This window comes from Streptomyces sp. NPDC047014 (genome assembly GCF_040644195.1).
GTDB lineage: Bacteria > Actinomycetota > Actinomycetes > Streptomycetales > Streptomycetaceae > Streptomyces.
On the sequence record NZ_JBEYVX010000002.1, the window covers coordinates 223,442 to 281,112 of the forward strand.

The 57,671-nt window shown below is 70.2% G+C and carries 42 protein-coding genes, 1 tRNA gene and 1 pseudogene (1 of these 44 cut by a window edge); 35 read left to right on the top strand and 9 right to left on the bottom strand.

Annotation, left to right across the window (positions count from 1 at the left end):
- The 6 genes and pseudogenes from ABZ873_RS02265 to ABZ873_RS02290 form a co-directional block, all read left to right on the top strand.
- On the top strand, nt 1–944 hold the 3' portion of the coding sequence (locus tag ABZ873_RS02265) for a TadA family conjugal transfer-associated ATPase (RefSeq protein ID WP_360863996.1). Its footprint begins 205 nt before the window's first position; only the last 944 of its 1,149 coding nucleotides appear in the window; the start codon falls outside the window, past its left edge; it ends in the stop codon at nt 942–944.
- Nucleotides 941–1,825 carry a type II secretion system F family protein gene (locus ABZ873_RS02270; protein WP_360863997.1) on the top strand — a complete coding sequence of 295 codons (885 nt, stop codon included), beginning with the start codon at nt 941–943 and terminating at the stop codon, nt 1,823–1,825. Before ABZ873_RS02265 ends, ABZ873_RS02270 begins: the two co-directional genes overlap by 4 nt.
- Nucleotides 1,825–2,601: a type II secretion system F family protein gene (locus ABZ873_RS02275; RefSeq protein WP_360863999.1), complete on the top strand. Its 777-nt coding sequence runs from the start codon at nt 1,825–1,827 to the stop codon at nt 2,599–2,601. The genes ABZ873_RS02270 and ABZ873_RS02275 overlap by 1 nt, the downstream gene beginning before the upstream one ends.
- A 47-nt stretch (nt 2,602–2,648) precedes the next feature.
- Entirely contained in the window at nt 2,649–2,846 is a 198-nt protein-coding gene (locus tag ABZ873_RS02280; protein ID WP_360864001.1) for a DUF4244 domain-containing protein, read from the top strand.
- Entirely contained in the window at nt 2,833–3,219 is a 387-nt protein-coding gene (locus ABZ873_RS02285; protein ID WP_360864002.1) for a TadE family type IV pilus minor pilin, read from the top strand. Before ABZ873_RS02280 ends, ABZ873_RS02285 begins: the two co-directional genes overlap by 14 nt.
- Nucleotides 3,216–3,524, top strand: a pseudogene (locus tag ABZ873_RS02290) (Rv3654c family TadE-like protein); the annotation flags it as partial. The gene ABZ873_RS02285 and the pseudogene ABZ873_RS02290, both read left to right, overlap by 4 nt.
- Before the next feature lie 450 nt (nt 3,525–3,974).
- Here ABZ873_RS02290 and ABZ873_RS02295 read toward each other — a convergent pair.
- A complete protein-coding gene (locus ABZ873_RS02295; RefSeq protein WP_360864004.1) occupies nt 3,975–6,440 on the bottom strand; it encodes a DEAD/DEAH box helicase in 2,466 nt (821 codons plus the stop codon).
- Between the two features lie 81 nt (nt 6,441–6,521).
- Between ABZ873_RS02295 and bldG the strand changes: the two genes are divergently transcribed.
- The 10 genes from bldG (at nt 6,522) to ABZ873_RS02345 (ending at nt 22,655) form a co-directional block, all read left to right on the top strand.
- Nucleotides 6,522–6,863 carry an anti-sigma factor antagonist BldG gene (gene bldG / locus ABZ873_RS02300; RefSeq protein ID WP_008743037.1) on the top strand — a complete coding sequence of 114 codons (342 nt, stop codon included), beginning with the start codon at nt 6,522–6,524 and terminating at the stop codon, nt 6,861–6,863.
- A gap of 124 nt (nt 6,864–6,987) precedes the next feature.
- Entirely contained in the window at nt 6,988–7,425 is a 438-nt protein-coding gene (locus tag ABZ873_RS02305; protein WP_360864005.1) for an ATP-binding protein, read from the top strand.
- 258 nt (nt 7,426–7,683) lie between these two features.
- Nucleotides 7,684–10,086, top strand: a complete 2,403-nt coding sequence (locus ABZ873_RS02310; protein WP_360864013.1) for a sodium-translocating pyrophosphatase — start codon at nt 7,684–7,686, stop codon at nt 10,084–10,086.
- 182 nt (nt 10,087–10,268) lie between these two features.
- On the top strand, nt 10,269–10,835 hold the full coding sequence (locus ABZ873_RS02315) for a small secreted protein (protein ID WP_360864015.1): 567 nt from the start codon (nt 10,269–10,271) through the stop codon (nt 10,833–10,835).
- 107 nt (nt 10,836–10,942) lie between these two features.
- Nucleotides 10,943–12,472 (top strand): methyltransferase, encoded by a 1,530-nt coding sequence (locus ABZ873_RS02320; RefSeq protein WP_360864017.1) that lies wholly within the window; start codon nt 10,943–10,945, stop codon nt 12,470–12,472.
- 612 nt (nt 12,473–13,084) lie between these two features.
- Nucleotides 13,085–15,898, top strand: coding sequence for a type I DNA topoisomerase (gene topA / locus ABZ873_RS02325; protein WP_360864019.1), 2,814 nt, complete (start codon nt 13,085–13,087; stop codon nt 15,896–15,898).
- Between the two features lie 175 nt (nt 15,899–16,073).
- Entirely contained in the window at nt 16,074–19,376 is a 3,303-nt protein-coding gene (gene tmk / locus ABZ873_RS02330; protein ID WP_360864021.1) for a dTMP kinase, read from the top strand.
- 82 nt (nt 19,377–19,458) lie between these two features.
- Complete coding sequence (locus ABZ873_RS02335) at nt 19,459–20,670, top strand: DNA polymerase III subunit delta' (protein WP_360864022.1); 1,212 nt, start codon at nt 19,459–19,461, stop codon at nt 20,668–20,670.
- A 254-nt stretch (nt 20,671–20,924) separates the two neighbouring features.
- On the top strand, nt 20,925–22,469 hold the full coding sequence (locus ABZ873_RS02340; RefSeq protein WP_360864023.1) for an alpha/beta hydrolase: 1,545 nt from the start codon (nt 20,925–20,927) through the stop codon (nt 22,467–22,469).
- A gap of 112 nt (nt 22,470–22,581) precedes the next feature.
- Nucleotides 22,582–22,655, top strand: a tRNA-Thr gene (locus tag ABZ873_RS02345).
- Nucleotides 22,656–22,777: 122 nt separating this feature from the next.
- Here ABZ873_RS02345 and ABZ873_RS02350 read toward each other — a convergent pair.
- Both ABZ873_RS02350 and ABZ873_RS02355 read right to left on the bottom strand, forming a co-directional pair.
- Nucleotides 22,778–24,388 (bottom strand): site-specific integrase, encoded by a 1,611-nt coding sequence (locus tag ABZ873_RS02350; protein ID WP_360864025.1) that lies wholly within the window; start codon nt 24,386–24,388, stop codon nt 22,778–22,780.
- Nucleotides 24,385–25,062 carry a helix-turn-helix transcriptional regulator gene (locus ABZ873_RS02355; RefSeq protein WP_360864027.1) on the bottom strand — a complete coding sequence of 226 codons (678 nt, stop codon included), beginning with the start codon at nt 25,060–25,062 and terminating at the stop codon, nt 24,385–24,387. Before ABZ873_RS02355 ends, ABZ873_RS02350 begins: the two co-directional genes overlap by 4 nt.
- 109 nt (nt 25,063–25,171) lie before the next feature.
- On the opposite strand from ABZ873_RS02355, the gene ABZ873_RS02360 reads away from it, so the two are divergent.
- From ABZ873_RS02360 to ABZ873_RS02390, 7 genes are all read left to right on the top strand, one after another.
- On the top strand, nt 25,172–25,387 hold the full coding sequence (locus ABZ873_RS02360; protein WP_360864103.1) for a hypothetical protein: 216 nt from the start codon (nt 25,172–25,174) through the stop codon (nt 25,385–25,387).
- 230 nt (nt 25,388–25,617) lie between these two features.
- On the top strand, nt 25,618–26,907 hold the full coding sequence (locus ABZ873_RS02365) for a DUF3631 domain-containing protein (RefSeq protein WP_360864029.1): 1,290 nt from the start codon (nt 25,618–25,620) through the stop codon (nt 26,905–26,907).
- Nucleotides 26,908–27,308: 401 nt separating this feature from the next.
- Nucleotides 27,309–28,217 carry a DUF2637 domain-containing protein gene (locus ABZ873_RS02370; RefSeq protein ID WP_360864031.1) on the top strand — a complete coding sequence of 303 codons (909 nt, stop codon included), beginning with the start codon at nt 27,309–27,311 and terminating at the stop codon, nt 28,215–28,217.
- A gap of 465 nt (nt 28,218–28,682) precedes the next feature.
- Entirely contained in the window at nt 28,683–29,243 is a 561-nt protein-coding gene (locus ABZ873_RS02375; protein ID WP_360864032.1) for a MobC family plasmid mobilization relaxosome protein, read from the top strand.
- Nucleotides 29,240–30,952 (top strand): mobilization protein, encoded by a 1,713-nt coding sequence (locus tag ABZ873_RS02380; RefSeq protein WP_360864034.1) that lies wholly within the window; start codon nt 29,240–29,242, stop codon nt 30,950–30,952. Before ABZ873_RS02375 ends, ABZ873_RS02380 begins: the two co-directional genes overlap by 4 nt.
- 164 nt (nt 30,953–31,116) lie before the next feature.
- A complete protein-coding gene (locus tag ABZ873_RS02385) occupies nt 31,117–34,449 on the top strand; it encodes a hypothetical protein (protein ID WP_360864036.1) in 3,333 nt (1,110 codons plus the stop codon).
- A gap of 61 nt (nt 34,450–34,510) precedes the next feature.
- Nucleotides 34,511–35,272 carry a hypothetical protein gene (locus ABZ873_RS02390; protein WP_360864037.1) on the top strand — a complete coding sequence of 254 codons (762 nt, stop codon included), beginning with the start codon at nt 34,511–34,513 and terminating at the stop codon, nt 35,270–35,272.
- Nucleotides 35,273–35,382: 110 nt separating this feature from the next.
- Here the strand turns inward: ABZ873_RS02390 and ABZ873_RS02395 are convergent, their stop codons facing one another.
- Nucleotides 35,383–35,796, bottom strand: coding sequence for an NUDIX hydrolase (locus ABZ873_RS02395; RefSeq protein ID WP_360864039.1), 414 nt, complete (start codon nt 35,794–35,796; stop codon nt 35,383–35,385).
- Entirely contained in the window at nt 35,793–36,452 is a 660-nt protein-coding gene (locus ABZ873_RS02400) for an NUDIX hydrolase (RefSeq protein ID WP_360864041.1), read from the bottom strand. Before ABZ873_RS02400 ends, ABZ873_RS02395 begins: the two co-directional genes overlap by 4 nt.
- Before the next feature lie 407 nt (nt 36,453–36,859).
- On the opposite strand from ABZ873_RS02400, the gene ABZ873_RS02405 reads away from it, so the two are divergent.
- From ABZ873_RS02405 to ABZ873_RS02450, 10 genes are all read left to right on the top strand, one after another.
- Complete coding sequence (locus ABZ873_RS02405; RefSeq protein WP_360864042.1) at nt 36,860–37,369, top strand: nucleoside-diphosphate kinase; 510 nt, start codon at nt 36,860–36,862, stop codon at nt 37,367–37,369.
- Nucleotides 37,370–37,449: 80 nt separating this feature from the next.
- Entirely contained in the window at nt 37,450–37,749 is a 300-nt protein-coding gene (locus ABZ873_RS02410) for a hypothetical protein (RefSeq protein ID WP_003955012.1), read from the top strand.
- A 158-nt stretch (nt 37,750–37,907) separates the two neighbouring features.
- Nucleotides 37,908–38,489, top strand: a complete 582-nt coding sequence (locus ABZ873_RS02415) for a CYTH domain-containing protein (protein WP_360864044.1) — start codon at nt 37,908–37,910, stop codon at nt 38,487–38,489.
- A gap of 39 nt (nt 38,490–38,528) precedes the next feature.
- Nucleotides 38,529–39,293 carry a hypothetical protein gene (locus ABZ873_RS02420; protein WP_360864046.1) on the top strand — a complete coding sequence of 255 codons (765 nt, stop codon included), beginning with the start codon at nt 38,529–38,531 and terminating at the stop codon, nt 39,291–39,293.
- Between the two features lie 2 nt (nt 39,294–39,295).
- Nucleotides 39,296–40,690, top strand: a complete 1,395-nt coding sequence (locus ABZ873_RS02425) for a hypothetical protein (RefSeq protein ID WP_360864048.1) — start codon at nt 39,296–39,298, stop codon at nt 40,688–40,690.
- Between the two features lie 63 nt (nt 40,691–40,753).
- A complete protein-coding gene (locus tag ABZ873_RS02430; protein ID WP_360864050.1) occupies nt 40,754–41,491 on the top strand; it encodes a methyltransferase domain-containing protein in 738 nt (245 codons plus the stop codon).
- A gap of 118 nt (nt 41,492–41,609) precedes the next feature.
- Nucleotides 41,610–42,140 carry an ATP-binding protein gene (locus tag ABZ873_RS02435; RefSeq protein WP_360864052.1) on the top strand — a complete coding sequence of 177 codons (531 nt, stop codon included), beginning with the start codon at nt 41,610–41,612 and terminating at the stop codon, nt 42,138–42,140.
- A gap of 253 nt (nt 42,141–42,393) precedes the next feature.
- Nucleotides 42,394–45,993 carry a DEAD/DEAH box helicase family protein gene (locus ABZ873_RS02440; protein WP_360864054.1) on the top strand — a complete coding sequence of 1,200 codons (3,600 nt, stop codon included), beginning with the start codon at nt 42,394–42,396 and terminating at the stop codon, nt 45,991–45,993.
- Complete coding sequence (locus ABZ873_RS02445) at nt 45,990–47,417, top strand: restriction endonuclease subunit S (RefSeq protein WP_360864056.1); 1,428 nt, start codon at nt 45,990–45,992, stop codon at nt 47,415–47,417. The genes ABZ873_RS02440 and ABZ873_RS02445 overlap by 4 nt, the downstream gene beginning before the upstream one ends.
- Complete coding sequence (locus ABZ873_RS02450; protein WP_360864058.1) at nt 47,414–49,024, top strand: class I SAM-dependent DNA methyltransferase; 1,611 nt, start codon at nt 47,414–47,416, stop codon at nt 49,022–49,024. Before ABZ873_RS02445 ends, ABZ873_RS02450 begins: the two co-directional genes overlap by 4 nt.
- 800 nt (nt 49,025–49,824) lie before the next feature.
- Here ABZ873_RS02450 and ABZ873_RS02455 read toward each other — a convergent pair.
- The 4 genes from ABZ873_RS02455 to ABZ873_RS02470 form a co-directional block, all read right to left on the bottom strand.
- Nucleotides 49,825–50,337 (bottom strand): hypothetical protein, encoded by a 513-nt coding sequence (locus ABZ873_RS02455; RefSeq protein ID WP_360864060.1) that lies wholly within the window; start codon nt 50,335–50,337, stop codon nt 49,825–49,827.
- A gap of 250 nt (nt 50,338–50,587) precedes the next feature.
- Nucleotides 50,588–52,327: a TraM recognition domain-containing protein gene (locus ABZ873_RS02460; protein WP_360864062.1), complete on the bottom strand. Its 1,740-nt coding sequence runs from the start codon at nt 52,325–52,327 to the stop codon at nt 50,588–50,590.
- 91 nt (nt 52,328–52,418) lie between these two features.
- Complete coding sequence (locus tag ABZ873_RS02465) at nt 52,419–54,536, bottom strand: peptidoglycan DD-metalloendopeptidase family protein (RefSeq protein WP_360864064.1); 2,118 nt, start codon at nt 54,534–54,536, stop codon at nt 52,419–52,421.
- A gap of 6 nt (nt 54,537–54,542) precedes the next feature.
- A complete protein-coding gene (locus ABZ873_RS02470) occupies nt 54,543–55,235 on the bottom strand; it encodes a hypothetical protein (protein WP_360864066.1) in 693 nt (230 codons plus the stop codon).
- Between the two features lie 295 nt (nt 55,236–55,530).
- On the opposite strand from ABZ873_RS02470, the gene ABZ873_RS02475 reads away from it, so the two are divergent.
- Together ABZ873_RS02475 and ABZ873_RS02480 are read left to right on the top strand one after the other, a co-directional pair.
- Complete coding sequence (locus ABZ873_RS02475; protein WP_360864068.1) at nt 55,531–56,124, top strand: hypothetical protein; 594 nt, start codon at nt 55,531–55,533, stop codon at nt 56,122–56,124.
- Complete coding sequence (locus ABZ873_RS02480; RefSeq protein WP_360864069.1) at nt 56,121–57,647, top strand: hypothetical protein; 1,527 nt, start codon at nt 56,121–56,123, stop codon at nt 57,645–57,647. The genes ABZ873_RS02475 and ABZ873_RS02480 overlap by 4 nt, the downstream gene beginning before the upstream one ends.
- The last annotated feature ends 24 nt before the right edge of the window (nt 57,648–57,671 follow it).

The following is a 57,671-nucleotide window of genomic DNA, read 5'->3' on the forward strand; positions in this document are numbered from 1 at the left end:
ATGTGCTGGTGGCGGCCCCCGACCGGGTGTGGGTGGACCGCGGCGGAGGGCTGGAGCTCACCGGGGTGACCTTCGCCGACGCCGAGGCGGTGCGCAGGCTCGCGCAACGGCTGGCCGCGGTCGCCGGGCGGCGGCTCGACGACGCCCGGCCCTGGGTGGACGCCCGTATGCCGGACGGTACCCGGCTGCACGCGGTGCTGCCGCCGGTCTCGGTCGGCTCGGCCTGCCTCTCCCTGCGGGTGGTGCGGCCGCGGGCGTTCACCCTGGAGGAGCTGGTCGCGGCGGGCACCCTGCCGCCCGGCGGGCACCGGCTGCTGCGCGACATGGTCGAGGCCCGGCTGTCGTTCCTCGTCTCCGGCGGGACCGGCACCGGCAAGACCACCTTGCTCAGCGCCCTGCTGGGGCTGGTCGGGCCGGGGGAGCGGATCGTCCTGGCTGAGGATTCGGCCGAGCTGCGCCCCGACCATCCGCATGTCGTACGGCTGGAGACCCGCCCGGCGAACCAGGAGGGGGCGGGCCTGGTCACCCTGGCCGACCTCGTCCGGCAGGCGTTGCGGATGCGGCCCGACCGGCTGGTCGTCGGGGAGGTGCGGGGCGCGGAGGTGGCCGACCTCCTCGCGGCGCTGAACACCGGCCACGAGGGCGGATGCGGCACGGTCCATGCGAATGCCGCCGCCCATGTCCCGGCCCGGCTGGAGGCATTGGGGACGGCCGCCGGGCTGGACCGGGGCGCTCTGCACAGCCAGTTGGCGGCCGCGCTCACCTTGGTACTGCATCTGGTGCGGGACCGGGAGGGCAGGCGCCGCGTCGCCGAGGTGCATGTGCTGGAGCGGGACGCCGCCGGGCTGGTGGTCACCGTACCGGCGCTGAGCTGGTCGGCCCGGGGCTTCGTGCGGGAGCAGGGGTGGGAGCGGCTGCGCCCGTTGCTGCGGGGTGCGCGGTGAACGGGGCGGCGGCGCTGCCGCTCCCGCTGTTCGCCGGGGTGCTGTGCGCGGCCGGCGCCGCCTGGGGGCTGGCCGGGGGCGACCGGGTGACCCGGCGGGCGCGGCTGGTGCTCGCCGGGGGCGGGGCACTGGCTGCCTCCGGGCCGCCGCGTGCGGACCGGCTGCTGGGCGCCCTGCGGGTACGGGCGGCGCGGTGGCGGGAGTGGGCCTGCCTGGGGGCCGGGGTGGTGCTCGCGGTGCTGGGCGGCTCGGTGCTGCCCCTGCTGCTGGGAGGGGCCGCGGTGCCACTCGTACGGCGGTGGCTGCGGGTACGGGAGCGGGAGCGGGCCCGTGCGGCGCGGGCGGCCGAGGTGGCGGCCCTGTGCGGGGCGGCAGTGGGCGAGCTGCGGGCCGGAGCACAACCCGGGCAGGCGCTGACGGCGGCGATACGGCGCACGGCCGCCGGGCCCGGTGGGCCCGGCGCGGAGGCGGCGGGGGTCCTGGCCGCGGCGGCGTTCGGCGGCGATGTGCCCGGGGCGCTGCGCCAGGCGGCCCGGGAGCCGGGAGCGGAGGGGCTGGCCGGGATGGCCGCCTGCTGGCGGGTGTCGGTGGACGGCGGTGCGGGGCTGGCCGCCGGGCTGGAGCGGCTGGAGGGAGCGCTGCGGGCCGAGCGGGACCGGCAGGAGTCGCTGCGGGCCCAGCTGGCGGGCGCGAGGTCGACCGTGCTGGTGCTGGCGCTGCTGCCCGTCGTGGGCCTGCTGATCGGCACCGGGCTGGGGGCGGATCCGCTGCGGGTCCTGCTGCACACCCCGATGGGCTGGGGCTGTCTGGTGGCGGGCGGAGTGCTGGAGGCGCTGGGGCTGCTGTGGTGCCGGCGGATCGTCGGGGCGGGGGAGCGGTGATGGGCGGGTACGTCGTCCACAGGCTGGGGATGGTCCTGTGCCTCGCGGCGGCCGGGCTGTGGGCGCTGTCCGTCGTGGCGGCTCGGATCAGGGCGCGGGCCGCCCGGCGCAGGGTCGCGGCCCTGCTCGGGGCGGCGCCAGGAGCGCGCCGGCCGGTGCTCGGCCCGAGGGTGCGGAGCGCGGGGGTGCGGTGGGCCGGGCCGGCGGGGGCGCTGGTGGCGGGCTGGGTGCTCCTCGGCGGGGTGCCGGGTGTGGCGGTCGGCCTGGCGGCGGCGCTCGCGGTGCGGCGGTGGCAGGCCAGGCCCCGGCCACCGGCCGGGGTGGACGAGAAGGAGGCGGAGCGTCAGCTGCCCTTCGCGGCGGACCTGTTGGCCGCGTGCCTCGCGGCCGGTGCGGGGCCCGTGGAGGCCGCCGAGGTGGTGGGCGAGTCGCTGGGCGGCCCGGTGGGCGAGCGGCTGGCGAGTGCGGGGGCGGAGCTGCGGCTCGGCGGCGAACCGGGCGCCGGGTGGGGGAGGCTCGCGGAGATACCGGGCGCCCGGCCCCTCGCGGAGTGCCTGGAGCGGGCCGCGCGGACGGGTGCGCCCGCGGCGGAGCCCATGTCCCGCCTCGCGTCGGGGCTGCGGGAGGACCGGGCCCGCCGGGCGGGCGCCCGGGCCCAGCGGGCGGCGGTCCTCGTCACCGCCCCGGTGGGGCTCTGTTTCCTCCCCGCATTTCTTTCGATCGGGGTCGCCCCGGTGGTCATCGGTATGGCCTCGGGACTTCTCTCAGGCACCTGAAGTCGCATTGACAACACATCAAGAACGGAAATCCACAGGAGGTTGCCATGAGGATCATCTGGTTTCGGGTACGGGACGCGCTGCGCGGTCGCGGAGGCGACGCGGGGATGTCCACCTCGGAATACGCCATGGGCACCATCGCGGCCTGCGCATTCGCGGCCGTTCTCTACAAGGTGGTGACGAGTGACGTCGTCGCTACGGCGCTCCAGTCGACCATCGGGAAGGCACTCGATGTGCCGTTCTGACGGGAAGTCGTGGCGGGTCCGGGGAAAGGGCGACCGGGGATATGTGACGGCGGAGGCGGCCCTGGTCATTCCGGCACTGGTGCTCTTCGCCGCGCTGCTGGTGTGGGCGCTCATGGCGGCCGCCGCGCAGATCCGGTGCGTGGACGCGGCGCGGGCCGGTGCACGGGCCGTGGCCCGGTCGGAAGCGACCGGGGTGGCGGAGGCGGCGGTGCGGGCGGCGGCCCCGGAGGGGGCGCGGGTCGAGCTGGAGCGGACGGGCGACCTCTGGCGGGTCCGGGTGGCAGCCCCGGCACCGGGGCCGGCGGGGCTGCCGGTACGGCTGGGCGCGCAGGCGGTGGCCCTGGCCGAGGACAGCGTGGGGCCGCCGTCATGAGCCGGGACCAGGGCTCCGCCACGGTCTGGGCGGCGCTGGCGGCGACGGTGCTGGGGGCGGTGTTCGGCGGGGTGCTGCTGCTCGGGCAGGCCGTGGTGGCCCGCCACCGGGCGGCGGCCGCCGCGGACCTGGCGGCCCTCGCGGCGGCGGCCACCTGGGCGCACGGCCCGGAAACGGCCTGCGCCACGGCGCGGCGCGTGGCCCGCGCCCAACAGGCTGAGCTCACGTTGTGCCACCTGGGCGGCGAAGTCGCCGAGATCACGGCCAGAGCCACATCGGGCCCCTTCGCTCCCGCGATACGAGCCCGCGCGGGCCCACCCCTCCCGAGGGACCCGTCGGAGCCACCGGCGGGTCCGCCGGGCACCGGGGAGGCTTCGGGCCGACCTGGCGGCCCGCCACGCCCGACGGCACCCGCCGACCCGCCCACGGGGAAACCGGGCGCGGGTAAGGCCCTGGGCCCGCCCGCGCCGGACTCCGGCGGCGCCTCGGGCTCGCCGGGCCCACCACGCCCCGGGGAAGCTCCAGACCGCCTGCTGGACACCCGGGAGGCTCCCGCCCGCCCCGACCGGGGGCACGGGGACCGGCCCCGCCCGGACCGGGGGCACGGGGACCGGTCGTGCCAGGGGCACGAGTACGGGCCCCGCCCGGACCGCGCCTGGACGCCACGAACACGCCCGGACCGGGGCTGGACGCCACGAACACGCCCGGACCGGGCCTGGAGGGCACCTATGTCGCACGGCGCCGGGCCCAGCGCCTCAGGGGGCTGTGGCCCTCGGGGCCGCCGACAGGAGGCGGGTCAGGAGGCGGACCGCGCCGCGTTTGTGGAGGGGGTCGTTGCCGTTGCCGCACTTCGGGGACTGGATGCAGGAAGGGCAGCCGGCCTCGCACTCGCAGGCGGCGATGGCGTCGCGGGTGGCCGTCAGCCAGGCGTGGGCCGTCTGGAAGGCGCGCTCCGCGAAGCCGGCGCCGCCGGGGTGGCCGTCGTAGACGAAGACCGTCGGGAGGAGGGTGTCGGGGTGCAGCGGCACGGAGACGCCGCCGATGTCCCAGCGGTCGCACGTGGCGAACAGCGGGAGCATGCCGATGGAGGCGTGTTCGGCGGCGTGCAGGGCGCCGCCGAGGATCTCCGGGCTGATCCGGGCCTCGTCGAGCTGGTCCTCGGTGACCGTCCACCACACGGCCCTCGTCCGCAGGGTGCGGGGCGGCAGGTCCAGCTTCGCCTCGCCCAGCACCTCGCCGGTGATCAGCTTGCGGCGCAGATAGGAGACGACCTGGTTGGTGACCTCGACGGAGCCGAAGCAGAGCCGGGCCGAGCCCCAGGGGATCTCGGTCTCGGTCTCCAGGACGGAGATGGAGGTGGTGTCGCGGGCGGTGGTGGAGAAGGGCGGGTCCGCCGCCTCCACGAGGGCGGCGGAGCCCTCCAGGTCCAGGTGCCGCACGAGATAGGTGCGGCCCTGGTGGAGGTGGACGGCGCCCTCGTGGACGGCGGTGTGCGCGGCCGATTCGTCGACCGTGCCCAGCAGTCGGCCCGTCGACTCCTCGACGATCTGCACCGGGCGGCCTCCGCCGCCCCGGATGTCGGTCAGGTCCGAGGCCCGCTCCCGGCGGGTCCAGTGCCAGCCGGTCGTGCGGCGGCGCAGCAGCCTCGCCGTTTCGAGTTGGGGGAGCAGTTCTCCGGTCGCCGGGCCGAAGAGTTCCAGATCCGCTTCCGTCAGCGGCAGTTCCTCGGCCGCCGCGCAGAGGTGGGGGGCGAGGACGTACGGGTTGTCGGGGTCCAGGACGGTGGCCTCCACCGGCTGGCGGAACAGCGCCTCTGGATGGTGGACGAGATACGTGTCCAGCGGATCGTCCCGGGCGACCAGTACGGCCAGGGCGCCCTGCCCCGAGCGCCCGGCGCGGCCCGCCTGCTGCCACAGGGAGGCTCGGGTGCCCGGGTAGCCGGTGATCAGTACGGCGTCCAGGCCCGAGACGTCCACGCCCAGCTCCAGGGCGGTCGTGGCGGCCAGGCCCAGCAGCTCGCCCGAGTGCAGGGCGCGCTCCAGGGCCCGGCGCTCCTCCGGCAGATAGCCGCCCCGGTAGGCCGCGACCCGCCGGGGCAGGGACCGGTCCACCTCGGCGAGCCGTTCCTGGGTGATCACGGAGATCAGCTCGGCGCCGCGCCGGGAGCGCACGAAGGCCACCGTACGGATGCCCTGGACGACCAGGTCGGTCAGCAGGTCGGCGGTCTCCGCCGTGGCCGTGCGGCGCACGGGGGCGCCCCGCTCACCCCGCAGCTCGGTGAGCAGCGGCGGCTCCCAGAGGGCGAAGACCACCTCGCCGCGCGGGGAGGCGTCGTCGGTGATCTCCGTCACCTGTACGCCGGTGAGCCGGGAGGCGGCGGCGGCCGGATCGCTGGCGGTGGCGGAGGCGAGCAGGAAGACCGGGTCGGAGCCGTAGCGGGCGCACAGCCGCCGCAGCCGGCGCAGGACCTGGGCCACGTGGGAGCCGAAGACACCGCGGTAGGTGTGGCACTCGTCGATCACGACATAGCGCAGCGCGCGCAGGAAGGAGGACCAGCGGGGGTGGGCGGGGAGGATCCCGCGGTGCAGCATGTCCGGGTTGGTCAGGACGTAGTTCGCGTACTGGCGCACCCATTCGCGTTCCTCGAAGGGGGTGTCCCCGTCGTAGGCGGCGGCGCGGACGGCGTTGCCCAGCGGGGCGGCCAGGTCCCGTACGGCGCGCCGCTGGTCGGCGGCCAGGGCCTTGGTGGGGGACAGGTACAGGGCGGTCGCGCCCCGGCCGTTGGACGCCTCCGCGCCGTCCACGAGGGCCGAGAGCACGGGCGCCAGATACGCGAGGGACTTGCCCGAGGCGGTGCCCGTGGCCACGACCACGGACTCTCCGTCCAGGGCGAGCTCGGCTGCCGCGGCCTGGTGTTCCCACGGATGGCCGATCCCGGCCGCCTGGATCGCGGCCACGACATCCGTCCGGATGCGATCAGGCCAGACTGCATGACGACCCGCCCGAGGGGGCAAGTGCTCCGTATGGGTGATGCGCGCAGACCGGAAAGGCCCCCGTGACAGGCGGTCCAGGACCGTTCCGGGGGTGGGTCGTGAGTCCGCGGGTGCCGTGGGCCGACCGGGACCTTGAGTGTTGGCCATCGGAACCGAGTGTGTCACCGGCGTGCGGGACAATGGTCCGAAGGCGTCGTGCGCGCCTGCCGGTAAGTGATTGAATGCCATCGCGGCAGCCAATCCCTCACCTACCTTCGGGTGGGGAGGCCCCTGGGGGGCGCCGCTCGATAGCAAGGTGCTGGAGGATCCGTGGACCTGTCCCTGTCGACTCGCACTGTCGGCGACCGTACGGTCGTGGAGGTCGGTGGCGAGATTGATGTGTATACCGCGCCCAAGCTGCGCGAGCAGTTGGTCGAGTTGGTGAATGACGGCAGCTACCACCTGGTCGTCGACATGGAGCGAGTGGACTTTCTCGACTCCACCGGACTCGGTGTGCTGGTGGGAGGTCTCAAGCGCGTCCGCGCGCACGAGGGGTCGCTCCGCCTGGTGTGCAACCAGGAGCGCATCCTCAAGATCTTCCGCATCACCGGTCTGACCAAGGTGTTCCCGATCCACACCACGGTGGAAGACGCCGTCAACGCCACCGACTGACGGCTCCTCGCCCGGTCTCCGGCGGCCTTCGGGCGGTCGGGCGCCGGCGAGGAGAGCAGGGGTACCCGGGCCATGCGGGCCCGGGCCCCTGGCACAGCACGCCCGTAGTCCGAGGGGGATGCGCATGGCCACCGTTGAACTGCGCTTCAGCGCCCAGCCCGAACACGTCCGGACGGCCCGCCTGGTCGCGGCCGCCGTGGCGCGCAGGGCCGGTGTGGAGGAAGCCGTCCTCGACGAGGTCCGCCTCGCCGTGGGCGAAGCCTGTTCACGTGCCGTCGGACTCCACCGCGGCATCGGGCTGACCGCGCCCGTCCGCGTGGTGCTGACCGAGGAGGACAAGACGTTCTCCATCGAGGTCGGCGACGAGGTGCCCATGGCGGGCGCCGGTACGGGCGAGGCGTCGGCCGGCGGCGCCGCCGCGGACTCCGACGTCGACACCGAGGACGAGATGGGCCTCGCGGTGATCAGCGGGCTCGTCGACGACCTCGAGGTGACCAGTGGGGAATCGGGCGGGACCATCCGGATGAGCTGGCCCGTCTCCGGATCCTCCGATCTTCCTTAGGGATCACCCACGGAGGATTACGTCCTATCTTCCGATCTTAATCAAGGCCCTGCTGAGCAGGGCCTTTTTTGATTTCCCCGGAGCGGCGACCGTCCGCCAATGGCTTTACCCCATTACTGCTTTCGAGGGTAATGGAGTGACCCGTTCGATTGCTGGGGAGCAAGACCACGCCAATTGCGTTTCCTGCACACTGTTTTGATCGGGGTGCGCTCCTTACAATCCGTCCACATCTTGAGCTCATCACGTCAAGGAGGACGAATGACGGGGCTCTTCACCCCTTTGGCGCCGGGTCGCACCGCCGATCTGGCATCCGCAGTACTCACCGATGACAATCGGCTCATCGTGATGGTCATCGCGGCCGTGGCGATCGCCGCGCTCGTCGTCGCGCAGATCCTGGTCCGCCAGGTCCTCGCCGCCGACGAGGGGACCGACAGCATGAAGCAGATCGCCGCCGCCGTCCAGGAAGGCGCCAACGCCTACCTCGGCCGGCAGCTGCGCACCCTCGGCATCTTCGCCGTCGTGGTCTTCTTCCTGCTCTTCCTGCTCCCCGCCGACGACTGGTCCCAGCGGGCGGGCCGCTCCGCCTTCTTCCTCGTCGGCGCGCTCTTCTCGGCCGCCACCGGCTACATCGGCATGCGCCTCGCGGTCCGCGCCAACGTCCGCGTCGCCGCCGCCGCGCGCGAGGCCACCCCGGCCGAGGGGGAGCCCGCCAAGGACCTCACCGAGGTCTCCCACAAGGCGATGCGGATCGCCTTCCGCACCGGTGGCGTCGTCGGCATGTTCACCGTCGGCCTCGGCCTCCTCGGCGCCTCCTGCGTGGTACTGGTCTACGCCGCCGACGCGCCCAAGGTGCTGGAGGGCTTCGGCCTCGGCGCCGCCCTGATCGCGATGTTCATGCGGGTCGGCGGCGGCATCTTCACCAAGGCCGCCGACGTCGGCGCCGACCTGGTCGGCAAGGTCGAGCAGGGCATTCCGGAGGACGACCCGCGCAATGCCGCGACCATCGCCGACAACGTGGGCGACAACGTCGGGGACTGCGCCGGAATGGCGGCCGACCTCTTCGAGTCCTACGCCGTCACCCTCGTGGCCGCGCTGATCCTCGGCAAGGCCGCCTTCGGCGACCTGGGCCTCGCCTTCCCGCTGATCGTCCCCGCCATCGGCGTGATCACCGCCATGATCGGCATCTTCGCGGTCTCCCCGCGCCGCAGCGACCGCAGCGGCATGACCGCGATCAACCGCGGCTTCTTCATCTCCGCCGTGATCTCCCTGGTGCTCGTCGGGATCGCCGTCTACGCCTACCTGCCCGCCACCTACGGGGAGCTCGTCGGCGTCGACAACCCGGCGATCAGCACCCACTCCGGCGACCCCCGCGTCCTGGCCGTCGTCGCCGTCGCCATCGGCATCGTGCTGGCCGCCCTGATCCAGCAGCTGACCGGCTACTTCACCGAGACCACCCGCCGTCCCGTCCGCGACATCGGCAAGTCCTCCCTGACCGGCGCGGCCACCGTCGTCCTCGCCGGCATCTCCATCGGCCTGGAGTCCGCCGTCTACACGGCCCTGCTCATCGGCCTCGGCGTCTACGGCGCGTTCCTGCTCGGCGGTACGTCGATCATGCTCGCGCTGTTCGCGGTGGCCCTGGCCGGCACCGGCCTGCTCACCACCGTCGGCGTCATCGTCGCCATGGACACCTTCGGTCCCGTCTCCGACAACGCCCAGGGCATCGCCGAGATGTCCGGCGACGTCGAGGGCGCCGGCGCGCAGGTCCTGACCGACCTGGACGCCGTCGGCAACACCACCAAGGCCATCACCAAGGGCATCGCCATCGCCACGGCCGTGCTCGCCGCGGCCGCGCTGTTCGGCTCGTACAGCGACGCGATCGCGACCGCGGTCAAGGAGGTCGGTGCCAAGGCCGGGGAGATGAACCTCAGCCTGGACATCGCCCAGCCCAACAACCTGGTCGGGCTGATCCTCGGCGCGGCCGTGGTGTTCCTGTTCTCCGGCCTCGCGATCAACGCGGTCTCGCGTTCCGCGGGCGCCGTGGTCTACGAGGTGCGCCGGCAGTTCCGGGAGCACCCCGGGATCATGGACTACACCGAGAAGCCCGAGTACGGGCGCGTCGTCGACATCTGCACCAAGGACGCGCTGCGCGAGCTCGCCACACCCGGCCTGCTCGCCGTCCTGACCCCGATCGCCGTGGGCTTCACCCTCGGTGTCGGCGCCCTCGGCTCCTTCCTCGCGGGTGCCATCGGCACCGGCACGCTGATGGCGGTGTTCCTCGCGAACTCCGGCGGCGCGTGGGACAACGCGAAAAAGCTGGTGGAGGACGGCCACCACGGCGGCAAGGGCAGCGAGGCCCATGAGGCGGTCGTCATCGGCGACACCGTCGGCGACCCGTTCAAGGACACGGCCGGTCCCGCCATCAACCCGCTGCTCAAGGTGATGAACCTGGTGGCCCTGCTGATCGCACCCGCCGTCGTGCAGTTCAGCTACGGCCCGGACAGCAGCGCGACGGTGCGCGCGATCGTCGCCGTCCTCGCGATCGGTGTGATCATCGGCACGGTCTACATCTCCAAGCGCCGCGGCATCGCCGTCGGCGACGACCCCGACGGCGGGGCGGCCGAACGGGTGGCCCAGTCCCCCGGCCCCGCCACGGTCACCTGACCGAGGCCCTGCGGAGCGGGCCGCTGCCGGGCCGGTGGTACGGGGCCGGCGGTACGGGGCCGGCGGTGCGCCCGAACGGCGGACGGGCGGCGCGGACCGACGCGCCGCCCGTCCGCCTTTGCGCATGGCCCCGGGGGAGCCGTGTATCTTCCGGGCCGAGAGCCTTCGAAGGGACCAATCCGGTGAACAAGAAGCTTGCGGCCGCCTTGTCGGGCGGTGCGGTGCTGATGCTCGTCCTGTCCGGCTGCGGCGGGGACGACGGCGACGAGAAGGCGAACGCCTGGGCCAAGAAGGTCTGCGACCAGTGGCAGCCCGAACTCAAGAAGATCGAGACGGCCAACGCCGACATCAAGCGGGTGGCGACGGAGAGCGTCAAGTCCGACGAGGTCAAGCAGACCGACTCGGCGGCGTTCGCCACGATGTCCGAGTCCTACAAGACGATGGGCTCGGCCCTCCAGCAGGCGGGCGTCCCGCCGGTCAAGGACGGCGCCTCGACCCAGGCGGCCGCGGTCAAGGGCTTCGAGGACACCTCCAAGGGCTACGCCGACCTCAAGGCGAAGATGGACGCCCTCGACCCCGCGGACAAGACCAAGTTCGCCGACGGCCTCAAGGAGGTCGCCGGCGGCCTCAAGACGGCCACGCAGGGCGGTCAGGACGCGCTGACCACGCTCAACTCGGGCGGTCTGGACAAGGCCATCAGCGGCCAGAAGGGCTGCCAGGTCGCCGCGCCCACCTCGGCCTCCGAGTAGCCGCACGCCAGGGCGGCCGGGCTCCCGCGAGGGGGCCGGGGCCGCCCTTCGGCGCATCCGGGCCCGGGTTGATCGGCAGGACGGCCCCCAGCGGACACAATGGACGCGTGAGTACCACCAGCCTCCCCACGCCCGAACACGCCGCCGAACTCCGCAGCGCCCTGCTGGCCGCCGGTTTCACCGCCGACGGGCTGCTCGACCTGCTCGGCGCCCCCGCCTACGCCGCCCTGGCCCGCAGCGAGACGGTGCCCGCCCTGCGCGCCACCCGGGCCGGCGGCGACGGCCCGCTCGCGAGCCTGGTCCGGCTGTTCCTGCTCCAGCAGCCCCTGCCGTACGCGGACGCCGAGCGCGCGCTGCCCGTCGGGGCGGCCCTGGCCGACGGCTGGCTGCGGCGCGAGGAGGGCGCCGAGGGCGGGGACACCGTACGGGCCACCGTCGACGTGCGTCCGTACGGCGGTCCGGACGGGGAGGACTGGTTCATCGTCTCCGACCTCGGCTGCGCCGTCGGCGGGGCCGGCGGGATCGGCAGCCGCGAGGAGGGCGTGGTCCTCGGCGTCGGCGGTGCCTCCACCACCCTGGCCGGGATCACCGTCCGCACCCCGGTCGGCTCCGCGCTCGACGTCGGCACCGGATCCGGCATCCAGGCGCTGCACGCCGCGCAGCACGCCACCCGCGTCACCGCCACCGACGTCAACCCCAGGGCACTGGAATTCACCCGTCTGACGCTCGCACTCTCCGGGGCGCAGGAGGCCGAGCTGCTCACCGGCTCCCTCTTCGAGCCGGTCGGAGAGGCCACGTACGACCTGATCGTGTCGAACCCGCCCTTCGTGATCTCCCCCGGCGCCCGGCTGACGTACCGGGACGGCGGCATGGGCGGCGACGACCTGTGCCGGACGCTGGTGCAGCAGGCGGGGGACCGGCTCAACCCGGGCGGCTACGCGCAGTTCCTCGGCAACTGGCAGCACGTCGAGGGCGAGGACTGGCGCGACCGGCTCCGCTCCTGGGTGCCGCGCGGCTGCGACGCCTGGATCGTGCAGCGCGATGTGCAGGACGTCACCCAGTACGCGGAGCTGTGGCTGCGCGACGCGGGGGACCACCGCACCGACCCCGCCGAGTACGCCCGCCGGTACGAGGACTGGCTCGACGAGTTCGAGGCGCGCAAGACCAGGTCCGTCGGCTTCGGGTGGATCACCTTGCGCCGGACGGACGCCGCCGAGCCCTCGATCGTGATCGAGGAGTGGCCGCACTCGGTGGAGCAGCCGCTCGGCGATGCCGTCCTGGCCCACTTCGCCCGCCAGGACTACCTGCGCGCACACGATGACGCGGCCCTGCTGGAGGCCCATTTCGTGCTCGCGACGGAGGTGGTCCAGGAGCAGGTCGGCGCGCCCGGCGCGGAGGACCCGGAGCATGTCGTGCTGCGCCAGAGCCGCGGGATGATGCGCGCCACCAAGGTCGACACGGTCGGCGCGGGCTTCGCCGGGGTGTGTGACGGGTCACTGAGCGCGGGCCGGATCCTCGACGCGATCGCGCAGCTGATGCAGGAGGACGCCGTCGTCCTGCGGGACCGGACCCCGGAGGCCATCCGGATGCTGGTGGAGCAGGGCTTCCTGGAGCCGGTGGCACGCCCGGAGCGCTAGGCGCGGATCGCCGCGGCCCCTGACCGGCGCCGGGATGTAACCCGCGGTTCGCCCGCCGTATCCCGGGGTCCGGCAGGCTGCCGCACAGCGGGGATCCGGGGGGAGCCCGCGGGCGGCCCGGGGGATCGGGGTGCGGCACGGAAGGCGGTACGTCGCTCCTCGCGACGGCCGTGTTCCCGCTGTTCGTGGCCGCTCGCAGCCCGGACGGGAGCGCGCGCCGGCCACCGTGCGCCGGTGGTGGAGGGCGCGCGCCCCGTCGGGCCCGCCGTGGCGCCGCGCCGTGCGATGCGGCGCCCCCGCCCTACGGGATGTGGCGGCGCGCACGTCCAAGCCGCGACGGCGGGGTCCCGCGCCGGGCGCGCCGGCTGTCGCGGCGGGAAAAGACGACGTCGGAGGGGGTGCGGAGGCGCGGCCAGACGGCCCTCCGGCCACCCGGCCCGGTGACCGGGAGGGGTCCGGCGCGGCATCCGGGCGGCAGAAACGGCACTTGTCGGGTTACCGTTCGAGTGGCCGTTGCGGGCTTGTGCCGTTTGACACGGGGGCGGGTTGTACCGTCACACTCCGCAGCGTCGCCGTACTGCGACCGAGTGCCGACCGGAGAGAAGAGCCAAGTTGTCCCCGACTAGCGAGACCGCAAAGGGCGGCCGCCGACTCGTCATCGTCGAGTCCCCTGCCAAGGCGAAGACGATCAAGGGCTACCTCGGCCCGGGATACGTCGTCGAGGCGAGCGTCGGGCACATCCGCGACCTCCCGAACGGCGCGGCCGAGGTTCCCGACAAGTACACGGGCGAGGTCCGCCGCCTCGGTGTGGACGTCGAGCACGACTTCCAGCCGATCTACGTCGTCAACGCCGACAAGAAGGCCCAGGTCCGCAAGCTCAAGGAGCTGCTGGCCGAGTCCGACGAACTCTTCCTCGCCACCGATGAGGACCGCGAGGGCGAAGCCATCGCGTGGCACCTGCAGGAAGTCCTCAAGCCCAAGGTCCCCGTCCACCGGATGGTCTTCCACGAGATCACCAAGGACGCGATCCGCGACGCCGTCGCCAACCCGCGCGAGCTGAACCAGCGCATGGTCGACGCCCAGGAGACCCGCCGCATCCTCGACCGCCTCTACGGCTACGAGGTCTCGCCGGTCCTGTGGAAGAAGGTCATGCCGCGCCTGTCGGCCGGCCGCGTCCAGTCCGTGGCCACCCGCCTCGTCGTCGAGCGGGAGCGCGAGCGCATCGCCTTCCGCTCCGCCGAGTACTGGGACCTGACCGGAACCTTCGCCACCGGCCGCGCCGGGGACCCGTCCGACCCGTCCTCGCTGGTCGCCCGCCTGAACACGGTGGACGGCAAGCGCGTCGCGCAGGGCCGTGACTTCGGCGCGAACGGGCAGCTCAAGAGCGAGGTGCTGCACCTCGACGAGGCGAACGCCCGCGCGCTGGCCGCCGCACTCTCGGACACCGCGTTCGCCGTCCGCTCGGTCGAGTCCAAGCCGTACCGCCGGTCCCCGTACGCCCCGTTCCGTACGACGACGCTCCAGCAGGAAGCCTCGCGCAAGCTCGGTTTCGGGGCGAAGGCGACCATGCAGGTGGCGCAGAAGCTGTACGAGAACGGCTTCATCACCTACATGCGTACGGACTCCACCACGCTCTCCGACACGGCCGTGTCGGCCGCGCGGGCGCAGGTCACGCAGCTGTACGGCGCCGACTACCTGCCGGAGAAGCCGCGCGTCTACGCGGGCAAGGTCAAGAACGCGCAGGAGGCGCACGAGGCGATCCGGCCCTCGGGTGATCGTTTCCGCACCCCGGCCGAGACGGGCCTGACCGGCGACCAGTTCCGGCTGTACGAGCTGATCTGGAAGCGGACCGTCGCCTCCCAGATGAAGGACGCGACCGGCAACAGCGTCACCGTGAAGATCGGCGGCCGTGCCTCCGACGGTCGCGACGCAGAGTTCAGCGCCTCCGGCAAGACGATCACCTTCCACGGCTTCATGAAGGCGTACGTCGAGGGCGCGGACGACCCGAACGCCGAGCTCGACGACCGCGAGCGGCGCCTGCCGCAGGTCGCGGAGGGCGACGCGCTGGCCGCCGAGGAGATCACGGCGGACGGGCACGCGACCAAGCCGCCGGCCCGCTACACCGAGGCATCGCTGGTCAAGGAGCTGGAGGAGCGCGAGATCGGCCGCCCGTCGACCTACGCGTCGATCATCGGCACCATCCTCGACCGCGGCTACGTCTTCAAGAAGGGCACGGCGCTCGTGCCGTCCTTCCTGTCCTTCGCCGTGGTGAACCTGCTGGAGAAGCACTTCGGGCGGCTCGTCGACTACGACTTCACCGCGAAGATGGAGGACGACCTCGACCGCATCGCGCGGGGCGAGGCCCAGTCCGTGCCGTGGCTCAAGCGCTTCTACTTCGGCTCCGAGGACGCCACCGAGGTCGTGCCCGCGGGCGGCGACCACCTGGGCGGCCTGAAGGAGCTGGTCACGGACCTCGGCGCGATCGACGCCCGGGAGATCTCCTCCTTCCCGGTCGGCGAGGGCATCGTGCTGCGGGTCGGCCGCTACGGACCGTACGTGGAGCGCGGTGAGAAGGACGCCGAGGGCCACCAGCGGGCCGACATCCCCGACGACATGGCTCCCGACGAGCTGACGGTCGCGTACGCGGAGGAGCTGTTCGCGAAGCCGAGCGGGGAGTTCCAGCTCGGCAAGGACCCCGTCAGCGGCAACGAGATCGTCGCCAAGGACGGCCGCTACGGGCCGTACGTGACGGAGATCCTGCCCGAGGGCACGCCGAAGACCGGCAAGAACGCGGTCAAGCCGCGCACCGCCTCGCTCTTCAAGACGATGAGCCTGGACACGGTCACCCTCGACGACGCCCTCAAGCTGATGTCGCTGCCGCGCGTCGTCGGCGCGGACGCGGAGGGCGTGGAGATCACGGCCCAGAACGGCCGCTACGGCCCGTACCTCAAGAAGGGCACGGACTCGCGGTCGCTGGAGACCGAGGACCAGCTCTTCACGATCACCCTCGACGAGGCCCTGGCCATCTACGCGCAGCCCAAGCAGCGCGGCCGGGCGGCGGCCAAGCCGCCGCTCAAGGAGCTGGGCACGGACCCGGTCAGCGAGAAGCCCGTGGTCGTCAAGGACGGCCGCTTCGGGCCCTACGTGACGGACGGCGAGACGAACGCGACCCTGCGCCGGGACGACGACGTCGAGACGATCACGCCGGAGCGCGGCTACGAGCTGCTCGCCGAGAAGCGGGCGAAGGCCCCGGCCAAGAAGACGGCGAAGAAGGCCGTCAAGAAGGCTCCGGCGAAGAAGGCGCCCGCCAAGAAGGCGACGGCGGCGACGAAGACCGCCGCGGCGAAGAAGACGACGGCCAAGAAGACGACGACCGCGAAGAAGACCGCGGCGAAGAAGACGGCGGCCTCCGCGTCCGACGAGTGACCGGCCAAGCCAGCCTCGCCGGCGTTTGAGGCGCGGGGTCCGGGGTCGGAGCCCCCGAACCCCGCACTGCCGGCGGGGCGGGTCCGGGCCGCCCCCGGGAAGGTGGGTGCGGGGTCACACCCCGCCTCGTCCACAGCCCTCCGCACCCGCCAAGCGCAGCGGATAGGCTGGGCGGATGACGCGAGCCGAGCAGCCGGCGGTCGTGACCGCCCCGGCGAACCCCACCTACGACGAAGCCCTAGCCGCGGATTCCCGTGAGCGTGCGGTGCGCGCGCTGCTGCGCACTCCCAGGCTGCGGCGGCTGTGGAGCGCCCAGCTGGTGAGCGGCATCGGAGATGCCCTCGCCCTGCTGGTGCTGGTGCTGCTGGCCCTTCAGGCGGCCGTCTCCGAAGGGGCCTTCGGCGGCGGCTACCGCGGAGCGGCCCTCACCGTCGCCGTCGTGTTCGGCGTCCGGATCCTCGCCACCCTCCTCTTCGGCGCCGTCCTGCTCGGCCCGCTGGCCGGGCTCCTCGGCGCCGAGGGCAAGCTGGACCGCCGCTGGACGATGATCGGCGCCGACGGCATCCGCCTCGCGCTCTTCGTCGTCGCCCCGCTGTGGCTCGACTGGATCCCGGCCCACGCGCTCACCGCGCTGCTGGCCACCGTCTTCGTCGCGGGCGCCGCCGAGCGGCTGTGGACGCTGGCCAAGGAGAGCGCGGCGCCCGCCCTGCTGCCCGCGCCGCCGCCGGAGGGAGCCACCGTACGGCCGCTGCCGGACCATATGGATGCCCTGCGGCGGCTGACCCTGCGCACCTCCTTCGCGGCACTGCCCGTGGCCGCGGCCGTGCTGCTCGCCGCGACCCTGGTCGGCAAGGCGCTCGGGCTCGGCGTGGACTGGTTCGCCGCGAACCAGGCCGCCCTCGGCTCGTACGTGGCCTCCGGCCTGTTCGCCGCGTCGGTGTCGCTGCTGCTCCCGCTGGTGCTGCCGACGGGGACGACCCCGCGGCCGCGCTCCCCGCTGGAGGGCCTGCGCGCCCCCAAGGCCGGGGACCGCCCGGACAAGGGGCGTACGGGGGCCGTTCCGCTGCTCGTGCTGAGCTGCGCCGCCGTCGCCGGAGCGGTGGCCTGCGCCGTCGCCGTATCGGTCCTGCACGCCTTCGACCTCGGCGGGGGCCCGGCGGCGTACGCGCTGTTCGTCCTCGCGCTGGTCGGTGGTACCGCCGCCGGGATCCGCGTCAACCAGGCCGGCAAGGTGCTGCCCGGCCTGTCCCGGCGCCGGCAGCTCGCCCTCGCCATCGCGGTGACCGGTGTCGCGCTGCTGCTGACCGGGCTGGTGCCCGACACGGCGACCGTCCTGTTCCTCTCGCTGCTCGCCGGCCTCGCCGCGGGCGTCGCGGCCAACACCGGGCACACCCTGCTGGACCAGGAGACCGAGGAGTTCCGCCGGGCCCGGGTCACCGAGCACCTGCAGGCCGCCGTCCGGGTGGCCGTGGCCGTCGGCGCCCTCGCCGCGCCGCTGCTGGCCGCCGCGATCGGGCCGCACCGGCTGACCGGCGCCGAGGTCGTCTTCTCGCACGGCGGCGCCGCCTTCACGCTGATGCTGGTCGGCGCGCTGCTGCTGCCCGTCGCCGTCGTGGTGCTCATCAAGGCCGACGACCGCGGCGGTGTCCCGCTGCGGCGGGACCTGCGCGACGCGCTGCGCGGCGGCGAGCCCGCCCAGGCGCCCGCCGCGACCGGCTTCTTCATCGCCCTGGAGGGCGGCGACGGAGCCGGCAAGTCCACCCAGGTGAAGGCCCTCGCCGACTGGATACGGGGCAAGGGCCACGAGGTCGTCGTGACGCGCGAGCCGGGGGCCACCCCCGTCGGCAAGCGGCTGCGTTCGATCCTCCTCGACGTCTCCTCGGCCGGGCTGTCGAACCGCGCCGAGGCCCTGCTGTACGCCGCGGACCGCGCGGAGCACGTGGACACGGTGGTGCGCCCGGCCCTGGAGCGCGGCGCCGTCGTCATCTCCGACCGCTACATCGACTCCTCGGTGGCCTACCAGGGCGCCGGCCGCGACCTGTCCCCGACGGAGATCGCCCGGATCTCGCGCTGGGCCACCGACGGGCTCGTACCGCACCTGACCGTGCTGCTCGACGTATCGCCGGAGGCGGCGCGGGAGCGGTTCACGGAGGCGCCGGACCGGCTGGAGTCGGAGCCCGCGGAATTCCACCAGCGGGTGCGCTCCGGCTTCCTGACCCTGGCCGCGGCCGACCCCGGCCGCTACCTCGTGGTCGACGCGGGGCAGGACCCCGACTCGGTGACCACCGTCGTACGCCACCGGCTGGACCGGATGCTTCCGCTCTCGGAGGCGGAGGTGGCCGCCCAGGCGGAGGCCCGCCGTCTCGCCGAGGAGGAGGCGCGGCGCAAGGCCGAGGAAGAGGCCGCGCGCAAGGCGGAGGAGGAGCGGCTGCGGGCCGAGGAAGAGGCACGCAAGGCCCGCGAGGCGGAGGAGGCCCGGCGCAAGGCCGAGGAGGAGGCCGCCCGCCGGGCGGAGGAGGAGCGGCTGCGCGCCGAGGAGGAGGCCCGCGCCCGGGCCGAGGCCGAGCGGCTGCGGATCGAGGCCGAGGAGAAGGCGCGCGCGGCGGAGGCCGAGCGGCTGCGCAAGCAGGCCGAGGAGGAGGCCCGGCTGCGGGCCGAGGCCGAGGAGCGGCGGCGGGAGAAGCAGCGGCGGGCCGAGGAGGCCCTGGTGAAGGCCGAGGAGGCGCGGCGGCTGGTGGAGGCGCAGGCGGCGGAGGCGGCGGCCAAGGCGGCTGCTGCCGCGGCGGCTGCGGCTGAAGCGGCTGCGGCTGAGGCGGCGGCTGCTACCGCTCCTGCTCCTGCTTCTTCTGCTGCTCCTGCGGATTCACCGGCTCCCCGGGTGCCGATGACCAAGGAGCCGTATCCGGACGACGCGGTCACGGTGGAGACGCCGGTGGTGAAGCGGGTGCTGCGGCCGGACGATGTCACCGAGACCGTTCCGGTGCCGAAGGTGAAGCCGGAGCAGTCGGCGGATGCCTCTTCGGTGGAGGAGACCGCGGTGCTGCCGCCGGTCCGATCGGTGGACGAGACGGCGGTGCTGCCGCCGGTGCGTACGGACGACGCGCGGGGCGCGGACACCAGCACCGGCACCGGCTCGGGTTCGGGCTCGGGCTCGGGCTCGGGCTCGGGCGGCGAGGCCGGCTCCGGCAGCGGTGGTGGGTACCGCTCGGCCACGCGGCCGACGGCCCAGCGCCCCGCCGAGGACCCGGCCGACCGGGTGCCCTCGGGCCTCTTCCGCGACTCCGGCAACGACCGGACGCGGGAGCTGCCCGTCCTCGACGAGGACGGCCGGCCGCGCCGCCCCCGCCCGGACTGGGCGGAGGAGACCCCGCTGGACGACCTGCCCACGCTGGCCGACGAACTGCTGGGACGCCGGGACGACGCGGACGGCGAGGACGACGGCGACGAGGACGGGCGCCGGCCCCGCCGCCGTCGCTGACGCGGGCGCGCGGTCGCCCGTACGGGATTGTCAGTGGCGCCCGCCACAATGGGTGCACGGAGAGTGAGAGGTGGTGGGCGGGATGCCCGTATGGGACGACCTGGTAGGGCAGGAGCGGGTGCACACGCAGCTGTCCGCCGCCGCCCGCGACGCCGATGCGCTGGTCACGGCCGCCGCGGAGGGCACCGAGGCGCCCCCGGCGTCGAAGATGACCCACGCCTGGCTGTTCACCGGCCCGCCCGGTTCCGGGCGGGCCACCGCCGCCCGGGCCTTCGCGGCCGCCCTGCAGTGCACCAGCCCCGACCGCGCCCTGGGCGGTGAGCCCGGCTGCGGATTCTGCGAGGGCTGTCACACCACGATGGTCGGCACGCATGCCGATGTGGAGATCGTCCGCACCGATCTCCTGTCGATCGGTGTGAAGGAGACCCGCGACCTGGTGCGGCGCGCCCAGCTCTCACCCGCCGTCGGCCGCTGGCAGGTCATCGTCCTGGAGGACGCGGACCGGCTCACGGAGGGTGCGGGCAACGTCCTGCTCAAGGCCGTCGAGGAGCCCGCCCCCCGGACGGTGTGGCTGCTGTGCGCGCCCTCCCTGGAGGACGTGCTGCCGACGATCCGGTCCCGCTGCCGGCACCTGACGCTGCGCACCCCGGCCGTCGCGGCCGTCGCCGATGTCCTGGTCCGGCGCGACGGCATCGAGCCCGCGGCGGCCGAGGCCGCGGCCCGCGCCACCCAGGGGCACATCGACCGGGCCCGCCGGCTCGCCACCGACCCCTCCGCCCGGGCCCGCCGGGCCTCGGTGCTCAAGCTCCCGCTGCGCGTGGACGATGTGGGCGGCTGCCTCAAGGCCGCGCAGGAGCTGGTCGACGCCGCTGCGGACGATGCCAAGCAGGTCGCCGAGGAGGTCGACGCCAAGGAGACCGAGGAGCTGCGGACCGCCCTCGGCGCCGGGGCGGGCGCGGGCAGCAGGATGCCGCGCGGCACGGCGGGCGTGATGAAGGAGCTGGAGGACCGGCAGAAGCGCCGCCGCACGCGTACCCAGCGCGACACCCTCGACCTGGCGCTGACCGACCTGACCGGCTTCTACCGCGACGTGCTGGCCCTCCAGCTCGGCTCGTCGGTGGCCATCGCCAACGAGGAGATACGCCCCGACCTCGACCGGATCGCCCGGGCCTCGGGCCCCGAGCGGACCCTGCGCCGGATCGAGGCGATCATCGCCTGCCGGGAGGCCCTGGACCGCAACGTCGCCCCGCTGCTGGCGGTGGAGGCGATGACGATGGCGCTGCGCGCGGGCTGAGCCGGCTGAGCCGGCCGACCGATCGGGCCGGGCCGGGCTGGCCGGGCGGGCGGGTCCGTCGGCCGCGCGGGGGCTCCGTACGGGTGTCGCGAGGTGCGCCCGGTTGACGGGGGCTCACCCGTGCGGGCGAACCGTGGACCGGGCCCGGGGAGCCGTACGGCCCCTGTCGTGCCCGGTCCGGGCCACGGAAGGCGTGCGGCCGTCCGGCGCGGGGAGTCCGCCTGCCCCGCTCCGGGACGACGTAGGCTCCGAGGATGGACACCAGTCGTCTGCTGCGTACCACCGGAACCGTGATCGCCGCCGCCGGGCTGCTGCTCACCGGGTGCACGGCCGGTGGATCGGGGAAACTCCAGACCGCCGCATCCTCGGCCCGGCCGTCCCCCGATCCCGCGGCGCTGCGCCCGTACTACGAGCAGAAGCTGACCTGGCGCGACTGTGGTGCCCCCGGATTCCAGTGCTCCACGATGAAGGCGCCGCTGGACTACGCCAACCCCGGCTCCGGGGAGGACGTGGACATCGCCGTCTCGCGCCGTGCGGCCACCGGCCCCGGGAAGAAGATCGGCTCGCTGGTGGTGAACCCGGGCGGACCGGGCGGTTCCGGTATCGGCTACCTCCAGGCGTACGCGGGCATCGGCTACCCGGCGCCGGTCCGCGCCCGCTACGACATGGTCTCCTTCGACCCGCGCGGGGTGCAGCGCAGCAGCCCCGTGGAGTGCCTGAGCGGGCCCGAGATGGACAAGTACACCCAGGTGGACCAGACGCCGGACGACGCGGCGGAGCGGGCCGAGCTGGTGACGGCCTTCAAGCAGTTCGCGGCGGGCTGCAAGACCCGCTCGCAGCGGGTGCTGCCGCACGTCTCCACCGTGGACGCGGCCCGCGACATGGACCTGCTGCGCGCGGTCCTGGGCGACGAGAAGCTGCACTACGTCGGCGCCTCGTACGGGACCTTCCTGGGCGCCACGTACGCGGACCTCTTCCCGGGGCGGGTCGGCCGGCTGGTCCTGGACGGCGCCATGGACCCCGCGAGCCCCTCGCTCGACCTCAACCGGGACCAGACGGCGGGCTTCGAGACCGCCTTCACCTCCTTCGCCAAGGACTGCGCGAAGCAGCCCGACTGCCCGCTCGGGCAGGGCAGCCCGGAGGAGGTGGGCGCCCGCCTCAAGGACTTCTTCCGCAAGCTCGACGCCCAGCCCGTGCCCTCCGGCGACCCGGCCCGCCCGCTGGGCGAGTCCCTGGCGACGACCGGCGTGATCGCCGCGCTGTACGACGAGAGCGCCTGGCCGCAGCTGCGGGAGGCTCTGGAGGCGGCGATGAACGGCGACGGGGCGATGCTCCTGGGCCTGGCCGACAGCTACTACGAGCGCGGCGCGGACGGCAAGTACGCCAACCTGATGTTCGCGAACGCCGCCGTCAACTGCCTGGACCAGCCGCCGGCCTTCAACGGCCCGGAGGCGGTCGACACCGCCCTGCCCTCCTTCGAGAAGGCGTCCCCGGTCTTCGGCGCGGGGCTGGCGTGGGCTGCGCTGAACTGCGCGTACTGGCCGGTGAAGGCCACGGGCACGGCGAAGGAGCTGACGGCGAAGGGCGCCGCCCCGATCGTGGTGGTCGGCACCACCCGCGACCCGGCGACCCCGTACAAGTGGGCCCAGGCCCTGGCCGGCCAGCTGGACTCGGGCACCCTCCTCACCTACGACGGCGACGGCCACACGGCGTACGGCCGCGGCAGCGACTGCGTCGACGGCGCGATCAACCGCTACCTCCTGGAGGGCACACCCCCGAAGCCGGGCACGAAGTGCTGACCTCGGCACCCCGGCGAACAACCTGGTGCGGGGCACCTCCGCACACCCTGTAGACTTGGCGCCGCTGCTGATGAGCGCTCCCTCCCGAGGGAACACTTGTCGAACCAGCGGCGCCGCCTTAGCTCAGTTGGCCAGAGCAACGCACTCGTAATGCGTAGGTCTCGGGTTCGAATCCCGAAGGCGGCTCGGATTAACCCCAGGACTCACTCGCCGTGACCTGGGGTTTTTTCATGCCCTTTACCCATGCGGGCATGCGGCGCCTGGGGTACGGAACCCCGTGCGTGAGCGATGCGTGAGCGGAGGGGCCGTCAGCCCTTCTTGGCGGCCTTCTTGGCCTTGCCCTTCTTCTTTCCCTTGGCCTTCGCCTTCGCGTCCCGCTTGGCCTCCTTGACGGCCATGCTGGCCTGCGCTTCCTGCTCGGCCTTGCGCTGGAGGGGGACCAGCTTGGCGGTGGCCTCGGCGGCGCTCTTGCCTACGTGGGGGAGCACGCTCTGGTAGATGTCGCGCGTGATCCGGGTGTCGCTGTGCCCGAGCGTGTCCGACACGATCTTGATGTCGATGTCGGCCGCCAGCATGAGCGTGGCCGCCCCGTGCCGGAGGTCGTGCAGCCGGATCGGCGGCAGCCCGGAGGCCGCCACGAGCCGCTCGAAGAGATCGGTCACCTTGCCCGGGTGAAGCCAGGAGCCGTCCTCCTGCGTGAAGACGAGCCCGGTGTTCACCCAGGCAGACCCCCACTCTGCGCGGTCGGCTTCCTGCTGCTTACGGTGCCGCTCCAGGACGCCGACGGTGTCGTCGTCGAGTGCGACGACGCGGAAGCCGCTGTCCGTCTTCGGCTCGGACGCCTCAACGTCCCAGCCGGCCTGTACCAGCTGGCCGGTCACGGTGAGGGAATGCCGGTCGAGGTTGGTCTCCGACCAGGGCTGACCGCACGCCTCGCCTCGCCGCAGGCCGCGGAAGGCGATGAGGTGCCACATGGCGTACAGCCGGTCGTCGGCGACGAAGTCGAGGAAGGCGCCCGTCTGTTCCGGCGTCCAGACCATCACCGGCGAGGGCTTCTCGCCGGTCTGCTCCCATTTGGCGACCCGCTCGTCCGTCCACACCAGCGCCTTCGGCTTGCGCACCGGATCGATCTCGACGTGGGCCGCCGGGTTGAACGTGATGATCTGCTGGCCGATCGCGTCGTTCAGGGACGCGCGGAGCGTTGCCTTCACGTGCTGGCGCGTGGCGGGGCCCGTCACCCGGCGGAAGGCTGGCATCGCGTCGAGCGCAGCCTTCAACGCCTTCCGGCGAGCACGGTTCTCGGCCCCCTTCCACGGGATCGTCGCCAACTCATCCACGGCAGCACGCCGCTGGGCGTTCTGCTCCACGACCTCCGCGTTGCCGTCGGCGATGGCCGTGAACATCTCGCTCAGGTGGCTGACCCGCAGCCGGTCAAGGCGCCGGTGCCCGATGTGCGGCTTGAGGTGCACGCGGATGTCGGTCTCGTAGCGGCTGACGCCCGACTTCCGGATCCGCTTGCCCGCCAGCCACCGGTCCAGCCAGTCGGCGACGGTCAGGCTCCCGACGAGGTCCTGGCCGGCCTTGAGCCGCCGCCGCGTCTCCTCCACGTCCGGCAGGGGCAGCTTCTCGCCGCTGACCTCCGCCAGCATCTCGGCGACGAGCTGGATGCCTTCGGGGTCGTCGGCCTTGGCGAGCCCGAGGAGAGCGCGCACATGGTCGAGGTCGGCCTGCGCCGCCTTGACGTTGGCGTACCCGCCACGGGCGAACGAACGCCGGCTGCCGTCCTCGCGGAAAGGCAGCTCCTGGCGTATGGAGTAGGTGCAATGGTTCCTGCTGTTGCGCTTGGGGCAGGAAGTGCCGAATTCCTTGCCGGTCTTGGGGTCGCGGCAGGAGCAGCGGCGGTAGGTGGAGCCCTTCAAATGTCGTCCTCTTCGTCGGTGCCGGTATCGGGTGGGTCGATGTCGGCGAGTGCTGGCGGCAGGTCTGGCGGGGTGGCGCCTTCGTCGCGGATTTCCCATCGGAGGCTGTAGAGCTCCCGCTTGGCGTCCTCGGCCTGTCTGGCGTAGTGGTCCCTCTTGCGTTCGGCTTCCTCGCGCTGGGCGGGGGTGGTCGCCGTCTTGGCCGCGAACCCGGTCCGTTCTGCCTCGTAGAGGGCGGCCTCGATGATGCGGACCAGGCTGGCGTGCCGGTTGAATTCCGGGATGAGTCCGGCGTCGTTGTCGCCGCTGGACTCTTCAGCGGTGAACTTCCGCATGGCGTCCCAGGTCGGGACGAGGTACTGGAAGGGAAGTTCCTGGGTCTCCTCGACATAGCCGACGGGGAAGATCAGGCAGATCGGGGACGTGTACAGGGCCGCAGCCAAGACCATGACGTCCACCAGCGGCAGGTTGGCCCTGCGGCCGGACTCCAGGTTGGCGATGACGTTGCGCGGGATCGGGTGCCCTAGTTCTTCGCATCGGTCTGCCAGCCGTTGGGCGCTCCACCCCATCTCCTTCCGTCGTCGGCGGACCTCGCCGGCGACGTTGTTCTTGATCCGGTCGACCCATTCCGGGAAGTCGTCAGGGTCTTCATCATCCAAACGGCGTTGTGTCATGGAGACACATTAATTTCCTTAGCGTTGTTCTCGTAGGCCTGGAGTCGGATGCGGTCGCCGTGTTCGCCGAGGGCTGTGACGAGAGGAGCGCTGCGTGCGCGATGAACCGATGGTCGGCCAGTCGAACGGCATGAGGCGGGACGAGTTGCTGGCCCTCCCGGTGGCCATTGACCTGGATACCGGCAACCGGGCCCTGGGTCTCGGGCGGAGCAAGGGTTACGAGTTGACCAAGCGGGGCGAGTACCCGTGCAAGGTTCTGAGGCTGGGCAAGGCGTACCGCGTGGTGACCGCCGACCTGTTGAATCTGCTGGGTCTGGCCGCTTGAGAGCGAGAGAAGGTAGCAGACCCTTCTGCGCTGAGCTGACACAGAAACGCTGGACTGTCCCCGGGGTCGTACGTACTGTTCGTCGTCGCCCCGCGTGGCCAGGTGCCCACGAGAGACGAACGAGCCCCCGGCAGGCCGACGTCGGAGGCACCCGCAACATCCCCATCCGCGACCGCACGGTCAACCCCGGAGGCATGCACGGCCGCAGCCACCGGAGAAGGAGCTGCCCCTTGGAAGCTGCGATACCTGACACCGAATCCGCATCCGGTACGGCCACCTGGCCGCCGACCGCGATCCCCGGCCAGCCGGGCGCCCGCCTCCAGGATCCACAGCCTGTGGGTGCAGAAGCACCCGAGATCCCTGTGGCGGAGGTCCGGCCCGCCAAGGAGGACGCCCCTCTTGTCGGCCCTCTTACTGAGGGCGGGCAGGTCCTGTGCGACCTGCGCGCGGAGATCAGCCGCTATGTCGTGCTGCCGAACGATGAGGCCCTCACGGCGGTGACGCTGTGGGTGGCTGCCACCCACCTGCAGACCGCGTGGCAGCATGCCCCGCGCTTGGCGGTGCTGGGCCCGGCCAGGCGGTGCGGCAAGTCGAGGCTCCTGGACGTCATCACCGAAGTCGTCCATAACCCGCTGATCACGGTGAACGCCTCCGCCGCCGCGATCTTCCGGTCGATCACCGACGTCCCGCCTACGCTGCTCGTCGACGAGGTCGACACGATCTTCGGCTCCGTGAAAGTGGCGGAGAAGAACGAGGAGATGCGCGGGCTCCTCAACGCGGGCCACCAGCGCAACCGTCCCACCCTGCGGGTGTCCGGGCCCAACCACGAAGTGGTTCAGTTCCCCACCTTCGCGATGGCCGCCCTCGCCGGCATCGGGAACCTGCCGGACACCGTCATGGACCGGTCCATCGTCCTGCGAATGCGCCGCCGAGGGGGCGACGAGAGCGTCGAGGAGTTTCGCGTCCCGCGGGACGTCGCCAAGCTCCACGATCTGCGTGACCGCCTCAAGGTGTGGCTTCTCCCTCGGCACACGGAGGCGATGGATCTGGTGCCGCCCATGCCGGTCCGAGACCGGGCAGCCGACACCTGGCAGCCGCTGATCGCCGTGGCCGATCTCGCCGGTGGCCAGTGGCCCGCCCGCGCACGCACCGCGTGCGCGCGGATGGTCGCCGCCGAAACCGAGGCCGAGGAGGAGCACCCCGGTGGTGCGCGGATCCTCGCGGACATCCGCCGCGTCTTCGCAGCCCAGCGCGACGTCGACAGCCTCACCACCGAGGAACTCCTGCACCACCTGTGCCAGGACCCGGAGGGCCCGTGGGCGGAGTGGGGGCGAGGCGGGTTGAAGCCTCGTGACCTCGGCGCGATGCTGCGCGAGTTCGGCATCCGCTCCGGCAACGTCCGGCTCGCCGACGGAACCCAGCGCAAGGGCTACATGCGCCACAAGTTCCTTGATCCCTGGCAGCGCTACTGCCCCACTGTCCACCCCGTAGGCCCCACCGGTCCGCCCAGCGAGAGCTGACACCCGAGCCGCCACGGTTGCCGTCCTTGCCGTCCCTGCCGTGACACCGCAGGTCAACAGGCATGCGGCCAAGACGGCAACCGGGCCCAAGACGGAACCCACCCAGGACGGCACCCGCATCCGTCTTGCCCCGTCCCCAACGTCTTGGCCCGTATCACCCCAGGTCACAGTGCTGCCGTCCCAGACGGCAGACAGCAGGTCGCCGTCCGTCGAGCGAGAGCACCGGCATCCGAAATCGGCCGGGCGACCCCGCCCTCGCATGACGCCCAAGACGCCCGCACTGCCCGCCAAGACGGAAGGCCGGCGCGCCCCCGTACTTGCGCTGACCTGCGATTGCAACGGCCAAGACGCCTAGGACGCCTCACACACCCCCGAAGCCACGTAGGAGCATCCCCACACCCATGACCACCCTTGCCACACCCACCATCACGAAGCACGAGCCCAGACGCGACGGAGCACCGTCCGGCGGGAAGGAAGTAACGGCCGCGCAGACCGCTGCGCGGTACACGCTCGCAGCGGCCGGGGCCGTCATCGTGGCTCTTACCGCCGGAGCGTTCTGGCTCTCGTACGCGCACCTCGCCGAGGTCGCCGGACGCCACGGTCTGGCAGCCTCCCCCGTCCGGCAATGGGCCTGGCCCGCGACCCTGGACGCGTTCATCGTCGCCGGCGAGCTCTTGATGCTTCGCGCAGGATTGCGCCGCGTCACCGACTGGTGGGCGATCGTCCTCACGACCTCCGGTTCCCTCGGCTCCATCGCCCTCAACGTCGCGGGTGTCAGCGGCACCCGGGGCACCAAGACGGTGCCGCTGCTGGACTACGTGGTCGCGGCTGTACCCCCAGCCGCTGCTCTCCTGGCCTTCGGCGTCCTCATGCGCCAGATTCACGAGCACGTCGCCTCGCCCGCCACCCCACGCCGCGCGGATGCCCGCAATCGCCCAACACAGGTCCCCGTCCTACTCCCGGAGGCCGAGGGGAGCGTCTTCGACGGTCGACCCGAACCCATGGGGGACGAGCCAGAGGGACCAGGTGCCATCGACGCCGAGACTGCCGCGGATCCGGACGATGACCCCCGCGAGGCTGCCGCACCCGTGGCCCCGTCCCGGAAGGTCGGGCGACCGACAACCGGTGACCTGGACGACTTCCTCGCGATTGTGGAGAGGCTGGAAGGGGAGCCGACGCTGAAGCAGATGCGGGCGGCCATCGAGGGCGAGGGCCACTCGATCAGCAACGAGCGCCTGGGGAAGGTCAAGAGGGAGCTGGCGGAACTCCGCAGGCAGCAAGCCCTGACCGGAACCACACCCGGCTACTGACCGATATTCACCGCAGGTCAACGCCGGTAATGCCGGACGGGGACCGTGGCTGGTGACGGCCGCGGTCGGTCCCCGTCGATCACCACGCGATCCCCGTCCCCTCGGCACCGGACCGGTCCCCAGCCCGCGAGCTGTGCTCCACGTTCCCTGCGCCGTGACAGCCATCCTCTGAATTTCGGGGACCGCCGGCCATCCGGTCAGCTCTCGCTGTCGCGCGCCGCAACTCGTGCCACCACCGTGGCCGCCCGCCCTCCGACCCCGTTTGTCCGGCACTGTCAGCCCACCCCCCCCGCATCGGAGACGCACCCTGTGACGCTCGACCCGAACGACCCCGACTCCACGCCCTCGCTGGTCTCGAAGCAGAACGCCCGTTGGCGGACCGCGTTCGGGATGACGGCCCCTGGCGGAGCCAGTAGTACCCCGAGTCCGACTCAAGACCGGTCTTCGGGGATCTCCGCCCCGGGGGTGGCGGAGACGGTCCGACGCAAGGGGGCGCTGGACCGGGAGGCCGGGACCGAGGGCGGCCCCGACCCGGACGAGCTCCACGCCGTCCAGCAGCAGATCCTCCGCCCCGCACCCGCCACCGAGCCGACAGCCGGTGAGCGTGTGGTGCAGAGCGTGCAGCCGGCGATCCGCCGTTTCACCGGTACCAAGCGGACCGTCCGCGTCGGCCCGCTGCGGTTCACCGGCGACGAGCACAACGCTCTTCAGGAGGCCGCCGCCGAGAACGGCTACAAGGGGGAATCCGGCTTCGCCGCCGACATCGTCCTCGCGTTCGTATCCGGCCGGTTCACCGCGAACCTGCCGCTGTCCGAGGACCGCCGCCGCACCCACATGTTCCGCGCCCAGGTGCTGCGCGAGCTCAACCGCATCGGCGTCAACGTCAACCAGATCGCCCGCGCCCTCAACAGCGACCTCACCCCACCGGACATCCGCCACCATCTCGACGAGCTCCACCGCCTGCTGGAGCTGATCGCCGAGGCCCTGCGCGAACCGACCGACTCCAGGAAGGACCTGGCCGCGTGATCGCCGCCATCAAACCGGCCGGGTCCAACACCCGTGGCCTGCTCGCCTACCTCTACGGCCCAGGCCGTCACGACGAGCACACCGACCCGCACATCGTCGCCGGCTTCGCCATGCTCGGCATGCCCGACCCCGGCCGCGACCCGGACGCCACCCTCACCCAGCTCGCCCGCCACCTCGACGAGCCCGTCCACCTTCGGAACAGCGAGTTCGGCAGGAAGGTCACCGACCACGTCTGGCACTGCCCCGTCCGCACCGCCCCCGAAGACCGCCGCCTCTCCGACACGGAGTGGGCCGACATCGCCCAGCGGATCGTCGAAGCCGCCGGCATCGCGCCGCCCGGAGACGACCTGGCGTGCCGTTGGATCGCCGTACGTCACGCGGACGACCACACCCACATCCTCGCCACCACCGTCCGAGAGGATGGCCGCCGTCCCAGGCTCCACGACAGCGGCATCCGCGTCGGCGACGCCTGCCGCCAGATCGAGACCGACTACGGCCTGCGCCAACTGAAGAAGGGCGACCGCACCGCCGGACGCCGGCCCACCCAGGCCGAGATGCACAAGGCCCAGCGCCTCGGCTGGGAGCAGACCAGCCGAGACTGGCTCCAGGACCGCATCCGCGCCGCCATCCCCCACGCCAGCAACGCCGAGGAACTCCTCGCCTACCTCGAAGCCATGGGCATCGCGTTCAAACCCCGCCGCGGACCGTCCGGCGACCTCCTCGGCTACGCCGTCGGCCGCCCCGGCGACCTCAACACGGACGGCGAACAGATCTTCCACCCCGGCGGAAAGATCGCCCCCGACCTCACCCTCCCCAAGCTCAAGGCCCGCCTGGAGACCACCGCGCCGGAGGAACACCCCACCGCCCGCCGTGACCAGCTCGCCACCTCCTGGCACCAGGCCACCAGCGCCCTCGACACCCTCCACCAGGGGATGGCCGACGACCCCCACGCCCAGGCCCACATCACCGCGCTCGGCGACCTCATCGAAGCCGCCGCCCAGAGGGCACCCGACCACCTCCAGGCCGAACTCCGAGCAGCCTCAAGGGCATTCGCCCGCGCCCAGCGCTCCCAGATACGCGCTGAGGGCCAGGCGGCCACGATCTCGCGCAAGGCGGCCCGGGATCTCGCCCACACCGCCACCGGCCCCGACGGCAGCGCCCTGGCAACTCTGCTCGCCGCCCTCGTCTGGGCCACGATCGTCGCCGCCCGCTGGCACGAGGCGAAGAACCACGCCCACCAGGCCGAAGCCGCCCGCCAGACCCTCCACCACCTCCAGGCCGCCGCCGACCGAGCCCTCACACCCGTCGTCGGCAGCCTCGCCACCCGCCGGCCGAGTGACCAGGCCCGACGGACCCTCGCCCACGACGTACGGACGGCCGTCCCCGACCACGCCGACCGCATCCTCACCGACCCCGCCTGGCCGGCTCTCGCCACCGTCCTCGCCGACGCCGAAGCCGGCGGCCACAAACCCCACCAGCTCCTCAAGGAAGCCGCCGCCCAACGCGAACTCACCACCGCCCGCCAACCCGCCCGCGTCCTGATCACCCGCATCCAGCACACCAGCCGCAACCCCGCACCCAACCCCCGCGCCGAAGCCGCCCGCAGCCGCACCCCCATGGCGCTCGCACCCAGCGGACACCAGGCCCGAAACCCCCAACCCACCACGGCACCCACGACCCCGGCCGATCAACGCCACCGACGCCGCTGACCGAAACGCCGGCTCCGTGGGCGATCGCCCACGCCACCGACTTCCGCACTGCTTCGGTGCGCTTGCACGCACATCGCGTTGGCCGCAGACGAGTCCGAACGCCAACCAGGGTGACGTCAGACGAACACAGTCGCGGCCCGGTATGTGACGCTAACCTCCTTCTCATGGAGTCCGCGATCGCAACCGTTGTGCAACGACTTGTTGAAGGGCCTGCCTTCCTTCTCCTAGGTCAGACCCTCAACGATCCCGGCGTCCCGATTCCACAGCCCATGCTGCTTGGCCCGGACGGCACTACGGCCTACGCGGAATATGACCAGTCGGCAGGGGCACAGCCTGTGCTCGATTGGGTGCCGGACACCGCGGACTATCCGTGGAACGGTGTTTTCACCTCCCGTATTGACTCCGGGCTGCTCGACGTCTTCCGGAGGGACTGGCGCCGTGTGGTGCCGACAGCACAGGCGCAGGTCGGGAGGCATCATCGGTCGGCGACAGAGCTGCATCTGCGTTATCTCTTTGGCGGTTTGGGGCTGCCTGAGGGCGAGCGGCCACCGGTTGGTCCCGTTGCCGCTGCCGAGGCGCGCGCCCGCGCAGCTGAGGTATTGACCGCGCTAGCAGACACGATCATCACACCGCGGGGCATTCTGGTTGTCGACGGATACACACTCAACGACTGGCTGCGGCCAGAGGACCTGTTTACCTTCCTGACTCGACTCCAGGCGGGTCAGGCCCACCTTTTCTCCGCGACTGATGACTTGCTTGCCGACCCGTACATCCACGCCGCGCAGGAGCGTGGCGTACTAGTGGCGCATCGCGAGCCGTTCGCCAAGTTGCTGGCCGAGCTTGAGGAGACTGGACGGCTACAGAGGTCTGCGGCCGGGCGTGGGGCCCAAGGTGGGCGATTCATTCCGGTTGGTGACACCTTCGCCGAGATCGACGTCGACACCCGGAATCGGGTGATCGGCGCGGCCCGGCCGGTCGATACCGACCTGCTCGAGCCGTTTGCATCCGCCTCATCCGCGATCCGGTACGAGCGGTTCCGGCACTTTCTCGGCACGGGGGAAGGGCAGCCGCAATGGAAAGCTGTAGCCAGCGGCTATAACCTGCAGCGAGACTTCGAAGCCGGACTGCTGCAGCGGGTGCAGTCGGCGCTGGAGGAACTGGGCCTGCCTGAGCCGATCATCGTTGCTGGGCAGACGGCAACAGGTAAGACCATTGCCTTGACCGCGCTGGCGCTCGAGGTGGCGCGATCCGGCCGTGCGGCGGTGCTGCACCGTTCGGTGCGCGGCGAACGGCCGACCCTGGCCGACATCGAGTCCTTCGCATCCTGGGCCGATCGGAGCCATAATCTGCCGACCTTGTTGGTGTGGGACGGCATGGTCGACAGCGATGAGTACTACCTACTCCAACGCCAGCTGGGATCGCGTGGGCAGAGGGTGGTCATCGTCGGCAGTAGCTACCTACCGCCTATGTCCGCTCACAAGCGCAAGAGCATCATCACAGTCGAGCCGGTGCTCAGCGCCACCGAAGGCCGCCGGCTAGGACCATGGCTGTCCTCGTTCGGCGTATCGGTTCCGAATAACCAGATCGACAAACTCGATTCCTCGTTCCTTGCGCTTCTCTATCTGTTGCTCCCGGAGACAGAGTGGAGTTTGCGGCACGGCCTGGTCACCGAGGCACGGGCGGCCGAGATCGGGCTCGAACGGCTCTCGCGTACTGCGGCAAGGAACAGCGAGGCGCGGCTCACGGCAGTCGCGAGAGCGCTGCAGGACGCGGGCGTGGACATCAGCGTGCTGCGGCCCGCCGAGCGACCGAATGCGGAGTTGATAAACCTCTCGTTTGAGGAGCGCAGCGCGGCTGAACAGATCACCTCCATGATCCTGGTTGCTGGCCGCCGCGGGCTGCGCATCCCGCTTGAACTCTTGCTGCGCGTTCTGGGCCGGGAAGGCGCGGACCGGCTGGTCGACCTTGTGAAGAACTTCGACATCTTCCGCTGGACTGAGGATGACAGCGGCGGCCAGTTCCTTGGCACTCGTACGCCTCTGGAAGCCGAGTTGCTTGCCCGGGAGGACCTGAACCTGCCCACCGAAGTCGAAGTGACGGCCCAGCTGATCACCAACCTGCGACCGGAGCTGAACCGGTGGGGCGGCGGCGAGGTCCAGTTCATCGCAGACCTGTTGGATCGGATCGGGCCGCAGTCCGACGACCGCCGCTTCACACCGCACTATCTCGAGCTGGCTGAGGCTTTCCGCGAATTGCGGCTGGCCCGGGGCTATGCGCACCCCCGCCTGGCGTTGCTGGAGGCTAACCTCACCCGCGAGTACGTCAAGTGGGCGCAGCGAAGCGAGGCCATCTCGCACGAGGAGCGTCTCCGGCTGGTGCGGGACGTGCAGCGGATGCTGGAAGCCACGCTGGAGGATTCCGACCCCTCACCACACTCTCGGTTGAACCTGCTCGTGGAATTGGCCAGTGCCGAAGGGGCGCAGATCTACGAGCTGTCTGCGTCGCCGGACGAGGCGGCGTCCCCCCAGATCCTTGCGCTCATGCGAGACGTGACCCGGGTGGCACTGCAGGCCCGCGCCGTGGATCCGGAGAATGTCTACCCGGTCGACGTCATCGCCTGGGCCACCAGAGATGCGGTGCAGTCCGGCACGCTGGCATCTGACGATCGGCTCGACCTGCTGGCCAGTGCCCAGTCCTCGCTTGATTCCCTTGACCCCGGTGCGCTCAGCCCGAAACAGGCGGCTAAGTATGACGACCGGCATGTGGAGCTGGCCAGACTTCTCAATGATCCAGTCATGGAGGCCAAGCACCTGCTCGCACTGACCGAGAACGGTGACCCCGCCGCGTACTACTTCCTCGCGCTGCGCGCGGCTAAGGCTGGTGAAGACGGGCCGCAAGTGGCTGTCGAGACCCTGCGACGCGCTCCGAGCGAGGTCCGCTCCGATTGGCGCTGCTCGCGGCTGCTTCTGGACCTGTTCTGGGAGTCGAAAGCTGGTCGGCGGTTCCTGCACGGCGAACGCGAGGTAGTGGCATTCAGCGACGAGACCTGGACTGAGTGCCTGGCCATCGTGGACGCGATCCCAGAAACCGTTGGCTACGACCGGTATCGGCGCGACTTCTTGCGCGGGTTGGCCTTGTTCCACCTCGGGCAATATCAGGCATCGAAGGAGGCGTTCGTGAGGCTCGATCGCGAGTCGCGAGACGTGTCCTCGCGCATCATCTCCAAATACCTCGCCTCGCAGTCGGACGGCACCGCTCAGACCTTCACTGGCCGAGTCCTGTCCGCCACCCCAGATGGACGCCGCGGTACCGCTTGGGTCTATGAGCTGCACACTGAGGTGCCCTTCATTCCTCTGCGCTTTTCGATCTCCGACTACCGGAAGAAGAACGAGAACCTGCCCTCGTTCCACATCGCCTTCAACATGCGCGGCGCGCTCGCCGACCCGATCACCGGCCGCCCCGGCCGCGTACCGCGGCGGTCCGCTGATGCACGCTGAATGTGTAGAGTTCCGTACCCGCTGCACCACCCTGGCTCGACACCGTCAGATCTCGATCGGTATGACTCTGGATCTTTCGTTCCTCACGTCCTGGCCGGATAGCGTGCAGGATGAAGCCGGTTTCAAGGAACTGGTTTCGACGGCGTACCAGCTGTGGTGGGAGACCTGGAAGCTCGATGTCCGATTTCTGATTGGCTATAGGGCACAGAGCGGTGCTCGTGACTTCGACTACCTGATCAACCAACTGCGCACCTCGCACCAGCACACCGGCGTTAACAAGCAGGATGAGCAGGCCGAGCGCTGGGCTAAGGCGGTCTGTGGCGGTCGCGATCCGGCGACATCGGCTGACTGGATGGCGTGCGGCATTGCGCTCATGAAGGCGTTCAACACTGCGATAGACGTGCTCTGCCAGACCATCACGCAGAACCGGAGTAATGCATTCCGTACTGCATGGCAGGCCAAGGTGGCTGTGAGCGAAGAGGCGGTCGTCGTGCGGGTGGCAGCCGATCTTGGTATGAGACTGAATGACGGGTTGCGGGGATTCCACGTCAGCCAAGTGAAGCGGAGATGGGCGGGCTACAAGCTGCGTAAGGGCGAAGTTGCCGGCGACATTCTGGCCGCGTTCGCCGAGGAGAGCCTCATCTCTCGGACCGGAAGGCTGCCCTGTAGTTACCTCGACGTGCTGAGTGCACTCAAGGTCCTTGGCACGCCCGACGCGGTTCCTGCCCTCCGCCTGGCGCATGCCGTAGCGGAACTTACCCGGATGGTCGGCGAGTCCTACATGAAGCGACTCAACGATGTGTGGGCGTTGCTGCGTAATTGATCTGAACAGACGTCTGTCCTGATCTCCGTCCGCGTAGTCGTGATTCGACGCATGCAATAGTAGGAGCCGGTTTCGTTCGACTCCAGGGCGTACTTGAAGTCGTCGTTGGCTCAGGAAAACAGGGCGGTGTCGAGGTACTCCTGCACGGGCTCGAACAGTCCGTACGGCACGTACTCCGGGATCTCGCCATGGGTGACCCAGGCCAGTTCGGCCAGCTCTTCGGTGTCCGCGACGTGGGCCGTGCCGTCCAAGACCTCGCACGCGGTGTACGACATCAGCCGGCCCGTCTTCGGGTGGACTCGGTCGCCGAGGAGCTTCACCGCCGCCACGGTCAGCCCGGTCTCCTCTTGGGTCTCCCGCATAGCAGCGTCTTCGCGGGCCTCGCCGGGCTCGACCTCGCCGGCCGGGAACTGCCAGGAGAGCTGTCCCTCGCTGACCCGGCGGCGCACCATCAGCACGCGTCCCTCGTTCACGACGATGGCGGCGGCGATGCCTGGGCGCTCGTCCGCATTCTGGTTCGTCACGTCTGCTCCTCCAGGGCGGCCAGGATGGGTGGGAAGATCGTATCGACGGGGATGAAGCGGGGCACCGAGTTTCTGGGGACCCACATGACGTCGATGTTCTCGGCCACGTCGCTGTTCGTGGCCTCGCCGGCCAGGTACTCGCACAGGAAGTACTCGCACAGCACGCCGGTTACGGGGTGAAGCCGGTTCCCGAGGTGCTGCCGGACCGCGCAGTGGACACCCGTCTCGTCCAAGGTCTCCCGCACGGTGGTGGTCTCCGCCTTGCCGCCCGGCTTGATGACGCCAGCCGGGAACTGCCACGTGATCCCAGCGGCGTCGTCGTCCCGCCGGCACACCATAAGGACGTCGCTGTCACGGACGACCACAGCGATGGCCACCCGCAGCGCCTGCGCGCCGGGCGGTGTCGAGTCCACTGGGGCTTGTTCCTTTGCCAGCAGGAGCGCGAAGCGCTGTCGCGCAGCCGCAGGAGCCTGCTCATGGGCCGTGTCGAGGAGCTGCTGCATCTCCCTGCGAGGCACGAGGGACGCATCGGCGTGCCAGGTGGCCACCGTCCTCACGGCGATGCCGAGGTGGGCGGCGAACTGTTCGTTGCCGAGCCGTAGGGCGGACTGCAGCAGGCAGGCGTACCGGCCGCTCCAGCGCTCGATCACGTCCACAAGGCCGTCCCCTCGTCGCCGCCCCGGTGCAGGAATCCGCGCGCCGAAAGTGTACTCCCACTGCACTGGCACTTCATGGTCACGCGGGAAGGGCCCCGGAAGAATCGGAGTCACCAGGGGCCAATGAATCACCCGTCGAAGGCTCAGTCCCTGGGAGGCGTATGAGAGGCGCGAGAGCGCCAGACGACCACAGGGAGATTCTAGGTGCGTACCCCCAGCGGATAGCGGAGACAGAGAAGTTGGCTGAATCGGGCCTCTCGTTGGGCTGATCGGTCGCACCTTGGCCGGCATTCGCCCGTCCGGGGCATTGCCCGCACGCCCGAACCGCCCTGCCAGCGCCGGTAACCTCAGCAGATGACGGCTGATTGTCCGTCATGTTCGGTTGCTAGCAAGGCGAAAGGGAGTCAATGGCCGAGGTTCAGGCACACACTGTCGAGCGCACGCTCGTCCTGCTCAAGCCCGATGCGCTGGCGCGTGGCCTGGCAGGAAGGATCATCACTCGATTCGAGGATGCCGCGCTGAAGATCGTCGGCACGAAGATGAAGTGGATGGACGAGGAGTTCACCCGCAAGCACTATTTCGATCTTGAAGAACGGCTGGGTTCGGAGGTCTACAGCCTCACGGCGACGTTCATGCAGCAGGGGCCGGTCATCGCCCTGGTGCTGGAGGGCTTCGACGCCATCGCCACCGTCCGCAAGATCGTCGGCAGCACGTACCCGAACCAGGCTCCCGCCGGCACGGTGCGGGGCGACTTCTCGCACTACAGCGCGGCGGCCAGCATTGCCTCGGGCAAGGCGGTCGCGAACCTCGTGCACGCCTCCGGCAACGCGGAGGAGGCCAAGCAGGAGGTGGAGCTGTGGTTCGACAAGGACGAGCTGCAGGACTACAAGACGCTGGCTGAGATCTACACGTACTAGCAGCGGGTCACGGCGTCACCGCGGGGGCGCCAGGGCGTTGATCACCACTGGGGCACGACCGTTTGAACCGAGAGGGCACCATGACCAACCAGACCCGCCTGGCCTCCACCGACGAGCTGGAGTCGATCTTCCAGCGTGAGCTGGCGACCGACCGGTGGGCCGCCACCGAGACCGCGTACGCCCTGGCCGTGCGCCACCGCGACCTGGGCGACTGGCCCGCGTCGCAGGAATGGGCCCAGCAGTGCCTGCGTCTGCTGGAGGGCTTCCCCAGCGAGACGGAGGAGCAGGTCGCCACCGGCCGTACGTCGGTGGGAGGCGTCCAGCTGCCGACGTACCTGCACTCGGGTGTGGTCGAGGAGCGCTTCGGCACCCTCGGCTGACACCCGCCACATCACCGGGGTGATGCGGCCGGCACCCGCATCGGCCGCATCACCCCACGTTCGACCACCAAACCCCATAGCGATCGCCCGACCGGACAGCCCCTCGCGGCAGGGTCCGGCTGGCTTCGCCATGCCTGAAACGAGGAGGCAGCAGCACCGTGGCCGTCGAGATCGAGATGCGCGCCCGCTTCACCAAGGAGGTCCACGACCAGCTCGTCACCCGCCTGAAGGCGGACGGGGAGGACCTGGGCCCCGACGACAAGCACATCTACTTCTACGTGCTGCCCGACCAGCTCCTGAAGGTCACCGACAACACCGCCGCTGGCACCGCCAAGATCACCCTCAAGGGGAGCAAGATCGGGCAGGGCGCGGCCTTCGCGGAGACCGAGTTCGCCATCGCCCCCGCCGACGTTCCCGCCGCGGTGAAGGTGTTCAACGCCCTCGGCTTCGAGACGGTGCACGAGGCGTTCAACTTCCGTCACAACTTCCGCTTCGACGGCGTCGAGATCGCGGCCAAGTGGAGCGAGGCGTGGGGTTACCACGCCGAGTTCGAGGTCCTGCTGGAGGACGGCGCCTCGGACGCCGCCCGCGCCGAGGCTGAGGCCAAGATCACCGACGTCGCCACGACGCTCGGCGTGACCCTGATGACGGAGCAGGAGCTGGCCGACTTCACCGCAGCCTTCGAGGCCGCCGAGCAGGAGCGCAAGGAGCGCGAGCAGCAGGCCGCGCCGATCCGGTAGGGAACATCACCGCGGAGACCACCAAGGGGGTGGGCACGAGTGAGCACGACCCCATTGACCGCAAGTCTGATCGACCTGGCTGCCCGAGGGCAGCTCCCGCTCCACCAGCACATGGACCACGCCACCATCGCGTGGATCAGCGACAACAGGCCCGACCTCCCGCCGGCACCGCAGCCGGCCTTGCGCCCGCAGTCGAAGGAGCTGCTCGCGCATGGCGGACTGCCCACCCGGTGGTGGGCCGACCCCCGCCTGTACACGTCGCTCCACGGCGTCCGGCACGCCATGAGGACGGCGGCGCTCGCCGCCGTCCTCGCCGAGGCGAACGACCTCGACGAAGGTGACACCGCGGCGGCGATCCTCGCCGCCGCCGTACACGACTGCCAGCGGCGCCACGACCAGGACGACCGCCGGCATGGCGCCCGCGCGGCCATCTGGCTCGCCGCGAACGCCGACACCGTCTGGGACCACTTCGGCCTCGCCGCCACACCCCGACGAATCGTGCAGGTGGCCACCGCCGCCCGACTGCACGACATTCCGTACGAGGCGTTCACCGCGGACGACAAGTCCGACCACGTCCGGGCCGAGCGCATCACCGACGTGGTCAAGGCCGCCGATGCCCTGGACCGCTACCGGCTGCCGAAGCTGAAGTGGTGGCCGGACTCCCGGTACGTCCGCGAGCCCGCCTTCGACCAGCTGCGCGGCCTCGCCTTCGACCTGGTCCTGATCTCGGAGCGGGCCTACCTCGCCGGGGCCAGCGGCACCGCAGCCGTCCATTACGCGCTCGCCGAGAAGGGCCTGGTCTGACCATGGACTTCCTCGACGCCTACCACCTGTGGGCCGACGCCCACGCCTACTTCGACTCGACCCTCATCCCCAGCCCGTCCGATCACACCGACCCGCTCGCTGCTCAGACCGCGGGCTGGGACCGACGTCTCGCCGAGGAGACCCCGAACGGCCACCTGCTGCGGCAGAACGCCCTCTTCGAGGCCCTGAGCGGAAACGGCAAGCTGCACCTCCTGCACGTCACCCACGCCTTGGAGGAGATCAGCCGACAGGGAGTGCTCTACCCGTCGGGCGGCTGCCTCGTCGGAAGTATCTACTGCGCACCGCTCACCGCGACCGACCAGGGCTTCCGCATGCACAACCTCGGCGCCTACATCCTGACCAAGGAAGCGCCGGCCTTCCTGGCCAAGCTCGGCGTCACCGACCGCTTCCCCACCCCGCTGATCTTCGAGATCGACACCCCGCCGCAGGCGTACCGCGGGCTCGCCGGCGTGGACTACCTGCGGCTGGGCCTCATCCACCTGCAGATATACAGCCACCTCGAATACCTGCTGAGCAAGAACGAACGGCACCAGCTTCGCGAGACCGTCGTCAGCCGGGTCAAGAACTCGGGCGCGTTCCTCGCCACCGCTGCCGCTGTCGCCTACCAGGGCACCCAGGTCGACGCCGAGCCGTTCCTCAAGCTGCTCGACGAGACGATCCCCCGGCTGCCGATCCTCGGCTACCTGTACTTCGAAGCAATCGCCGAGTACCTGATGCTCTACTCGGCCTCCCGCCACACCCGGCGCCTGGCCGAGCTCGGCGAGCTGAACAACTGGCTGTACAAGGAGATGCTGTTCGCCTCCTTCCCCGCCATGGCCGGCAAGTTCGACCTCGCGAGGTTCCGTCCCCGTCCGAAGCAGCTGGCCGCGCTCATTCACCGAGTCGACCCGACCATCGACACCAGCCACGCGAGCGCGTACCTGGTCGAGCGGATCAGCCACCTCGTCGCCGCCCGCCTCTTCACCCCCGGCCAGATACCCGAAGCCTGGCACCACACGCGCTGGGAGTTCGACGGCCTCTCCACCCAGCTCGGACCGCTCCTCGGCCACCTCATCCACCGGGAACTGCGCACCTTCGGCCGCTACCCCGACTTCTACTTCTACTACGACCAGCACAAGGCGCTGCAAGCCTGGAACTACTGGAACCACATGGACATCGTCGCCCCGTTCAACGGCACGATCCCCAAGGGCGAGATCGGCATCAACCCGGCTTACCCCAACCTCGACTACCGCGTCTGGCGCGCCGAGCAGGACGACACCGGCCACCTCCACCCGACCGAAGAGCTCGCGCTGACCATCGCCCCGCGGCTGGTGGACATCAAGTACACCCTCATGCGCAACAACCAGTGGACCGCCCCCGCGCCCAGCGCCGCCTGATCACCGCCGCCGCCACTCGCGGCCCACCCCACCCCGAGCAACCTCACACGTAGGAGATCCGTGATGAGTCCCTCCGGCATGCCCTCCGTCGACCTCCTCGGCGAACAGATCGCCTCGGTCCTCGCCGACCCCGCCACCACCCATGGCCTCGCCCGCTCCCTCCGGGCCGCCGCCAAGGAGATCGAGCTCCACCGCTACCACCACGCCAGCCGGCGCGCCTGGCCCAACGGTCGCATCGACGACAAGCCCGCCAAGGTCCAGATCGGCGGCGGGGCCCACCGCATCGACGGCTTCTTCAACATCGACCTCGTCCCGCCGGCCGACCTCCTCTGGGACATCCGCGAGGGCATCCCCCTCCAGGACGACAGCACCGACGAGATCTTCTCCGAGCACTTCCTGGAGCACCTCGACTACCCGCGCTCGGCCAAGCACTACATCCGCGAGGCCCACCGCGTCCTCGTGCCGGGCGGCCGGATCGTCACCGGCGTTCCCGACGCCGCCTTCGCCCTGAGCCAGTACCCCGGGCCCATGGACGCCACCGACGAGACGATCGAGCGCTGGTACGCCAAGCGCGACTGCCGCCGTGACATCAACACGCGGCTCGACCTCGTGAACCTCGTCTTCCGCGACCAGGACGACGACCCCACCTACACCCCGCACCTGTGGGCGTACGACCACGAGAAGCTCGTCCAGCTCTTCACCGACGCCGGCTTCACCGCCGTCGAACCCTGGACCTTCGACCCCACCATGGCCAACCCGAAGCGCCGCTGGGGCAGCGTGTACGTCGTCGCCACGAAGTAACCCCTCAAGCAGCCCGCGAGGCCGGGACGCCCCGTCCCTAGCCGTCCCGGCCTCGCGGGCCTCCACCCACGCCACATCGCCGCACCCGCCCGGCCACGCCGCCGAGGGAGCCACCCGCATGAACCAGGTCCCCCCGTCCATCAGTGAACTGACCCTCGCCGCCACCACCAACGCCGTCGCCTGGGCCCGCCGCCACACCGTCGACATCCTCCAGCGCTGGCGCTTCCCCGACGAGGGCATCGAAGTCGCCCGGCTCCTCGTCTCGGAGCTGGCTACCAACGCGATCCAGCACGCCCGCCCGGCGGTGTCGTCCGCTGCCACCAGTGCCGAATCCGCCGGCCCCGGCACGATCGTTCTCAGACTCTGGCCCACTGACCGTGGCGTCGTTGTCTCGGTCAGCGACAACGACCCTCGGCCACCGGCGCCCCGTGTCAGCAACAGCAGCGCCACAGGAGGCCGCGGACTGCTTCTGACCGAAGCTATGGCCAAACGCTGGGGCTACTACCCCACCGAGCTGCACCTGGGAAAGATCGTCTGGGCCGAAGTGCCCACTCACCCACGGGCGGCACTCAGCGAACCTGGTGCCGGCGACCTGGAGATCACCCCGCTCATGATGGGGCAGGTTCTCACAGCGCTTCGTGACCTGTAGCCGTAATGGCGACTACCTCGCCGACACCTATCTCCACCTTGGCTGAGCCACCAGTGCCGTCTCTCCTCATCGACACGGCGAGGGAGCTGCGGGTGCCCGGATGGGCTTCGGCGCCCACCTCCTTCCACTCGGGGTGTCCTCATGCCGGGTCTTGCCCAGACCCAAGTGGAGTACCCGCCATATCCGTCCCGCCCGCGTCGTGAGCTGCGTAAGCTGACGCTCAATCGGATCCAAATAGGGGTGGGGCAGACAGGTGGATCAGCGGCTTCGTGATCTCGCAAAGGCATCGCCAAACTTCGGAGATCTCTACGTCCATCAGCCGCTGCTGGCGTTGTACGGGTCGCAGGCTGAGCTGACCGTCTTCACCAACCCGAATGCTTCGTCTGTCAGCGCGCGCCAGTTCGGTGAGGTGCTTGCTGAGGAGCTGGTGACCCGTACGGGTACGCGGGTCCAGGGCACCCGCCAGGTGGACCGACTCCAAGCTCTTACCCGTATTGGTGCCCTGACACCGCCGGTACGCGATGCCATGGACAAGCTCCGACGCAGCGGCAACGAAGCGGTCCACAACCACCTCTTCGACACGGCAGTCGCCCTGGAGACCGTTCGCCTGTGCTGGGAGCTTGGTGTCTTCTTCGACCGAGCTCTGACCGGCTCGCGCGTGGTTCGGGCCTTCGTGCCGCCTGCGCTTCCGAAGCTGACAAACTCTGGCGAGACTGCCAAGCTCCAGGAAACACTCGACCACCAGCGGCAGACCCTCGCCGAGTCGCGAGTGAAGCTCAGCGACACCAGTGATCGACTGCAGGCCGAGCACCAGGCTCGCGCAGAGGCAGAGGCGCTCATGGTCAGCGCCCAGCAGGCGCAGTCCGCCCTAGCCGAGAAGCTGGAGCAGCTCCAAGCAGAGATCGCCTCGATGCGCACCGCCCAGCAGGCGGCGTACGAGAAGGAGCGTAAGCAGCCTCGACAGGTCGCCGTAGCTGCTCGGGACGCGATCGTGGAGCGCGCCCGGCGTCCTGCCCCGCTCAACGAGGTACAGGCTCGTGTCCGCATCGACGCGATGCTGGAGGCGGCGGGCTGGATTGTCCAGGACCGCAAGGATCTGAACATCACGGCTGGCCGAGGCGTGGCCGTACGCGAGTTCACGCTTGCCACCGGCCGCGCGGACTATGTGCTGTACGTGGACGAGCAGATTGTGGGCGTCATCGAGGCCAAGCGAGAGGGGTCCCACCTGGGCAGCGCGTTGGCCCAGAACGAGCGGTACGCCAACGGTGTCCATCGGGACTACCGGCTGGCTGTGTGGTCGCAGGCAGAGCCCTTCGCCTTCCGATACGCGACAACCGGCACTGAGACGTACTTCGTCAACCGTCTGGACCCCGAGGCTCGCTCTCGCGAGGTGTTTACCTTCCACAAGCCGGAAACGGTCGCAGGCTGGATGGCGAGGGCTGAGAAGGCTGACGAGGACCGCCGGCTGGGTCGACTGAATCCCGAGGCGCCCACCTTCCGAGCAGCCTTGCGCGACCGGATGCCGGTGCTGGAAAAGTACGGGCTGCGCGACGCCCAGCACGAAGCGATCACGAACCTGGAGCAGTCCCTCGCGTCAGATCGCCCCCGCGCACTGATCCAGATGGCAACTGGCGCGGGCAAGACGTACACAGCCGTTACCTCCACCCATCGCCTTCTCAAGCACGCCGGCGCCAAGCGCGTGCTGTTCTTGGTGGACCGGAACAACCTGGGCCGCCAGGCACTGGCGGAGTTCCGCCGCTACAAGACTCCCGATGAGGGCCGCATCCTCACGGACATCTACAACGTGGACCGGCTCGGCGCAGCTGGCATCCAGAACACCTCGGCCGTAGTGGTCTGCACGATCCAGAAGATGTATGCCCTACTCAAGGGCGAGACTCTGGCAGACGACGACACAGCTGACGACATCAAGGACGCGCAGGAGGCCGATGGCGGCGACCAGACGTACTTGCTGGACCAGCCCGCCACCGTGGAATATCGGCCTGAGGTGCCGATCGAGGCGTTCGACCTGATCATCGTGGACGAGTGTCACCGCTCCATCTACGGGCTGTGGCGCGCAGTCCTGGACTACTTCGACGCCCATTTGGTCGGCCTGACGGCCACGCCCACACCCCAGACGCGAGGCTTCTTCGACAACAACATGGTTTCCGAGTACACCTTCGAGCAGGCCGTCGCTGACGGCGTCAACGTCGACTTCGACATCGTCCGCCTCAACACCACCATTCGTGACAACGGTGGCGCGAAGATCGAGGCGGGTACGACCGTACGCATCCGCGATCGCAAGACCCGGGCCCAACGCTACGAGGAACTCGACAAGGACTTCGACTACACCACCAAGGAGCTGGGCCGCTCTGTCATCGCAGAGGACGAGATCCGCGCGGTCCTCACCACGTACAGGAACAACTGGCAGCGCTGGTTCCCTAACCGGGCCGACCTGCCCAAGACCTTGGTGTTCGCGGTCGGCGAGGACCATGCCGAAGAAGTACTGAAGCAGGTCAAGGAGGTCTTCGGGCGGGGCGACGACTTCGCCAAGAAGATCACGTACAAGTCGCGGAAGAACGGCGAGAACCCTGATGAGCTGATCAACGACCTACGCAATTCTTTCCGCCTCCGGGTCGCTGTCACCGTCGACATGATCGCTACAGGCACGGACGTGAAGGCCTTGGAGTGCGTGATCTTCCTGCGCTCGGTGAAGAGTCCGGTCCTGTTCGAGCAGATGAAGGGCCGCGGCGCCCGCTCCATCGACCCCGACGAGCTCCGGGCTGTCACTCCTGAAGCGGCCAAGGACGTGGCCAAGGACCGCTTCGTCCTCATTGACGCGGTCGGGGTCACAGACTCACCGCTCGTCGACGCCCGCCCGCTGCTTCCGGCGGGAGACAAGCAGATCGCCCTGTCCAAGCTGCTGGACAAGGCCGGCACGAAGTCCATCACCACGGACGAGGCCGAAACTCTGGCCCGCCGCCTAGCCCGGGTTGACCGCCAGCTCGTCCAAGAAGAACGGGACAAACTTGAGGAGGCCGCCGGCGGTACATCGCTGGCTGCCATCGCGCGGGCCATCGCCGATGCAGTGGACGTGGATCGTCAGGATGTAGCTTTGCGTGAGGGCGGTGAAAAGGCGGCCCGTAAATTGGTCACGGACGCCATCGCACCGCTCACTGGCAACCCCGAGCTGCGCAAGCTGATCCTCGACATCCGCCACAAGCAGGACCTCACCTACGACGAGACCACCGAAGTCGAGATCTCCTCCCTCGTCGAGGTCCCGCGCGAAGAACGCGCACGCAAGGAAATCGCAGAGTGGGGAACCCTTCTCACCAAGGCCCAGCGTGACCAGAACGCTGCGATCCAAATCGCACTTGGTTCTGGCAGCGGACGTCGTTCGGTTGCCGAGAAGCGTGCGGCGCTGCGTGACCTCATCGCCACGATCACGGTTAGCAAGCGCACCTGGACACCGACCATACTTTGGGGTCTCTACGAGGACCTTGGCCGCGCAGCATCCCATCCTGGCAGGGAGGCCGGTCTGGGCGACCTTATAGCCCTCATCCGTTACGAGCTGGGTGCGGACAGTGAGCTACGCCCATACCGTACCGTGGTTCACGAGCGCTTCCAGGGCTGGCTGCTGCGGCAGGAGCAGGCGGGCGTGGAGTTCACGCAGGACCAGCTGCTTTGGCTGGAGCGAATCCGCGACGTGATCGCGATTGACGTCGGCATCGAGTCCGTGGAACTGCAAATCGAACCGTTCACCGCCTACGGCGGGCGCAGCGGATTCGCGAACGCGTTCGGCGGCAAGATCAAGGCGCAGGAACTATTGGGCGAGCTGAATCAGGAACTGGCTTGAGCGGGACGGATTTGCCGGAGGGGTGGTCGTATGTCCGCCTCGTGGATGTCATCAGCGAGCCGTTGATCAACGGGCGTTCCGTCCGAAGCTTCGACGGAGGGTTTCCTGTACTCCGCCTCACCGCGATCAAGGGCGGCCGCATCGATCTCACAGAGTCGAAGGCTGGCGCGTGGACGGCCTCCGAGGCCGCTCGCTTCTGCGTCGCTGAGGGGGACTTCCTTCTGAGTCGGGGGAACGGCTCGATCAAGTTGGTGGGGCGCGGGGGGTTGGTGGGGTCGATCCTCAACCCCGTGGCTTTCCCTGACACCATGATTCGCGTCCGGGTTGATCCCCGATTGGTGCTACCGGGGTACCTTCGGCTGCTTTGGGATTCCCCGCTAGTGCGCGAGCAGATCGAGTCTCGGGCGCGTACGACGGCTGGCATTTACAAGGTTAATCAGGGGATTCTGGAAGATATTGGGTTCTCCCTTCCTCCACTCGAGGAGCAGCAGCGGATCGTCGAAGCTCTGGAAGTCCACCTCTCCTACTTGGACTCGGTGGTCTCCACCTTGAAGCGATCTCGCCGCAGGCTGGAGGGACTCCGTAAGGCGATCTTCCTTGATCTTGTTCCTGAGGATCTCCCTGCCGGCTGGCGGCACGTCACGGTAGAAGGAGCTGGAACGGTCGAGTTGGGAAGGGCTAGGCATCCCGACTGGCATGATGGTCCAGAAATGCGCCCATACCTTCGAGTCGCCAACGTCTTCGAGGATCGCATCGACGCATCGGATGTTATGGAGATGGATTTCTCCGGTGTATTCGAAAAATATCGGCTCCATAATGGTGATGTACTGCTAAATGAGGGGCAGAGTCCCCACCTTGTGGGGCGCCCGGCTCTGTATCGAGGATATCCGAGGGACGTCGCTTTCACGAACAGTCTCATTCGATTCAAGGTGAATGATGACGTTCTTCCTGAATGGGCTCTCATGGTATTCCGGAGGCACCTGCACGCCAAGCGTTTCATGCGAGAGGTGCGCATTACCACGAATATTGCGCACCTGTCAGCGAAACGCCTCAAGCGCGTCGAGTTCCCCATCCCTCCGCTGGAGGTGCAGAAGGAGCGGGTCGCGCGCTGCGACGAGCTCCTCTCCGGCGTTGCTGCCATGGATCGGGCTGCCGACCGGAACCTTCTTCGTGCAGGTGTCCTTCGCGCGACTCTCTTCCGGCGTGCCTTCAGTGGAACCCTCCTCGCCCAGAACCCGGCCGACGAACCCGCCAGCGCTCTGCTTTCCCGTATCCGCGCCGAGCGCATCGCTCAGCCGCGCCCCAAGCGGCCTCGGCGCGGCTTGGCGGCGCCCGGCAAGGCTGCCGCCACGAAGGCGGTGGCCGCCGCACCGGACCGCACCCCCGCCCCCACTGACTCTGTACAGCAGGAGCTCCCCCTGTGACCGCCCCCTCCGATATCAGCACCGAAACCCTGGCCGACCCTGCTGCGTCTTCCCTCGAGGTAAGAGCAAGGGCTGCCGCGCAGACCAACGTTCTGGTTGCCAAGCTGTGGAACTACTGCAACGTGCTTCGCGACAACGGCATGTCGACGATCGACTACGTCGAACAGCTCTCGTACCTCCTCTTCCTCAAGATGGTGGACGAGATCGCGGAGAATTCATGGGATGACGAGGAGTCCGCAGAGGTCGTCCCTGCGGGGTATGACTGGAAGTCCCTCGCCTCCAAGCGTGGGGTGGCACTGGAAAAGCACTACCGCGACATCCTCGACAGGCTCCGCCTAAACCGAGATACCACCATGGGCACGATCTTCGCGGAAGCCCAGAATCGAATTACCAAGCCCGCCCTTCTCGAAAAGCTCGTGGTCGAGCTGATCGGCAAGGAGGAGTGGACCGTCAAGGGGACGGACCTCAAGGGGGACGCCTATGAGGGCTTGCTTTCCAAGGGTGCTTCCGACACCAAGACCGGCGCTGGCCAGTACTTCACCCCGCGCTCAGTGATCGACGCCATGGTGGACGTCGTTCAGCCCACCCCTGACGACACCATCGCGGACCCGGCCTGCGGTACTGGTGGCTTCCTGATCGCTGCGCACAGTTATCTGCGTGCGCACCACATGCGTGAACTCGACGCTGAGAAGCGTGTCGCCCTACAGCGAGGCGATCACATCAGGGGTAACGAGCTTGTCGTAGGAACAGCTCGTCTAGCCGCCATGAACATGCTGCTGCACGGCATCGGAACGAGTGACGGGCCGAGCCTGGTTTCTGTGGGAGACGCGCTTGCTGACAAGCCCAGTGGGCGCCACGCATCCCTGGTCTTGGCCAACCCGCCTTTTGGTCGCAAGTCCGCGATCGCCGTGATCGGGCAGGATGGCGACGTGGAGAAGGAGGACATCCAGTACGACCGGGATGACTTCACCGCTACCACGACCAACAAGCAGCTGAACTTTTTGCAGCACATCATGTCGCTGACGGCTATCGACGGCCGTGCGGCGGTCGTTCTCCCTGACAACGTCCTTTTCGAGGGCGGTGCGGGTGAGAAGATCCGTCGCCGCCTGCTTGCAGAGTTCGACCTGCACACGATCTTGCGACTGCCTACCGGCATCTTCTACGCCGGCGGGGTCAAGGCCAATGTGCTGTTCTTCGACAAGAAGACCCCACGGGCTGACGGCAAGCCGCACACCACTCAGACATGGATCTACGACTTCCGCACGGGCCAGAGCTTTACCCTCAAGAAGCGCCCTCTCACTCGAGCCCACCTTGACGACTTCGTCGCCGCCTACTGCCCCGGCGAGTCGCGTACTGCCCGAGTGCCCTCTGAGGCTCCGGACGGTCCCTGGCAGGTCTTCACCTACGACGAGCTAATGGCCCGAGACAAGGTGAACCTGGACATCACCTGGATGAAGGACCCAGCCCTGGAGGACGCTGATAGCCACCTGGCCCCTGAGGTCATTGCCTTGGAGATCCTCCAGGACCTCCAAGCGGCTCTCGTGGAGTTTGCGACCATTGTCGAGTCGCTTGGCGGGGAAGTTCCCGAGGACGTAGACCCGGTGTAGTGGGCCGCGGGGGCGTGCCATTGCGTGAGCGGTGCGTGAGCGGACGAGGTGGTACAGGGTGGATTGGGCAGCATGTCGGGGCCGGGCCGCACCGTACTGACCTGCGGAAACAGGATTCTGTGGCACGGCCCGGCACCAGCTGGGATGATCTTGTGGGGCCTCGTAATGCGTAGGTCTCGGGTTCGAATCCCGAAGGCGGCTCAGAAAAGGCCCAGGTCAGACATCGTCTGACCTGGGCCTTTGTGATTCTCCCGAAGAATCCGGCGCGCCTGCGCTGCCGTTTCGGGCCTCGTAGCCGCCGCCGGTGGCCGAACGGGCAAATGGCCTGCAGCAGCGGTGGCCGAGGGCGATGGTGCGGGCGGGTGCCCGGCAGCCTGGTCGTTGTCCCGTCTCTACAAGACGTGCCGTGACTCAACGCGTACAACTACGAGCTGAAGAAACCGGACCCTCCCCGGGGTCCGTGGTCTCGCGACGCGTTCCCGGTGCCGATCTGGCATGAAGACCTGCTTCGTCTGGAGAAGGTCTAGCGGCTCCGGATGCGGACGTTTTTCAAGTTCGGCCGCAACCCCCATGCCCACCAAGAGATTTCCCTGACGTGGCCTCATGCCCTCGACGTGCTCAGCGGCATCCTGTGGCGTCGCTCGGTGCCAGCCCGGGATGATCTTGGGCGTCCTCGCAATGTGTGGGCCATGCTCTTCGCAGTCCGAAGGCGGCTCTGCATGCCTAAGCCCCACTTTGCGTGGGCAGAGGCATTCTGTGAGTCTGGGCATGGCGGGGTCGCCCCCGCCGGTGCTTGTTGGTCAGCCCTGGCTGCGTGCCGTCAGCCAGCGTGTGGCGGTGGCTGCGTTCATCGTGTAGAAGAACTCCGACTTGAGGCCGGGCTCGTTGGTCAGCGCCTCCGACCAAGTCATCGGCCAGTTGCGGCGCTTGTAGTGCTTGCGCACGGCCCGGGTGAACGCGGACAGGTTGCCCTGCAGGCTCTTCTTCTCCATGTCCAGGTGCTTGGCGATCGAGGTGTAACTCACCCGCGTGTCAGGCTCCTTCGCCAAGAGGTCCAGTACTCGGGCGACGGCCTGCACCGAACTCAACGGCTCGATCATCAGCTTCCGGAAATCCTCCACGGTCCATTCGACTACCGGGAGCGGGTCCTCATCGGCCGAGTCGATCGACGGGCTGGTCTCCGTAGCTGTCGGAGGAGCCGACGGGGCGGAAGAGGTGGCGCCCGTCAGCTCGGCGAGGAAGGCGTACACCTGCGTGACGTACTGGCTCGGCACGGGTACCGAGACGAACTGCTGCTGGGATTCCTGGCTCATGACTCTCCCCGGGTCTGTCCACCAGTCCTGGTGTTTGGTGGCAGAGCCCACTCTGGCACGTGCATAGTCGCCTTGTCTAGCTGCTAGTCTCCTTTGGTCTCGTCTTCTTTGGGTATTACTCAACTGTTGACTCGGTGTCCGTGCGATACAGCCCGTCGGGGACGGTGCTCGTTGTCCGGGGTACCGCCGGGTGATGGTTCAGAGCTGGGGAAATGGGCCGGCCCCGGGATGGGGTCCGGGGCCGGGGTGGTTAGGGGCGGGTGGGGCCTGGGTCGTGGCGGGTTAGGGATGCCTTGACCTGGGGGGCGTAGGGGCCCTCCCACCAGGGGATGGTTTCTACCAGGACCGGTTTGGTGCCTGAGGCCAGGACCAGGGCGCGGCCGGGGGGCATGGCGCCCAGGTCGGAGACCTTCAGGACGCGGTCGCGGCGGGTCGATTCGTTCAGGGTGCGGTTGCCGGACCAGCCGCCCGTCTCCGATTCGCGGGACGTGGTGAACTCGCGGAGTTCGTACTCGCCGGCCAGTTCCGAGAGGTCGCCCAGGAAGCGGGTGTCCGAGACGCCGCCGCCGTACACGCGGACGTTCGCCGCCGACCAGAGCTTCTCCATGCCACGCTCGCCCCAGACCTCGATGCCCTGGGCCCAGGACTGGAGGATCGTCATCAGGATGATGCCGCGCGAGCCGTAGTGCGAGTAGAGGTCGGGCAGGGCGCGCCAGCGGCAGACGTTCGCGGCCTCGTCCAGGACGCCCACCAGGGGGCGGGAGAGCCGGCCGCCGCGCTGGGTGGTGGCGTACTCCTCGGCGGCTTCGACGACGGCCACGGTCAGGGCGGTCACCAGCGGGCCGGCGCTGTCACTGCCCTCGCGGGAGAGCGAGTAGAGAGTGGAGTCGGCGCGGACGAACTCGCGCGGGTCGAACTCCGGGCGGTCGTCGGAGTCCGAGAGCGGGGTCACCCACTTGTTGACCTCGGGGTTGATCAGGCAGGAGGCCATCTGCTGGGCGACGCCGTAGATGCCGCTGCGCTGCTTGTCCGGGGCGGTGATCACGCCGGACAGGGCGTCGGCCGGCATCAGGTGGCCCGCGGCGCGCAGGATGCGCTCGGGGGTGTCGTCCTTCGGGTTGGACAGCCAGGTGTAGATCTGGGTGATGGACGCCTTGGAGGCGGCCGCGGCCAGCAGGAGGTTGGCGAGCAGGTCCTGGCCGGCCGGGTCGAAGAAGGCGTCCGTGGAGGCGTCGGCGTCGCGGGAGCCCGAGGCGAAGTGGTCGGCGAGCTTACGGGCCTTCGCGACATCGGTCACGTACGAGAGCGGGTTCCACCACCAGCCGGGCGGCTCCTGCGCCACCTGCTGCGGGTCGAAGACCCAGACCTGGCCGCGGGATGCGCGCGGGCCGCGGGTGGCGTCGACGATGTCGCGCTTGTTGGAGGTGACCAGCACCGAGCCGGGGGCGTCGAGGATCGCGGGGATGGCACGCCGGGTCGTCTTGCCCGTGCGGGGGCCCCAGATGTCGATGTGCATGTCCTCGAAGGAGCCGAAGAGCGGCTGGCGGCCGTGCAGCGAACGGCCGATGAAGACGCCCGGCGAGGCGCTGTCCACGCCGAGGCGCTCCGCGGTCGCGGCGGCGCCCTTCATGGTGAGCTTGCCCAGCTCCTCGCCCTTGGCCAGGTGGCGGGCGGCGCCGTCCACGTCGGGCTTGTTGCGCAGGCGCTGGCGCAGCCGGTAGACGGCGGTCACGGCCCCGGCGAGGAGCAGGACCTCGGCGGCCGCGACGGCGTTCGCCGCGCCGTGCGGCCAGGAGTAGTCGCCTGTGACCAGGGACACGGCGAACGAGAACGGGTTGCCCGGCGGCGCCGCGGCGTCCCCGAAGGACGAGCCGACGCGCGCGGCGAGCCAGGCACCGCACAGGAGCGCGAGGAGGCCCCCGACGAGGCAGACGATCTCGATCGTCCAGTCCTCGTCGGCGCGGGGCTTCTTCTGCTGGGGGGAGGCCATGGTCAGGACTTTCCTTCCGCTGGAGCGGATGTGGCGCGGAGGACGAGGCGTCCCGTCCGGTGCTGGTGCTGCTGGTGCATGTGACGGGCCGCTACGCGTGCTCGCCGCCGCTCTCCACGGGGTGGGTGCCCGGCGGGATCGGCACCCGGTACACGCCGGTGATCTTGTCCTGCACGTCCCACGTGCTGAACTCGACGTTCTTGCCGGGACGCGGCGCGTGCAGGATCTTCTTGCCGGCCGGGTCCCAGATGACGCCGACGTGCTCGGAGCCGTTCGGGCCGGGCCGGAAGAAGATCAGGTCACCGGCCTGCGCCTGGCTCAGGTCGACCTTGGAGGAGCGGAGCTTGGCCTCCTGGGTGTAGGTCACCGAGCCGATGTCGATCTTGCCGTCGCTGGCCTGGTAGTACATCCACTGCGTGAAGCTGGAGCAGTCGAAGGAGGCCGGGTTGTCACCCTGGAGCCGCGGAGCGCCCCAGACGTAGGGCCGGCCGACGCCGCGCTGGGCCCAGCGCAGTGCCGCCCGTACGACCGGGTCGTCGGCCGCAGGCAGCACACCGGAGACGCCCGCGCCGTCCGGGGGCACCGCGGTGCCCTTGCCGTCCTTGGCGCAGGAGGCGTACGTGGCGTCCTTGGCCTGGTCCCCGCCGCCGGGCACGGTGCCGTAGTCGGGGGTGGCCGAGATCTTGCCCTCGAGCCAGCCCTGCGGGTCGATCATGCCGGGGCCGTTGTCCTGACCCGGGACGAAGGGGTTGTCCACGCCGGGCAGCCGGACCTCCCAGTGCAGGTGCGGGCCGCTGGAGTTGCCGGTGCTGCCGACGGTGCCGATCTGGTCGCCGCGCTTGACGTTCTGGCCCTGGGACACCATCGCCTTCGTCTGGTGCGCGTACAGGGTGACGACGCCGTTCGCGTGCTCGATGTGGGTCTCGTTGCCGTACGAGCCGCCGCTGCTGACCTTGATGACCTTGCCGTCGGCGGGGGCGTAGATCGGGGTGCCCGCGGAGGCCCGCAGGTCGAGCCCGGTGTGGTATCCGAGGCTCCAGCTGGGCCCGTTCTGGTGGTACTTGGTACCGATCGTGTACGAGCCCTCCTTGAGCGGCCACTGCCAGTTCTTGCCGTCCGGGGCGGGCGGCGCGGCGGGAGCCGCGGGAGCCGCGGGCTTGATCAGCGGGCGGGAGAAGGAGACGGTCTGCAGGCGGCTGCCCGGGTCCGCGGAGACCGGTGCGGCCGGGTCCGCGGCGGCGCGGGTGTTCGTACCGGAGTCGCCGGCCGGGTAGGGCGGGGTGGACCAGGAGCGCGGGGCGGAGGCGGCGATGCTCAGCGCCTCGGTCGGCTGCGCGTTGTTGCCCACGGGCTCGGGGATGTCCGACTTCTGGCCGAGGGTGGGGAAGTTCGGGTTCTTCTCGACGGTCGTCTTGAGGTGCGCGTACCAGCCCTCGATCAGGCTCTTCTCACCGGTGAGGTTGCCGCGGTAGCGGGCGGCCTGGGTGAGGACCACGCGGGGGTAGACGGTGTTGCTGTCCAGCGAGCCGGAGTAGCGGAGCAGGGCCTTCCAGGGCTGGCTCTCGGCTTTCAGCGCGTGGATGAAGTTGGCGGCGGCGAAGGCCGCGTCGTCGATGTTGTAGAGGTCCTTCTTGCCGTCGCCGTTGCCGTCGTCGCCGTAGTCCTTCCAGGCGGGGGTGCCGAACTGCAGCAGGCCCATGTAGCCCGCGCTGTTGCGGCCGCCGGGCGCGGCGGACGGGTCCTGGCCGTACTTCGTCTCCTGGTACATCTGGCCGGCGATGATCGTCCAGTCCAGGCCCTCGTAGCGCGCGGCGGCCCGCATCGCGGCGAGGATCATCCGCGGGGGTATCTCGTTGCGCGCCGTCTCGCTGGGCAGGTAGATCTTGCCCGCGGGCATGATCGGATTGGTGGCGGCCTGGTCACCGGTGTTGCCGCCGCCCGCGTTCTCGGCGTAGTTGCCGCAGGCCGCCTGGGCGGCGCCGCTGCCGAGGCCGCCGACGAGGGCGCTGATCAGGACGATGGAGACGAAGCCCGCGGCGCCGACCGGCAGCAGCCCGCCGAGGCCGGCGAGCAGCATCATCTTCCCGTTGTTCTTCTTCTTGCCGCCACCGCCGCCGCCCTGGCCGCCGGCCATCTGGGCGGCCATCTTCGCCGTCTTGGCGACCTTGGCGGCTTTCGACGCGGCCGCGAGTACGGCAGGAGCCACCATCGGGTATCAGTCCCCCGTCTTGTCGGACGAGCCCACGTTGCCGAGGCCCTGCAGGTCGAAGCCCGACACCTTCCAGGAGCCCGCGTCCTTACGGGTGCTGACCAGCCAGGAGTTGGTCTCCGTACGCGTCTGCTTGCCGTTCTCGGTGCGGACGGAGGTCAGCGTGACCACGCTGGAGACCAGGCTGCCGCCGCCGCTGACGAGGTCCTGGGCGATCATGCCGTCGCGGACGACGGTGGCCTTGCCGGTGGAGGCGCAGCGGGCGGCCTGGCAGGTGTCCCAGTCCTTGCCGGTGGGCAGGGCGGTGAGGCCCTTCATGCGCTCGTCGGCGACGGTGAGGCCGAGGAGGGGCTTGGACCAGGTGGCGTTCTGGTCGGTGTACTTGTACGTGCTCAGGCCGCTCATGTAGGCGGCCATGGCGCGGTGGGCCTCGGCGAGTTCCTGCGGGGTGACGATGGGCGGGACCGAGTCGGTGGCGGGCCGGGCCGCTCCGCCGTCGCCCGTGCCGCCTGTGCCGCTGCCCGGGTCGCCGTTCTTGTCCTGGGCCGCCGCCGAGGGGGACTTGCCGCCGTTCGACGGGTCGTCCGTGTCGTCGTCACCGTCGAAGACGACGAGGACGACCAGGGAGGCGATCAGCAGAACTCCCAGTACCGCCAGGGCAAGTGCCGCGCTTCGCTTGTTCTCGGCAGGTGACTCCACCGTCCCGGGCCTCCCTCAGTCAGGTCGCCCGGACACGGTAGGGGGCGGGAGAGCGGATGACGCAGAGCTTTTCCTCGCGAGGAAAGGCGAGGAAAGAGTGAGGAAAAGTCAGGTCCGGCATGGGGAGTCGCACTTGCGAAGCCAGTGCAAAGAATTGGTGAAGGCGGGGCCGGAACCCTCACCGCTTCCGCCCGTCCGTCTCCTCGGCGCTCCGGGGTACGGTCGAGCACGCCACGGCGAGACGAAGGGGACGAGGATGCTGAACGAGAGGACCGGCCGGACGCCGCAGGACCTGGTGGCCGAACTGGCGAACATGCGGGCCGTCGACGACTGGCCCTCGGTGTGGTCGGGTCCGCCGGAGGGTGGGTCCTGGGAATTCCGCGAGTGGTGCAGCCGCTACGGGTGGGAGCCGTTGACCTTCGATCGGCAGCTGCGGGTCAGGACGCCGGGCGGAGGGAAGTGGACGTTCTACGACCGGGCGGCCCTGTGGGGTCCACTGATCGCCCTGAGGCACTACGCGTGGCAGATGAGGGCTGACAGTGCCGCCGAGAACAGTGCGGTTTTCGGCGCTGTGGAGGAGACCTGGCCGGCCTTCCTCGACGCGGCCGTGGGAGTGCTGGGCGCACCCACCTGGACCGGCGCGTGGGACGCCCCCGATTTTCCGGAGCCGCCGCAACACTGGTACTGGAACGGCCGCGACGAGCGGGCGCTGAACCGTGAGCCGTACCGCTTCGCCTACTGGGCACCGGATCCCGGAATTCCGGGCCAGCCGTTCATCGTGCTGCAGCAGACGGTCACCTTCTTCACGTGGGCATCCGAGCGGCCGGGCGGATCGGCGGTCTCGCTCGGGGTCTTTCCGCCGGCCGAGTTCGCGGGGACCGGCCGGTGACGGAGTTCGCCCGGCCGACGCAGGTCGAGATCGACCGCGCGATCGGCCTGGAGGAGGAGTACCACGCGGCGCGCCCCCTCGGCCCTGACAGGGTGCAGCAGGCCGTCGACCTCCTTTATCGGGACTGGCAGGCGGAGGGGGCCGAGTTCCCCGACGTGCTCGCTTTCAGCGCTCATGTCGCGGCCACCGAGTCGCCCACCGCGGAGGGCCGGGGAGAGGTACGTGCGCTCTGGTCCTGGCGGTCCCAGCCGGAAGGGGCGCCGCGCGAGGTGGGTCACCGGTTCCTGGCCCAGGCGTGTGGCGAGACCCGTGGGTACCAGGTCCTGGAGGACACGCCGGTAGGGCGCAGGCTCGAATCGTACGAGCTGTGGGACCCGAATGTGCAGATGGCGCTCATCGAGCGGTTCGACCTGGACGAGGACCTGATGGAGGCGGCCCGGGAGATCTGGGACGCCGCCTCGGCCAGTTATGCCAGGGCTGCCACGGGACAAGTCGCCGTCTTCGCGGGGGAGATCGGCGCCGAGTCCATCCTGGGCGCGACGGAGATGCCGCGGGTGGTCGGGCCCGGGGGTGCGGGGAAGGAGGCGGTGGGGTTCCCCATCGCGTTCCCGCCGCAGGCGCACCTTCCGGCGGAGATGTACGAGCTGATGGCGGACCCGGCGGTACGGTGCGACCTGCGCAGGGAGGACTACGCGGCCGGGGGCACGACCCCGGAGCAGTTCGCGGCGCGGCTCGCGGCGATCGAGGTCCCGGAGCGTCAGCGGGAGGCGCGCGCGGCGGCGGTGGCGCGGCTGTCGGGGGCGGCGAGCTATGCGGAGTTGGCGGGGGCGGTGGTGCGGGGGGCGCCGGGGGCGCAGGTGCCGGGTGCGGAGGGTGCGCAGCCTGCGCTGGGGCAACCGGGAGCCGAGGCGGCCGGGGCCGGGCGGCCTACAGCCGAGCGGGCCGAGGGCCGGCAACCGGGGGTTGAGCAGGCGGGGGCGCAGCGGCCCGGGGCCGAGCGGGCGGGAGCCGAGCAGCCCGAGGCCGGGCGACCGGGGGTCGAGCAGCCGGCGGTGGAGCGGCCGGAGGCCGGGCGACGCGTGGTTGAGCAACCCGAGACCCAGCAAACGGGGGTTGAGCAGGCGGAGGCCCTGCGCCCCGGGGGCGAGCGGTCCCAGGCCCAGCAGCCGGGAGCGGAGCAGCCCGAAGCCGGGCGCCCGGGGGTCGAGCAGCCGACGGTTGAGCGGCCGGAGGCTGGGCGGCCTGTGGGTGAGCAGCCCGAGGCCCAGCAGCCGGAAGCCGCGCAACCTGCGGTCGAGCGGTCGGAGGCCGGGCAGCTCAAGGCCGGGCAGCCCGAAGCCGGGCAGTCCGAGGGTAAGCGGGCTGAGGACCGGATGCCCACGCCGGCCAATGGGTTTCTGCCCGGTGTCACCATTCCCCGCACCATCAAGGTGCCGGCCCCCCGCGCGGCGAGTGTCAGTACGCACGGGGTGATCAACCCGGTGATCGAGGCCGCGCCCAAGTCCACCGGGATCGAACACTGACCGGCAACGCCCCCAAGGACGGCA

Bases quoted from the DNA above. Each gene is read 5' to 3' on its own strand.
- ABZ873_RS02275 (WP_360863999.1), top strand. From the start codon at position 1,825: ATGGGCGGGTACGTCGTCCACAGGCTGGGGATGGTCCTGTGCCTCGCG.
- ABZ873_RS02280 (WP_360864001.1), top strand. From the start codon at position 2,649: ATGAGGATCATCTGGTTTCGGGTACGGGACGCGCTGCGCGGTCGCGGA.
- ABZ873_RS02285 (WP_360864002.1), top strand. From the start codon at position 2,833: ATGTGCCGTTCTGACGGGAAGTCGTGGCGGGTCCGGGGAAAGGGCGAC.
- ABZ873_RS02295 (WP_360864004.1), bottom strand. From the start codon at position 6,440: ATGGCATTCAATCACTTACCGGCAGGCGCGCACGACGCCTTCGGACCA.
- ABZ873_RS02305 (WP_360864005.1), top strand. From the start codon at position 6,988: ATGGCCACCGTTGAACTGCGCTTCAGCGCCCAGCCCGAACACGTCCGG.
- ABZ873_RS02310 (WP_360864013.1), top strand. From the start codon at position 7,684: ATGACGGGGCTCTTCACCCCTTTGGCGCCGGGTCGCACCGCCGATCTG.
- tmk (WP_360864021.1), top strand. From the start codon at position 16,074: ATGACGCGAGCCGAGCAGCCGGCGGTCGTGACCGCCCCGGCGAACCCC.
- ABZ873_RS02335 (WP_360864022.1), top strand. From the start codon at position 19,459: ATGCCCGTATGGGACGACCTGGTAGGGCAGGAGCGGGTGCACACGCAG.
- ABZ873_RS02340 (WP_360864023.1), top strand. From the start codon at position 20,925: ATGGACACCAGTCGTCTGCTGCGTACCACCGGAACCGTGATCGCCGCC.
- ABZ873_RS02355 (WP_360864027.1), bottom strand. From the start codon at position 25,062: ATGACACAACGCCGTTTGGATGATGAAGACCCTGACGACTTCCCGGAA.
- ABZ873_RS02360 (WP_360864103.1), top strand. From the start codon at position 25,172: ATGGTCGGCCAGTCGAACGGCATGAGGCGGGACGAGTTGCTGGCCCTC.
- ABZ873_RS02370 (WP_360864031.1), top strand. From the start codon at position 27,309: ATGACCACCCTTGCCACACCCACCATCACGAAGCACGAGCCCAGACGC.
- ABZ873_RS02385 (WP_360864036.1), top strand. From the start codon at position 31,117: ATGGAGTCCGCGATCGCAACCGTTGTGCAACGACTTGTTGAAGGGCCT.
- ABZ873_RS02390 (WP_360864037.1), top strand. From the start codon at position 34,511: ATGACTCTGGATCTTTCGTTCCTCACGTCCTGGCCGGATAGCGTGCAG.
- ABZ873_RS02405 (WP_360864042.1), top strand. From the start codon at position 36,860: ATGGCCGAGGTTCAGGCACACACTGTCGAGCGCACGCTCGTCCTGCTC.
- ABZ873_RS02410 (WP_003955012.1), top strand. From the start codon at position 37,450: ATGACCAACCAGACCCGCCTGGCCTCCACCGACGAGCTGGAGTCGATC.
- ABZ873_RS02425 (WP_360864048.1), top strand. From the start codon at position 39,296: ATGGACTTCCTCGACGCCTACCACCTGTGGGCCGACGCCCACGCCTAC.
- ABZ873_RS02430 (WP_360864050.1), top strand. From the start codon at position 40,754: ATGAGTCCCTCCGGCATGCCCTCCGTCGACCTCCTCGGCGAACAGATC.
- ABZ873_RS02435 (WP_360864052.1), top strand. From the start codon at position 41,610: ATGAACCAGGTCCCCCCGTCCATCAGTGAACTGACCCTCGCCGCCACC.
- ABZ873_RS02455 (WP_360864060.1), bottom strand. From the start codon at position 50,337: ATGAGCCAGGAATCCCAGCAGCAGTTCGTCTCGGTACCCGTGCCGAGC.
- ABZ873_RS02460 (WP_360864062.1), bottom strand. From the start codon at position 52,327: ATGGCCTCCCCCCAGCAGAAGAAGCCCCGCGCCGACGAGGACTGGACG.
- ABZ873_RS02465 (WP_360864064.1), bottom strand. From the start codon at position 54,536: ATGGTGGCTCCTGCCGTACTCGCGGCCGCGTCGAAAGCCGCCAAGGTC.